Origin of the sequence: Halobacillus sp. A1 (assembly GCF_024189295.1) — a bacterium.
Classification (GTDB): Bacteria; Bacillota; Bacilli; order Bacillales; family Halobacillaceae; genus Halobacillus_A.
Genome location: NZ_JAIZEN010000009.1, coordinates 57672 through 113242, shown reverse-complemented (window position 1 = coordinate 113242; position 55571 = coordinate 57672). Strand labels below are relative to the sequence as shown.

Here is a 55571-nt window from a genome sequence, read left to right as displayed (position 1 = left end):
ACCTTGTGAATCACTGCGATATCTGGCATAACCAAGAAGTTCTTCACCATCAAGTTCATGTGTTCCTTGTTGAAGATCAATGTTTGTATCCCCGGATTTATACTGCATATTTTTTTCAATATCTACTTCCACTCCACTAGGAGCCAATGTGTCTACAATTTGAGTGAATCCATTAAAATCTACTATAGAGTAATATTCCACATCTACACCGAAATTTTCTTTGATGGTCTGCCTCATCAACTCAGGACCCCCTAAAGCAAAGGCTGCATTGATCTTGTTATAATCATGTCCGGGGATTCTCACAAACGTGTCTCGCATAATGGAAGCTACTTTAGCTACATTGCCTTCTTCATCGTATTGAGCGACCATAATGGTGTCAGAACGTGGTGTCTCATCATTACGCTGATCGACTCCTAGTAACAGGACATTTGTTTTTCCATTTTGGCTTTCCACCCCGTTAAATTCATCTTTATATTTACTGGACATTTCATCAAGAGCGGTAGTTCCGTCATCACCAGATACCTTCCCTTGAGAGTCTTGTTTTCCCATCATATATTCATAGCCAGTATAGCTTGCGGCAGTAAGAAACATAAGGAATAAAACAGCTATAAAAATTCGTTTTTTGCGTTTGCGTTTTCGTCGAACACGCAAGGAACGCTTATTTGTCATAAAAAACCATTCCTTTCTAACAAAACTCCTTTATTAAATTTACCTGTTATTGATGGTTAAGTAAAGAGGAATTATGTAGGAACCTCCCGGATAATGAGAGGCATGGCTTCACACCTTCTACATAAACTAAAGTAGAGGAGGACGAGCCATGTGGCAGTGGATGCTATTACTTATAGGTTTTGGTCTATCTGTTGCGGGAGGCACTGTAACGATCACGTATCTGAACCTTGTTCCAGCAGGCTTGACTTGGGTGGAATTTCTTTTATTAGTAAAAATGAGACCTGAATGTTATTTGTTTCCCAGCGGGCTCGTCCTCAGTCTGCTCGCCCTGATATGTATGAAAGAATAATTTACTAAATGTTGGGCGATAAGAATAAAAAACCCAGCATTGGTCATAATGTAACCTAAAGAGCTTACGGTAAGAAAGAGAGGTTGCGCTATGTTATACATGCATGACTTATGGGTGAATTGGTTCGAAGGAGAAGAAAATGGATACAATGTTTGTCATTTTCATGAATGGCGTAAAGAAGATGGAATTGAACTCGTTGATCAAATACCGTTATTAGTCATTGAAGAGGAATTATTTAGATTCATCGAGAATGATCTCCAGGAGCTCCCGAAGGGTCTGTTAGATGATATTCATAAACGGACATATATGAAGAAAAATCAAGAAAGAAAAACAATCGATTACGCAGCTGTTGTTACAGATGGGAAAAGTGTATTAGTGTTCGATACATTAGGGTATTCTCTTCCAGTGAAAAAAAGCCGGCTCATTCCAAGGCAGGAACGACTAGTTTTTGATATGGTGGAAGGAAAACGCGCATCCATCTACCATTTGCAGAATCCGGCACCTAAAGAGTATCATATTCTTTCACTGTCTCCAGAAAAAATGGCTGGACTTACTCGGAGAGAGCGCCAGCTGAAACAATTATTGATGATGGCTCTTGATCACTTAAGGCACTCGGATCATCCAGAGGAAGTAGGGTATTGGCTGACAGAGTGGGATCCTTCCCAATATGGATTAATAAAAGGATTGACCGCGGAATCGGCATGGCATCGTCTGTATTACGGAGCGATTGAAGGGTGGAGCCAGCAGCATGAAGATCTTTGTGGAAAACTAATAAAGGGCCAGCCATTTTTTGAAACGATGTGGCAATCAGAAAATCAAAAAAGCACCCAGCATTTAAATAGCCAGAATTGAGGTCTAAACTCAATTCTGGCTTTATTTTTTACTTTTTCTTTTTTACGCGGCCCAATCCCATGGCTTTTTTTGCTTTAGTAAGCATTTTATCAGCCTGGAACGAAGCGTTTTCAGCACCTTGATCCAATATTTGATCCAATTCCTCTGAATTTATAAGTTCGGCGTACCGCTCCTGAATCGGTATGAGGACATTAACGACGGCCTCAGCTACTCCAGCCTTAAAGTCTCCATACCCCTTACCTCGGTATTTATCTTCGAGGCTGGCGATGGATTGACCTGAACAAACTGATTCGATCGTAAGAAGGTTCGAAACACCAGGCTTCTCGGCCTTATCGTATTTTACGATCCCTTCTGAATCGGTCACTGCACTTTTTATTTTTTTAGTGATTTTTTTCTCATCATCCAGCATTGAAATGAATGCCTTTTGATTATTATCCGACTTACTCATCTTTTTCAAAGGGTCCTGAAGAGACATGATTCTTGCGCCTTCCTTTGGAATACTTACCTCAGGTATTGTAAAAATATCATTGTACTTGTTATTAAAACGCTGAGCTAAATTACGAGTTAATTCCAAGTGTTGTTTCTGATCTTCTCCTACAGGCACCATATCCGTTTGATATAGCAATATGTCCGATGCCATAAGGGGAGGATAGGTCAGAAGTCCAGAAGAAACGGCATCTTTACCGCCGGCCGATTTATCTTTGAACTGGGTCATTCTCTCAAGTTCTCCTATATAACTGACACACTGCAGCATCCATCCTAATTGAGTATGGGCAGGTACTTCAGATTGAATGAAGAGAGTTGAACGAGTTGGATTTATACCTGATGCTAAATATAATGCTGCTAAAGATTTAATGTTATCTCTCAGTTCTAACCTGTCTTGAGGCACAGTAATCGCATGTTCATCGACAATGCAGAAATAACAGTTATACTCATCCTGCATATCAACAAAATGCTTCATAGCCCCTAAATAATTTCCAAGCGTTAATGTTCCGCTTGGCTGAATTCCAGAAAAGATTGTTTTCAATTCCATCACCTCATTAAAATTTATAAAAAAAGAACTAATCATCTCTTCCTAATGGAAGGGACGATTAGTTCGCGGTGCCACCCTAATTACTTTGTTAAAAAAAGTCTGCTCGATTCCGTTAACGCCGGAGATACGCATATACTCGAAAGCCCCAATTCATTACAATGTGCTTAGCTGTTTCCACCGCCCACAGCCTCTCTATGAAGACACCACCATAACTACTTTTGCTTCTTCATCGTATTATAATATTCTTAATCCTGTTCAAATTATAAAATATACATATAGCCAATGCAAGTTCTTGTATTAATAGTAGTAAGCAGCTAATAAAAGTAGCAGAGTAAAGAGCATGGCGCTTCCTTGAAAAAGAAAAAAATTGACGTTTTTTCTATTCAAAACTTTTGATGGGAGAGGCTTTTTTTCAAAATCGTCCATATAATCACTATTTTTAGTCGTTCGATTTGCCACCCTTCTGAAACTATATGTAATGGCGTCAAAAAAACCACCCTTTATAATCCAAAGAAGTAATCCTATGGAAAGATAGAAGAAACAAAAATAAAATAGGATATCAATTAGCTTGACTAATTCGTAAGAAGACGAAAAAAGCAAAAAAATGATGGCGATCAAACCGAAATTTAAAACAGTAAAGACCCATTTATTTTGTAACAAAATCAATATTATACACACCCTTAATGATATAAAATCCACATTTATTATACCATCGTATAACATTTTGAGTTTTAGTAAAGGTGAAATTAATAACAGAAAATTCTATATAACCAAAATATTGCATAGCATATGCAAAATAACCTGCAGAAGAAACTTACATATATGACATATTGTTATCCCTGATTATTATTTATTCTCCAAGTTGAATAAAAACAGAATAATAACCAATTAAATTGTAAAATAAACTAGGTAAATAGTCTCATTTTGTGTCATGTGAACGTAATAATATAGCGGTTTCTTTAACATTATAGAAAAAAAGGAATGCAAAATAGTTAGAAAACTTGTATAATTCGATATGTGGACAAAATGCCACATCAAAATTTGATATTTTTTAGGGGAGGTCATTTTCTACATGAAGAAGGCAAATTGGTTATTGCTAGTGCTAGTTTTAGCGCTAAGCATGTTCCTCGCAGCATGTTCAGGCGGCGATGATTCAGATACTGGATCTGACGGCGGCTCTGATGGCGGCGATGGAGAAGACACAGAGGGATCCGGGGATACAGAACAAGTACTTAATTTAATGGAAACGGCTGAAATACCAACTATGGATGTTTCTATGGCAACTGATGCTGTGGCATTCCAATGGTTAGGCTCAACTATGGACGGGCTTTACCGACTTGGTGAAGAAGCTAAGCCAGAACCAGCAATTGCAGAAGATCACGAAGTTAGTGAAGATGGGATTAATTGGACTTTTAATTTGCGTGAAGACGCAACTTGGTCTAACGGAGATCCAGTAACAGCTAACGACTTCGTATATGCCTGGCAGCGTGCTGTAGATCCAGATACTGGTTCTGAGTACGGACCATACATGCTTGGAGGAGTTATCGATAACGCAACAGAAATCGCTGATGGTGACAAACCTGTTGAAGAACTTGGTGTGGAAGCAACAGACGATTATACCTTAGAAGTTACACTTGAAAAAGCAACTCCATATTTTGAATCAATGACAGCATTCGGTACATTCCTTCCATTGAACGAGTCTTTCGTTGAAGAAGCTGGAGAAGATTATGCTCTTGAAGCTGACACACTTCTTTCAAATGGACCTTTCAAATTCACAGAGTGGAACCAAAGTGAAGGATGGACACTTGAAAAGAATGAAGATTACTGGGATGCTGACAACGTTCAGCTAGAGGAAATCAACGTAAGTGTCGTAAAAGAAACATCTACTGGTGTCAACCTATATAACAACGGAGAAGTTGACCGTGCCAGTCTAACTGCTGAGTACGTAGACGAGTATCGTTCTTCTGAAGATTACCGTGTAATCGAAGAGCCTACTTTATTTTACTTGAAGATGAATCAGGAAAACGAAATTCTTGCTAACGAAAACGCTCGTAAAGCAATCCAAATGATTATGGATCGTCAGTCCATGGTAGAGACTATTCTTAATAACGGATCTATTGCTGCCACTGGTGACATTCCTAAGAATTTCACTACACACCCTGAAACTGAAGAAGATTTCCGCGACATCAACGGTGATTTGGTAGAAACGAACAAAGAGGAAGCTCAAGAGCTTTGGTCTACTGCTAAAGAAGAACTGGGAATTGATGAAGCTGAAATCGGCTATTTAGGCGGAGATACTGAAACGTCTAAGAACATGGATGCTTACCTTAAATCACAGCTTGAAGAACTTGAAGGGCTTACTGTAAATGTACAGGCTGTTCCTTTCCAAGAACGTCTTGATCGTGACACTGCAATGGATTATGATCTTCAGAACTCTGGATGGGGTCCTGACTATATCGATCCAAACACATTCTTAAATATGTGGGTAACAGATGGTGCTAACAACAAGACTGGATATTCTAATGAAGAATATGATGCTCTTATCGAAGAAGCTGGTGACGAACTTGCTTTAGAACCGGTTGAGCGTTACGAAAACTTCTTGGAAGCAGAGAAAATCCTCATTCAAGATGACGCAGTAATTGCACCACTTTATCAAAGAGCTACAGCTTACCTTTGGAATTCTTCTGTGAAAGATGTAGGAGTTAACCCAATGGGTGCTGATTTCGACTACAAGTACGCATATAAAGAGTAATAAAACCGGCCCAGAATTGGCTAACAAATAGGGGAGAGAGTATATGTCCAAATGTTGGCGTATACTCTCTTTTTCCCTGTTGTAAGAATATTCGGATAATAGAAAATTCTCAATCAATTGCCCGTAATATCGACTTCAGAGATACAATTAGGAGGTGCTTCAATGGCACGTTATATAACCCAGCGTTTAGTGTACATGGTCATAACAATGTTTTTAATTGCGACCTTTACGTTCTTCTTAATGAAGTTTCTTCCGGGAACTCCTTTGAGTGCAGCGGATAGGTTATCGGAAGAGCAGCAAGCTGTTGTTTTAGCAAAATACGGATTGGATGATCCCGTACCCGTTCAATACTTTAATTATATGGTCAATCTCGTACAAGGGGATTTAGGGATTTCTTTCCAATTTGACAACCGTGAAGTAACTACGATTATCTTGGATAGGATTGGACCATCATTACAAATCGGCCTGCAGGCAATGATTATAGGTACGCTGCTAGGTATGCTGTTAGGCTTAGTATCAGCAATATACCATAATGGCTTTTTGGATTACGGTTCAACATTTACTGCTGTTATAGGACAATCTGTACCTTCTTTTGTTTTTGCAGGAATCTTTCAGTATTTTGTTGGCGTAAAGCTAGGATGGTTTCCGGTGGCTCTATGGGGAACATGGGAACATACGGTGATGCCTACACTTTCACTTGCCATATTCCCTCTCGCAATTGCAGCCCGCTTTATGCGAACAGAGATGCTTGAAGTAATGGGGTCAGATTATATCACAACAGCTCGTGCCAAAGGAGTAAATAAGTTTGGGGTTGTATTTAAACATGGAGTACGTAATGCGTTAATTCCTTTAATAACAGTATTAGGACCTCTTGCTGTAGGGTTGATGACTGGTACACTTGTAATTGAAAGCATATTTGCTGTCCCGGGAATTGGTGACCAATTTGTTAAATCGATCAATACCAATGATTTTCCTATTATTATGGGCACAACATTATTTTTTGCGTTCTTTTTCATCATCATTGTACTAGTTATTGACTTGCTTTATGGGATCATAGACCCTAGAATTCGACTGGCAGAAGGAGAGTAGATCCTATATGGATAATCACAAACCAAATAAAGACTTATTCGTCCCTGTAGATACTCGCGAGGACGATAGTGAAAAGATCAGTCGGCCAAGTTTATCATTCTGGCAGGACTCATTTATTCGTTTGCGTAAAAACGTTGGAGCTATGATCGGATTAGTCGTTCTTATTTTATTAATTGTAATGGCGGCGATTGGCCCTTCGCTGAACGAATACGACCAATTCGAACAAGACTTGTCCCGGGCTAAAATGCCTCCTAAAATTGAAGGAATGGGATGGCTTGGTATGGATGGTACCCTTAGTACGGTACAAACAAATGATTCACTGGACCAGGCAGAAACAAACGCATTGATGCGGTTTAATAACGATGAAGATTACATTGAAACTACAGTACTTAATGACGGCAGTAACGGTGAGCCGGCTGAAGTAGAAGCAGTTTATGATGTGTATGCTGCAAAAGACATGGAAGAGCAGAATTTTTGGTTCGGAACAGATGGCCTCGGTCGTGATTTATTCACACGAGCCTGGGAAGGGACAAGGATCTCTTTATATATTGCCTTTTTAGCTGCAGCGATTGACATGGTCATCGGGGTTGCTTATGGTGGAATTTCTGCTTATTATGGCGGCAGAGTAGATAATTATATGCAGCGGATTATTGAGGTTCTGATTGGAGTCCCGAACTTAGTCATTGTAATACTGATGATACTGATTCTCGAACCGGGGATATTATCCATTACGATAGCCCTGACGATCACAGGTTGGATATCGATGGCAAGGATAGTCAGGGGGCAGATTCTTAAGCTGAAAAACCAGGAGTTTGTCCTGGCTTCGAGAACTTTAGGGGCACCCGATGGACGTATTCTAAGAAAACATCTTATACCTAACGTATTAAGCCTGATTATTATTAACACAATGTTCACTATTCCATCAGCAATATTCTTTGAAGCATTCCTAAGCTTTATCGGCCTTGGACTTCCAACTCCATTGGCATCATTAGGTACGCTGGTTGAAGATGGATTCCAGTCGTTGCAAATTTACCCACACATATTATTTTTCCCTGCGCTTATTATTTCATTGATTATGATTGCGTTTAATATGTTGGCTGACGGTCTTCGAGATGCATTTGATCCGAAGATGCGCGAATAGGAGGTAAGTGTAAAAAATGGACAATTTATTAGAAGTGAAAAATATGCACGTATCCTTTGACACTTATGGTGGAGAAGTACAAGCTGTGCGCGGAGTCAACTTCAGTGTTAAAAAAGGTGAAACTCTCGCAATTGTAGGGGAGTCGGGGTCAGGCAAATCGGTAACAACTAAAGCTCTTATGAAGCTGATTCCAATGCCTCCTGGAAGAATCAAAGAAGGTGAAATTCTTTTTGAAGGACGCGACCTAGCTAAATTAAGTGAAAAAGAAATGCAAAAAATACGCGGGAAAGATATTTCGATGATCTTTCAAGACCCTATGACTTCCTTGAACCCTACTATGAAAGTCGGAAATCAGATCATGGAAGGTCTGATTAAGCACCAAAAAATGAGTAAAGCTCAAGCAAAGAAGCGTGTAATGGAATTGTTGGAATTAGTGGGTATCCCAGATGCTGAAAGCCGAATTAAACAGTATCCTCACCAGTTTTCTGGTGGGATGCGTCAGAGAGTAGTTGTAGCAATCGCTCTGGCCTGTAATCCTAAACTGTTGATAGCTGATGAACCGACAACCGCTTTAGATGTTACCATTCAAGCCCAAATCATTGAATTAATGAAAGATATACAGAAAAAAACAGACTCAGCTACTATTTTCATAACTCATGATTTAGGAGTTGTAGCTAACGTAGCTGACCGAGTTGCCGTAATGTATGCTGGAAAAATTGTAGAAATTGGAACTGTAGATGATGTTTTCTATAATCCAAAACATCCATATACGTGGGGATTGCTTGGATCAATGCCTTCTTTAGAATCAGAGGTTGCTGAATTATATGCAATTCCCGGTTCACCTCCTGATTTATTGAATCCTCCAAAAGGAGACGCTTTTGCTTCTCGTAATGAATTTGCCATGCAAATTGATAAAGAGCAGGAGCCGCCATTATTTAAAGTGTCAGACACACATTATGCGGCAACCTGGCTGCTGCATGAGCATGCACCAGACATTGATCCACCGGAAGCAATCAAAAAACGAGTAGCTGCTATGGCCACAAATAGTGGGAAAGGTGATCGTTCATGACTCAAGAAAAATTAGTAGAAATAAAAAATTTAAAACAGCATTTTAAAACCGGCCGTAACAGTGTTGTAAAGGCAGTGGATGGTTTGAATTTCAGCATATATAAAGGGGAAACCTTTGGGCTTGTAGGGGAGTCAGGCTGTGGAAAGTCTACGACCGGCCGCAGCATCATCCGCTTATACAATGCTACTGATGGCGAAGTTCTATTTAATGGTGAAAATGTACATGGCAAAAAGAATCGTGAGCAGTTAAAGAAATTCAATCGTGAAATGCAAATGATTTTCCAGGATCCATACGCATCACTTAATCCTCGCATGAAAGTTGTAGATATCATTGCAGAAGGAATGGATATCCATGGCTTAAAAGGTGATGTTAAAGCACGTAGAGCCAAAGTGGAAGAACTTTTGGAAACGGTAGGATTGAATAAGGAGCATGCCAACCGATATCCTCACGAGTTCAGTGGAGGCCAGCGTCAACGTATTGGTATTGCAAGAGCTCTAGCAGTGGATCCATCATTTGTTATTGCTGATGAGCCGATTTCCGCGCTGGATGTTTCCATTCAGGCACAGGTAGTTAACCTGCTGAAAAAGCTTCAAGAGGAGAAGGGCTTAACTTACCTGTTTATAGCACACGATTTATCAATGGTTAAATATATCAGTGATCGTATCGGTGTAATGTATTTCGGTAAAATGGTAGAGCTTGCCGATGCGGATGAATTGTATAGAAATCCGATTCATCCATATACTCAGTCGCTATTGTCAGCAATACCTCTTCCAGACCCTATTTATGAGCGTTCCCGTGAGAGGTTCACTTACAATCCAAACGATCATGATACTAGTGAAGAGCCTGAATTCAGAGAAGTTCGTCCGGACCATTGGGTATTATGCACAACAAAAGAATTTGAGAACTATCAAAAAGAATACAGTACAGTGACCGAGTGACATGATAATTAAATGAAAAGAGCCTTACGCTTATGGAGTAAGGCTCTTTTTTTTGAGTGGTTACTATTGGAAAAAATAGAAAAAAACGCAAAAAATACAATGCAAGACTATTCATTACATACTATTCTCTTATATAATAGAATTAGAAAATTACAGATTGGAAGAAGGGGTTAGATGGGGAAATGTTATTTTAACAAAATTATTTTTACATGCCTTTTATTTTTTGTTTCTTTACTGTTATTTACTGTATCAGATGCCGAGGCTCAAATGGAGGCGAAGGACCATTATGGAAAAGACTTAAATTTGCAAACCTTGGATATACCAGATAGGATTGCCCGCTTTGTATTTGATGCTGGTTTGGATTTTGAATATCCTGATGCTGTTAGAGGGATATATGTCACCGGTCCTTCGGCTGGCGGTGCAAAAATGGAAGGGCTGACCGAACTTGTCGAAAGCACGGATTTAAATGCAATGGTAATCGATGTCAAAGAAGATCATGGGAACATTTCATTTGAACCGCCAGAAGATTCACCATATGCAGATATTGCAGAGCCATACATAAATGATCCTAGAAAAATGCTAGAAGAGTTACAAGAAAAAAATATATATCCAATTGCTCGTGTGGTTGTGTTCAAAGATAATTTATTAGCTGAAGAACGACCGGACCTCTCCTTTCAAAAAAATGGTGAGGTTTGGAGAAACAGTCGAAATGAAGCTTTTGTAAATCCTTTTAAGAAAGAAGTATGGGAATATAATTTAGAGATTGCAAAAATGGCTGCAGAGTTGGGATTCCAAGAAATTCAATTTGATTACGTCCGGTTCCCAGAGGGATTTGAAAACCGTGATGAAGAGCTGCAATATGATGAAGGAGAATATGCGGATTCTGAAGAATCTAATATTAAAAAACGTGTGAGCGCTGTAACTGATTTTGTGGAATACGCCCGCCAGGATTTAAGTGATTATGATGTTGACGTTTCAGTAGATATATTCGGTTATGCTGCAACAATTGAGGAATCACCGGGCATTGGACAGAATTTTTCACAAATCTCTAGTAATGTAGATGTTATTTCCTCAATGATTTATCCGAGTCATTGGGGACCTTATTTCGGTATTGATAAACCTGACACAGAGCCGTATAATATCATCGATGAATATTCAAAGGTAGAAAACAAAATACTTGGTGCATTAGAAGAACCTCCCGTTTCCCGGCCATGGCTTCAGGATTTTGAGGCACCTTGGCTTTATTCCGGATCGACATTCCAATATGGTAAAGCCGAAGTGGAAGACCAGATTCGAGCATTATATGACAACGGAATTGAAGAGTATTTATTGTGGAATGCCACGAACAATTATACAAAAGGTGTAGATTATACTCCTTAAGAGTGGGCGGCCTTCAAGTTTACCTGCCAGGGTTTAATATTACAAACATAATGGAGATTTTCTCGCATCGATCATCGATTGGTGCGAGATTTTTAAATATTTTTAAGTGAAATCACAATGGATATTACCCCCATTTTATGCAAACAATAGATTTTGTAACCGGTATCAATTTAACAATGAATCAAGAATCAGTTATAATGTAATTATCAATTGATAAGGGAGTAGATCAATGAGTTGGTATAAAAAGCTTAAACAATACTTTCCTGTAGAGGAAATGAAATCTGAAGAACATATGGAAACTCTTTTAAAAGAAAAAAGCGATGTATATTATAAAGATGAAGGCGAGCATCACGTCTTAATGTATGCTGAGTTCAATTCTTTCATTTTCATTGATTACGTCTACGTATCGTCTGATGCAAGAGGTCAAGGCTTAGGCCACCAACTAATCGAAAAAATGAAAGCGAAGGGTAAACCGATCATCCTGGAAGTAGAACCTGTCGATTATGAAGAAACTGATACAGCGAAACGTCTTCACTTTTATCAAAGAGAAGGCTTTAAGCACGCTCAATCTATTGGTTATACCCGACGTTCGCTTGCCACGAATGAACCCAATCCAATGGAAATCCTCTACTGGTCTCCTGAAGATGCATCTGAAGAAGAAATTTATGAACAGATGAAAAGAATGTATGAAGAAATTCACACTTACAAAGATAGTGAGTTTTACGGAAAATCATATCAGCCTGTCGATGAAGTATTGACGATCGATGAAAAACGTGAAGCAGACGATATTTTAAAAGACTTGAAGAAATTATAATTCAGTAATCCCTGCCAATACTAAAGGCGGGGATTTTCAATAACTTGGCATAGTTGAAAATGAAATTCTTCACAAAATTCTTCAGGTTTTAGGTTTGAACACCTCGAAATTGTGGTAAATTACTGTATAACACTTTAATTTTATAGTTTAATCAATAATGTAAATCTTTTAACACATTGCAATATAGATTTTAGTTGACAAATGTGTTATAGTAAATACATAAGATTAGATTATACTAATTTTAAATTAGGATTTTTAAATAATGCAATACAATAAATCTCGAGGAGTGAAGTATCTGTATGGTAACACTTTATACCTCACCAAGTTGTACATCTTGCCGGAAAGCAAAAGCGTGGCTTGAGGAACATAATATTCCTTATACTGAAAGGAATATTTTCTCCGAACCTTTAACTATTGATGAAATTAAAGAAATTCTGAGAATGACTGAAGACGGTACAGAAGAAATCATTTCTACTCGTTCTAAAGTATTCCAAAAGTTGAAAGTTGATTTTGACCAATTACCTATGCAAGATCTTTTCGATCTTATTCAAGAAAATCCCGGGTTGTTGCGACGCCCAATCATCATTGATGACAAGCGCCTTCAAGTCGGATACAACGAAGACGAGATTCGCCGCTTTCTGCCCAGAAGCGTCCGCACGTTCCAGCTTAAGGAAGCCCAGCGTCTTGTCAATTAACATTAAAAAACTGTCCCGACCAAAAATCGGAACAGTTTTTTTATTTTTCAATAGCTTGTCTGTTATAAAAATAACCGATAGATATTGTTACAAGGACCATCATCAATGGAAATAAAGTAAGCATTGGATTCACATGATAAAATAATTCTGATACGTGCGGGTCCTCCAGTATCATTTCTCCAGCTGTAAATGCTAATATCCCTGCTCCGATGTAAACTAAAATAGAGAATCTTTCCATTAGCTTTAAAATGATGCGACTTCCCCATATGATTATGGGCACAGATATGAGTAAGCCGAAAATCACTAAAGTGATATTTCCGTGTGAGGCTCCTGCAATGGCCAGCACATTATCGAAGCCCATGACAATATCTGCAAAAACAATGGTTTTTATGGCACTGAATAAGCTGTCACCGCTTTTAATCGAAGCGGTGTCTTCATTATCAATCAACAGCTTAATGGCGATGTAAATAAGAAGTACTCCGCCAATTAATCGCAGATAAGGAATGTGTAGAAGGTATAAAGCGACCATCGTGAGCAGCACTCTTGATACGATTGCTAGTCCGGTACCCATTAAAACAGCCTTATTCCGCTGCTTAGGGGGAAGGTTTCTACTTGCAAGTGCTATAACGACAGCATTATCTCCACCTAAAATAATATCGATGCCTATAATGATCAGTATAGGCTCAAGCATGTCCCAATTCATAAAAAAACAACCCCTCCAAGTAGTGACAAATTTCAAAAAATAAGCTAGAATGGAAAGCCAACCTTAAATAAATAAGATGATCTATGGCTTGTTTTCTGGTTATCCGCTGATTCGAAGCAATTTGTTTTCCATTTTCGTATTACTGTCATACAATAGAAGTACATCAATCCTTACGCTATTGCATCACGAGGGTTAAAGCTTTAACCTGAAGGGTAAGTTATTTATAAGCGATTTAGGGTTTACGATCCCTTCCGCCTACAAATCGATAGAAGGGAGAGAGAGAAATGGAAATCGAACGCATTAATGAGAACACTGTTAAATTTTATGTTTCCTATCACGACGTAGAACAGCTAGGCTTTGACCGCGAAGAGATATGGTATAACCGCGAACGCAGCGAACAGCTTTTTTGGGAAATGATGGATGAAGTTAATGACCAAGAGAACTTTCAAGCTGACGGTCCGCTTTGGATTCAAGTTCAAGCAATGGACAAAGGGCTAGAAGTGATCGTTACTAAAGCGCAGGTTTCCCAAGATGGTCAAAAGCTCGAACTCCCTAGTGATGAGGGTAAATCAATTGATGTACCTGTAGACGAAAACCTTGATAATCTACTTGACGATAAATATAATTCAGATGCAGAAGAATCCACAAACGATCAAGAAGAATCCGATGAGGATGATTTAGCTCCGCTTAATTTCACTTTACGCTTTACTGACTTTGAAGATGTCATTCAATTAAGTCACTATATGGATAATAAAGCGAATCTAATTGATGATGCATTGTATCATTTTGAAAGTGCTTATTATTTATATATTCAGTTCAACGATGAAAATATGAGTGATAATGAACAAGAAAATATTCTTAGTCAGTTAATGGAATTTGGACATGAATCTTCTGTAACGATTTATCGTCTTCAGGAGTATGGAAAATCAATATTTGCTGAGCAGGCACTTCAGCAAGTGAAAGAACATTTCCCTGCTGATAAGTAAGCGCGCACTTTATGTAGTGCGCTTTTTTTTGTTTATTAAAGGGTTTTACGTAGTTATGTCGAATTTACGAATACAGGAGGTGACTTATGTTCTATGCATTTAATGAGAATGGAAAGCTCTCTTCTTTATTTCAGGAGCCTGCTTCTGTTCTCCAACAATTAAAAAAAGAATCTTCATTTTACTGCCCCACCTGTAAGGAACTCCTCATCGTAAAATCTGGAAGCAGCACGACCCCTCACTTTGCGCATTTTCCGTCCAGCACTTGTGAAACCAAAAATCGTGGTGAAAGTGAATATCATGAATCAGGTAAATGGCTGCTTTATAAATGGCTGTCTTCCCAGGGATTTAATGTAGAAGTCGAAAAATTTTTACCTGGGATTCAACAGAGACCTGATTTGTTGTTCGAAGTCAATAGCAAAAAGGTCGCCGTAGAATTGCAATGTGCAACTATTCCAGTATCTGTTATACAGAAAAGAACAGAAGGTTTCAGAAAGGAGGGGATTTTCCCTTTGTGGATTCTTGGGAAAAACCAGTTGAAACGAAAAGGTGAATTCAACCTTATTTTGGATGGCCTTCATAAATCTCTAGTGTATAAAATTCACGGTCAGTATCGGATGTATTTTTTGGATGTAAATGCAAAAGCTATAATTGAAACACACACATTAGGAAGTTATTCCTCTTCTAAACACTTCGCTGCATTTAAAAATTACCGCCTTCATTCATCTTCATTCCCTCAATTATTTACTCCCTCTGTTTCTTCTGCTGAACCTCTATACCCTTTGTGGGAACAAGTGCTGTACCGCTACCGTACAATTTATCGTAAACACGCGAGCAGCCGGGAAAAGCAATGGCGACAATCTTTGTATTTGAAGAGTTTACACTATTCTCTGATCCCTAGCTTGTGTTATCTTCCTGTACAAGGACAGGTTCTCGCAAAAGTTGAGCCATATATTTGGCAGACACGCTTCATTACGGATTCATTCTGGCATACGAAAATCGGAGAGGTGATTACATTTACCGAAATAGAAACCATAAGTACCGTAAATGAAGAATCGCCGAATGTACTACAGGAATATATGGATGTCCTCGAGAAGTTTGATATTGTAACTAGGATGAGTGATAAAGGGTGGATAAAGTTAAAAGAAGTTTCATTTCACAACAACGTACATGAGGCAATTTCAGAAGACAGATGGGTTGTAAGCAAATTAAAGCAATTCAACATTTTATAGGAAAAGGCAGGATTTCTACTTTTCATCTAGAATAATTTAGTGTGACGAAATACTTTCGAGGAGGACTTTATACATGGCATCGACAAAGCAATTACCTAAAAGAGATGAAATACCAAGAGAGCGAACGTGGGATTTAGAATCCATATTTGAAACTGATGAACAATGGTATAAACAATTTGAGGATGTAAAGAATTTAGTGCCTGAGGTTGAAAAGTTCAAAGGTACTCTTGGTGAGTCTGCTGCTCAATTATATAATCTATTAAAGCTGCAGGATAAAATATCAAACCAAATTGGTCTTTTGTTTACTTATGCCCACATGAGGAATGACCAGGATACCACAAACTCTTATTATCAGGAAATGAACGCAAAAGCAGAGAGTTTATATACTAAAGTTGCTTCATCCATGAGTTTTATCACTCCAGAAATCTTAGCGCTCCCTGAGGGAACGATCGATCAGTTTTTAAGCGAGAATCCTGATTTGAAATTGTATGAACATGCGTTAAAAGAAGTAACCCGACGTCGTGAGCATGTACTTAGTGAACAAGAAGAACGATTGCTTGCCGGGTTCTCTGAAGTGGCATCGAATCCTTCACAAACGTTTGGTGCGTTAAACAATGCAGATTTGACGTTTCCTTCTATTACAAATGAAGAAGGGGAAGAGGTTGATCTTACTCATGGAAGATACGTAGGATTCTTGAAGTCAGAAAACCGTCAAGTCAGGAAAGCAGCTTTTAAAGCTATGTACGATACATTCGGCCAATTCAAAAATACATTTGCTTCTACATTGAGTGGTAATGTGAAAAAGAATAACTACTTCGCTTCTGCAAAGAAATATGAACGAGCAAGAGAAGCTGCTCTTGACAGAAATAATATTCCGGAAGCAGTTTACGACAATTTGATTGACGCTGTAAATGAGCGATTACCTTTATTGCATCGTTATGTGGAATTGCGTAAGAAGGTGTTAGAGCTTGATGAATTGCATATGTATGATATGTACACCCCCTTGATACAAGACGCTGAGCTTGAAGTGTCCTATGAAGAAGCTCAAGAGCTCGTTGTCAATGGTCTTGCCCCGCTTGGACAAGACTATGTGGACGTAGTTAAAGAAGGCTTTGCCAACCGCTGGATCGATGTAGAAGAAAATAAAGGGAAACGAAGTGGAGCTTATTCTTCTGGGCATTACGGGACAAACCCTTTCATTCTTATGAATTGGCAGGATGATGTGAACAATTTGTTCACCCTAGCTCATGAACTCGGTCATTCATTACACAGTTACTATACACACAAAAATCAGCCTTATCGGTATGGAAACTACTCGATTTTTGTTGCTGAAGTAGCATCGACTTGTAATGAGGCGTTGTTGAACGATTATATGCTGAAGAAGACAAACGATAAAAAAGAAAAGCTGTACTTGCTGAACAATTTTTTAGAAGGCTTCAGAGGCACTGTGTTCCGTCAAACGATGTTTGCTGAATTTGAGCATGAGATTTACATGCATGCACAAAATGGTGAAGCGCTGACAGCTGATAAATTAACAGAAATTTATTATGATCTCAATAAGAAATATTTTGGAGAAGAACTCGTCATAGATGAAGAAATAGGTCTTGAATGGGCACGTATTCCTCACTTTTATATGGGTTACTATGTCTATCAATATTCCACAGGTTATGCAGCTGCCACAACTTTAGCTGAGCAAATTTTATCTGAGGGCAAACCAGCCGTCGATCGTTATATGAGCTTTCTGGAAGCTGGAAGCAGTGACTACCCAATCGAAGTTTTAAAACAAGCAGGTGTAGATATGACTTCGAAGGACCCTGTTTACGAAGCACTGGACGTCTTTGAACAAAAATTAAATGAAATGGAAGAACTATTGAAATAGTGTGGAGAATTATCCAACAATGTGAAAGGTTTTAGGAAGACATGATTCCGAGGTGAAGGTTTCGTTACCGTATGAAATGAAGGGGTGGTTGGGTAAATCTTGCCTAGCTCTTTCTCCCGCGGGAGTCAAAGTGTTTTACTCCTATTGCGCGATCTAGGATATTATTCGGCAAGCATCATAAGAGAAATCTTCAAAACGGAAGCGTCTTTAATCACACGAGTTCCAAGCCAGACGAAATTTTGGTTAGGGAGTAAAAAAGAAGGTTGGACTCAGGTTAAACCTGAGGAGGACTTGAAAAGTTGTGGGTTCGTGTCTTCCTGATAAAGGAGATTCTGTAATTTTATCAACAAGTCTTTAACCGAACCATTAAAATTCCGGGGACTCAAGAGAATCCCCGGAATTTTTTTTGATGAAAAAGAAGTGTGAAGAAGAAATAAATCGATAGAACTAACAGAGGCGTCGTAATATAAAGTGGGTATAGGCGCATGAGCGCAAAAAGATGGAAGATGCCAATGGTTATAAATGCGACAATATATAAGATGATGAACCATACTTTCATAATCCTGGGCTCCCTTTTTCATATAGTCATATCGTAGATATTTTATTCAAAAAGGACGAGATTATGAGCGCACCAAATGGATAAATTTTCTCATCGGAAAACATTAAAAAACCCGTCACGGAAAGCCGATACATAGCAGCTTTCCGTGGCGGATTTTCAAATATCGGTATACTCCCAGAATGCCCCGTGCTTCACGGGAACTTCTCTGGCTTTTTGTTTAAGAACGAGCTTCTTCATTTCTTTTTTCGTTTGCTGTTCCGTCCAGTCATATACGACTGATATTTCTTTGTTGGCAACGAATCGATAGTGGCTTAAGAAGTCTTCAAGACTCGGTTTCGTTGAAGGTTTTGGATCTTTCTGGAGCATTTCCTTCAACACTTTCACGTAAACTTCATAAGAATAAATGCCTGTAATTTTCAGTCCGGCTTCTTCTTCCGATTCATTAAAGACGACGATGGAGGGAGCTGAGTCCACTTCCATTTCGCGAGTTAATTTTATATCGCATTGAAGGGCTTTCCTGGCTGATTCCGAGTGCAGGTCTTTTTCAAACTCTTTAACGTCCAGACGACTTTTTTCAGCACATTCGATCAGCACCTTCTCATCGGATATATCTTTTTTTTCAAGAAAAACATATTCCTGGACTTTGCGTAGAAAGCGCATACCCGCTTTCTTTCCTTGAAGCTCCGCTGCCTTGACGGCTACAGCTGTGGCTAAGGGTGATGAAATTGGATTCTCCAGCCAAACATCACCATCACAGCACATACCAGTCCGGGAACCAGTATTATCCCATACTTTCTTCAGCTTTTCAGAATTTGAGGAATTACTTTGCTGAAGTGATGCCAAATTGCCACTGACAATAGGGCGAATGGTAAAGAATCGACCATATTCGATGGTAAGCTTTTTTAATATGGGTTCAAGTGACCAACATTCCGGGCAAAGTGGGTCGATGAACACATACATCTCGATAGGTCTTTTGAGTAGATCAAAAAAACCTGTCGACGTACCCTGTTGCTCATTTGAGCTTTCTAAGCTTTTCCAACTCACATCGATTCTCCTTTCTCATCCTCTGGTGTATTCATCATATGGTTGGCAGTCATCGTTAATCTGTCCAACATGGCTGTTCTATAAGGTTCTTCTATTGCAGCATCTGTAAGAGCACGGTCCATACAAAAGAGCCAAGCATCTCTGCGTGACGGAGTAATAGTAAAAGGAAGATGTCGTGCTCGCAGCATCGGATGTCCATGCTCTTGAATGTATAAGGGGGGCCCCCCGAAAAATTGAGTGAGAAATTGTTTCTGTTTACGTCTCGTCTCTGTCAAATCATCTGGGAAAATTGGTATAAGATCCGGATGCTCACTTACATATTTATAAAAATGGTCGACGAGTTCATTTAATTTTTCTTCTCCAATTGCTTCATAAATAGTGCCTGGTGTAGGTTGCATAAAATCCCTTCCTGTCTGTTTATTCATTTTAGCAACGGTCAACTCTCTCGGCAACTAATCTGATTGAGGCTTAGCATTGAAAAACCGTTTAATCTTATTATCTGTTTTTCGCTTAGGAATATGTTGTTCAGCTAATAGTTCTTCAAATACTTTTTTTCCTGATTCGTACTCAGCTGCTTCAAGTTCAAGTTCATAATCATTTTGTTCAAAATAAAAGCTTTGATCCAAAACTACAGTTGTTCCTTTGTATTCTTTTTCCTTGCGTCTTGTCATAAGAGAACCCATATACTGTAGTTCAGCTATGTCAATACCTGCCTCTTGTAGTTGGTTTTGCACATAAGTAGTGGATCTCGGACGGTTGAGCATCCATTGGTTTACCTCATCTTCTGTAAGGTTATCGTGTGTTTCAAGTAAACCTTCCTCATGGGGCTGTTTCAATGTCAGAGTCCATTGATCTTTTTTTCTCCTAATACGTAAAGCGGACCCTAGTTGTCTTAATTTGAAGTCTTCAGTTTCAAAGTAATAGTTGGTCTGTTCAATAAGTTCCTCAGAATCGAAAGATAAATGCTCATACAACTTAACAAACTCTTCTTCAGTCAATATGTTTTTAAATTCGATTTCAATTTCTTGGGTCATTTGTCCTTCACCTCTATTATCAATTATGATTTATTTAGGTCTTAAATTGCAAAGATTAACCATTAAAGAGAGTTATTTTCTATTGGGAACTGGGAAATATGATACAATGATTATAAAAGTTGAGTTCTAAAAAGCTATGGAAAAGGTTACATAAAGGTGGTGCTCAAAAGCATGGATTGGGATATATTTATGGCACCCTACGCTCAAGTGGTGGATGAATTAAAGGTAAAATTAAAAGGCATGAGACAGCAGTTCGAATATGAGCGTGATCAATCGCCTATTGAATTTGTGACAGGACGCGTTAAACCGAAATCGAGTATAATTGAGAAAGCTATGCGAAAAGGGGTTAATTTACAAGAAATCGAAAGAGAACTCCAGGATATAGCAGGTATTCGTGTAGTCTGTCAATTTGTTGACGATATTTATGAAGTCGTAGACATGCTCAAGAATCGCCATGATTTTGATATTGTTGAGCAGAAGGATTATATTACTGAAAAGAAAGACAGCGGTTACCGCTCTTTCCATGTGATTATAAGTTATCCTGTGGAAACAATCCACGGAGAGAAATTAGTCCAGGCTGAGATTCAGATTCGCACACTAGCGATGAATTTTTGGGCGACGAACGAACATTCTTTAAATTATAAATATGCCGGACAAATGCCTGCTGAAGTTCGATCAAGATTAAAAAGAGCGGCAGAGGCTGCCTTTCAGCTGGATGAAGAGATGTCGAAGATTAAAAATGAAATTCAGGAAGCGCAAAAAGTCTTCAATCGTAAAGAAGAACAAGATAAGAAGACCAACAAATGAGAAAGGAGATGAAGTTGAGATGAAGTTCTCGATCCTCTCTAAAGGCGATAAAAAATCAAACGAAATCCGCTCCAAGATTAAAAACTACTTGACCGAATTCAAACTAGAGTATAACGAAGAAGAGCCTGACTTAGCTATTTCTGTAGGCGGAGATGGCACACTTCTCGAAGCTTTTCATACGTATGTCCACCGTCTTGACAAGACAGCTTTTATTGGTGTACATACAGGGCATTTAGGGTTCTATGCAGACTGGACGCCTGATGAATTAGAAAAGCTGATCATAGAAATTGCTCGAACCCCTTATCAAGTTGTAGAATATCCTCTACTAGAGGTGACGATCCGTCCTAAAGATGGAGGTGGAGAAGATAGATACTTAGCGCTGAATGAATGCGCAATAAAAACATCAGAGGGTTCGGTGGTTCTTGACATAGAAATTAAAGGCGATCATTTTGAGACGTTCAGAGGAGACGGCCTTTGTGTATCTACTCCATCAGGAAGCACAGCTTACAATAAAGCGTTAGGAGGAGCTATTTTACACCCTTCTCTCGAAGCTATTCAAATCGCAGAAATGGCTTCAATCAATAACCGGGTCTTTCGTACAATAGGTTCTCCGCTCATTTTGCCTGGTCACCATACGTGCCTGTTGAAACCTTTGAACGATAAGAGTTTTTTATTCACAATTGATCATATCACTCGAACTTATAAAGATGTAAAGTCGATTCAGTGCCGCGTTGCTAAAGAACGGGTAAGGTTTGCGCGTTTCCGTCCTTTCCCATTTTGGAAACGAGTCCATGATTCCTTTGTATCCGATGAGTACTCTAACTAAGGTTTTCCGGGTCCATAAAGAAGGTGTCTTACGAGAATTTATGCGTTCCGATTTGAAATTCTCCAGACAGTTATTAAAAAAAGTCAAAACGGCCGGAAAATTATTTGTAAATGGTGGAGAAGCTCACTTGAACTATCCGATCAACCAGGGAGATCTTCTCACAGTCGTTTTTCCGGAGGAGGAGAGGGGCCTTCATATGACTGGTGAGCCGGTCCCTCTATCTATCATATATGAAGATGAGGACATTCTCATTTTGAACAAACCACCTGGGATTGCGGTGTCCCCGGGAAGGGATCATACCTCGGGCACACTAGCCCAAGGTATACTCTACTACTACGATGAGCATGATATACCTTTCACTGTCCACATTGTTACCAGGTTGGACCGGGACACTTCAGGGTTGGTTCTTGTGGCTAAGCATTCGTATAGCCATTCAGTGTTGACAGCTGAAGGATTTAGGGTGGACAGGAAATATACAGCTTTAGTAGAGGGTAGGAACCTCGAAGATCAAGGTACGATCGATAAACCGATCAGGCGGAATCCCTCATCAATTATCCAACGTGAAGTTCATGAGGAAGGGAAAAAAGCTATAACAGAATTCCGAGTGCTTGAGAAGACCTCTTCGTGCAGTAAAATTAAATGTAAACTTCTTACAGGTCGAACCCATCAAATACGGGTACATATGGCGTCTCTAAATTCTCCGATACTTGGTGACTCTCTGTATGGAAGTGAGTTTAAAGGATTGAAAGGGCAAGCCTTGCATTGCCATGAGCTTGCTGTAATGCACCCATGGACGGGTAAATGTATGAAATTTACGTGCAGTCATCCAAAAGAGTGGGATTATATTTTAAAAGCAGACTCCCGGTCATAAAGGAGTCTGTTTTTCCATTTATTCCTATAGGAACCGTAATTGATTGGGAAAATAACATAAACATCTAGTGTGATGCTTTATATAAAGAACAATAGCTTTCGATTGAGAACCGGTTCAGGAATTTTGTATGCTGGGCTGGCGGCTTTAGGCTGTTATTAAGGATGCTCTTATTCAATCGATTTTGAAAAGCCCATCTAATGTGTAGGGCAGAGAGTTTATTATAAAAGCTCAACTACGATGTTTAACATATCATTTTAATTAAGAGTAGTAGTTGAACTTTTCTTCTACTAAAGGCATAGAAGATGGGACGCTCACCGTTTTTTCTTCGGGCAGGCGGAAGGCGGTCAGCTTATTTCCGAATACACAGCCGGTGTCTATATTGACTGTTTTATTTACGTATCTCGGCTCATAGACAGGGGTGTGACCGTAAACAACCCAGCAGCTGCCATTATAGCTTTTAGCCCAGTCTCTTCTTTCCGGACGCCCATCCGGCAGCTTGTCCCCAGTTATATCACCGTAGAGAACAAATGTCTTCACTTGTTTATTGTCACGTCCAATGTCCTCTTCCCGGATACCTGCATGAGCTATGACAGCATTGGCACCAGGTACTTCCAAATAAAGCGGAGAGGTCTCAACGAGCTCGAGAAATTTTGATTTGATGTCATTTTGCTCGTCTTTAGGCAAAGCATAATACTCCGCTGATGTGGTTTCCAGACCGTGTTTTTCCTGGACGGGGTTTCCTTTGAAAAAACGATATAGCTTGTCACAGTGGTTGCCAGGAATATATTTAGCCAATTTTTCTTTTACGACAAGCTGATAAACTAGTCGGATCGTATCAATTGAGGATGGGCCTCTATCGGTGATATCCCCTAAAAATATAGGGATCCTTCCTTCAGGGTGAATAGGAAGACCATTTTCCCATTCGTAACCGAGCTTCGAAAAGAGTAACTGAAGTTCCTTAAGACATCCATGTACATCGCCGATTACATCAATCTTCATTAATGAATAACCTCCTATTTCCCCCATTAAAAGAGGCAGAGAAACTTCTGTAAGCTTCCCCGCCATTGCTTCAATTTATTCAAACATGTACGTTTGTGTCCTGGATTTCACATTCAAAACTATTCCGATGGCAAGCAAATAAGCTAGTGTAGAACTCCCTCCATAACTCAAGAAGGGCAGTGGAATACCGGTGATGGGAAGAAGTTGAACAGACATCCCGATATTCTGAAATACCTGGAACGTAATCATTCCAATAATCCCTACAATCAGATAACTTCCAAATGAATCATTACTCTCGAGAGCGATTTGAATCATACGATAAATCAATAGGAAAAAGAGTGAAACAATAATGCTCGATCCAATAAAACCGAACTGCTCTGATACAGCTGTAAAGATCATATCCGTGTGACGCTCCTGAACGTAGATTTCAAAGTTTCCTAACCCTTTTCCATAGAGTTGTCCAGAACCTATGGCTGTAATAGCTTTAATCAGTTGTAAGCCAGCATCCAGCTCATATTTTTCGGGCTGCAGCCAGCCATAAAAGCGAGAGTCCACGTGGGCAAATACGGATTCTTCCAGAAAAGTAGTGACCGACGTGAGGTTAATCACAAACATCATGACGATGCTGGCAATTACTAAGAGAAATCCTCCAAGCAAAGATATAAGAATTTTCCACTTTATTCCCGATATTAATATCATAAATGCCGTGATGGCCACCAAAACCAAAAAGGAGCCAAGGTCTGGTTGTATGGCTATGAAAAGCATTGGTGGAAGCGCTAAACCTAATTGCTTCCCTAATAAAAGCAGGTCGGATTTAGTAGTTTTTAAGCGATGATTTTCTTGATGTTTTACTATGACATGCGCAAGGGCAATGACTAGAAATACTTTTATAAATTCGGCGGGCTGTAGTGTTACATTTCCTGGAAGACGAAACCAGCTAGTTGCACCTCCGGATGTATGTACAAGTTGTGGAGGAAAGTTGAAAAATAACATTAATAACATGATGATTCCTAAACCGTAAAGGAACCAAACGACCTGGTGAAGCCTATCATAGTCAATGAGCAGTGCAGATGCCGCTCCGATAAATCCGACAGAATACCAAAAAATTTGTTTGAAGTATGATCCCTGGTCTCCTGCACCAAGGACGGGATTTAATGTGTATAATGTGAAACAGCTGATAATACCAAAAGATAAGATAATAAGAATGATTGTATAGTCTATCGGTGAGGAGTTCGAATTTTCGTTCATGTAAGGTCCCTTTCTATTTGAGCAAACTTAAAAATTACCTTAGTATTGTAAGTGTACAACATTCGGGTTTATTTTTTAAGTATGATCCAAATTTTTCCGAAATACCACTACATTAAATAAAATACAGGATTGGAGGGATAAGTATGGACCATCTAGAGTATGAGGAACGTATGAATCAATGGGCAATGATAAAGGATGCTTTATTCAATGAACAGATTGATCAGTTTAGAGCAGAGTTTCTTGATATGCACCCCTACGATCAAGCGAAGATTTTTGAAGCGGTAGAAGATGAGGTCCGGCTGCAAATCTATACTTATTTGTCTCCTGAAGAAGTAGCTGATGTCATGGAGCACATCGACTACGATGAGATTGAACCCTTCTTTACAGAAATGGATCCTCGTTTCGCCGCCCAGGTTTTCGCTGAAATGTCTACTGATGACGCGGTTGATATTCTTAATGAACTCGACAAAAACAAAGTAGCCAGTTTCCTTACTATTATGGATGATAATGCTGCAGATGAAATAAAAGATCTTCTGCACTATGAAGAGAAAACAGCCGGTTCGATCATGACGACAGAATTTGTAGTAGTAAAGGCAAGTATGACAATTAAAGAAGCGATGGGTCATTTGAGGAAAGAAGCGCCAGATGCAGAAACGATTTATTATACCTATGTTATTGATGAAGAAAAACAGCTGGTCGGTGTAATCTCTCTGCGTGATCTTATTATTTCCGAAGAAGACTGGATGATATCGGATGTCATGAGCGAGCGTGTCGTATCCGTATCTGTCGGTGAAGACCAGGAAGAGATTGCCCGGATGATGCGAGACTATGATTTCCTGGCTTTGCCGGTCGTTGACTTCCAGCAGCACCTTTTAGGGATTATTACCGTGGATGATATTATGGATGTCATGGAAGAAGAAGCAAGCGATGACTATTCGAAATTAGCTGCGATATCAGATGTGGATAGTCCTGACGATCATGCTTTTACCTCAGCTAAAAAAAGGCTGCCGTGGTTAATTATTCTTCTATTCCTTGGGAGCTTCACAGCGAGCCTGATCGGCAGATTTGAAGCAACGCTTGACCAAGTAGCTGTTTTAGCGATATTTATCCCGCTAATTGCCGGCATGGCCGGGAATACTGGGACACAGGCACTAGCAGTTGCTGTGCGTGGAATTGCTACTGGGGAAATTTATAAACAAGGTAAGATGAAAATGGTGTTCCGAGAAGCAGGTACAGGTTTGATTACAGGAGTAAGCTGTGGTGCCCTTATAACACTTATCGTTTACTTTTGGCAAGGAAATATTTACTTAGGATTATTGGTTGGATTATCAATCATGGCTGCTTTAGTTGTGGCCACGTTAGCCGGTTCTCTTGTTCCATTAGTGATGCATCGTTTCAACATAGATCCGGCAGTTGCCTCTGGTCCTTTTATTACAACGATTAATGATATTATTTCTATTCTGATTTATTTTGGTATGGCTACCGCGTTTATGGGGCTTCTTATATAAGAATTGTAATTTGACTACGGATATAATAAGATAAGAGCAGGTACTAATAACAAATCATAATACTTATGAAATTACCTCGAGGAGGATTATTTATGAATTTTTCACTAGAAGGTCGCACGTATGTCGTTATGGGTGTGGCTAACAAACGGAGTATCGCCTGGGGTATAGCCCAATCTCTTAACAAAGCAGGAGCTCGCCTCATTTTCACTTATGCTTCCGAACGTTTTGAAAAATCAGTCCGTGATCTAGCCGACACGCTAGAAGGGCCAGAATCATTGTTTTACGAATGTGACGTGACGAATGATGAAGCAATCATTCAAACATTCGACCACATTCAAAAAGATGTGGGTGTAATTCACGGCCTTGCTCACTGTATCGCCTTCGCCAACCGTGATGAACTTAAAGGTGAATACTTGAATACAAGCCGTGACGGGTTCTTGACCGCCCACAACATTAGTTCATATTCTCTGACAGCTGTCGCACGTGCGGCTCAACCGATCATGTCTGAAGGTGGCGGTATCGTCACTCTTACTTACTTGGGCGGTGAAAAAGTAGTGGAGAATTACAATGTGATGGGTGTAGCGAAAGCAAGCCTTGATGCAAGCGTACGCTACTTGGCCAACGACCTTGGTAAACACGCGATACGAGTGAACGCAATCTCTGCGGGTCCACTTCGTACCCTGTCTGCAAAAGGAGTCGGTGACTTCAACAAAATCCATCAAGTGATCGAAGAGAAAGCACCGCTGCGTCGTCCGATCACTCAAGACGAGGTAGGAGATACAGCTTACTTCTTGATGAGCGACCTTTCCCGCGGAGTAACCGGAGAAATCATTCATGTGGATGCCGGATTCAGCACAGTAGCCTACTAATTTTAAAAATAAGAAGACGCTCTGATTCCTATCAGGGCGTTTTTTTTTGTGGGGAAATACTCCAATTTTAATTGAGTTCAGTTATGGCAAACAGCATCGGTAATTTCCAGTGAAGAAATTGAAAAATGGGCACATGAAAAAAATCACCTGCATATACATAAGATGATGATATTAAAAAGGAGAGATGAACGTGGCGAATAAAAAACAAACCGCAAAACCACCGCTACTTTATATTACACAGCCCAATCTGCCTCCTGCTGAGGTCTCAATGCAAACAAGCTTCCGGGCAAATACAACAGCTGCACCTAAAACCAACACCTCTCAAGTGGAAAAAGAACTGAGACTTCGTAATCAACAGAAAATGAAAGAGCATGAACCAAAATCTGAAGAGAGGGAAGAAGTACCTGATGAAAATTATGTAGAAGAGGAAACAGAATCAGCGCGGCTCTCAAGACGGGATCGTAGACAGCGTTTCCGAGATATGAGCCTTGAAGAAAAGGTGAACTATTTTGTCCACCTGCCCAGTCAACTTCCAAAGATGAAATGCGAAGTGACAACGACAGACCATGCTTTTAAGGGATACATTCAAAAATTCGAAGAAAATATAGTTCTTATGAAAACATTTCAGAAGCCCTATGAAGAGAAGATACCTTTCGAAGATATTCAATCGATACGATTACTTGGTTTTTAAACATTGAAAAACCGCGCCAACTTCAGCGCGGTTTTTTGAACACTTAAGAAAGTGCAGTGATTGCAGGTAAACAAGTTACATGGCAGAAGCAGTCAAGGTCTACTGAGATACAGATGCCAGTAGCTTTAAGGTTCTTAGTAAATTGTTTAACCGGAGAATCTGGATCCGCATCGTTGTCATGAGGATCGCGAAGCAGTTCAATTGTTGCACAGCAATCTTTGTCTACGTCTTTGACACGGAAGTAGTAACTTCCTTTGATATCTTCAATAGAATCACGACGCGCTCCAAAGCCTTTAAATGGTTTGCAGTTGCCTTTGCAATAAAGCAATACAGGCACCGTGTCACGTCCTGAGCCTCCAGTGTCTCCAAGTAAATCTCCGATTGATTGTTCACAGCTCGTGTTGCAATCAGAAAGTACATCATTCTGCGCAGCAACAATTTCTTTTAAAATATCACAAACACAATTTCCAGAATCATGATGTTTGCCACAGCTCATTTTTCGTTTGCCCCTCTCAATACGTATTGACGTAATGTCTTTAATAGAATATGTATTCGCAGTCTTGGGGTGTGGGCATTTGTCTCGTTTTATTAAATTCACACGGATTAACGAATGGCTGGGCGTATGACTACACCGAATAGACGAAAAACCCATAAAGTAACAATGACTTATTAATAAGGAGATGAATGGAATGTCCGAGAAGAAAAAAGAGAAAAATGTAATCTATGTTAAAGACCTTATCATAAAGGCGGATAATGTCTTCATCGATTCTGATGATAAAGATCGTAAACATCATCATAGGGACGACAAAGACGACCATCGTAAAGGGCACGATCGATTCGATCCGTTTTTTGGACACAGATCTAATGATGATGAATCCAGCAATTCTCGCCATAAAAAAGATAAACATGACGATGAATCGAGCAGCTCTCGAGGTGGATTTTCCTGGATTTAATAATTAGGTCACTACAAAGTAGTGGCCTTTTTTATCGAAGAAAAAAGAGGGTGAACTTCAATGATAAGCTGGATGGAATTGTTATTGATGGCATTTGCTTGTTTCAGGCTTACTCGTCTCATAGTACAGGACGTCATATTCGAACCTTTTCGAGTGAGATTCTTTCAAGTAGTGAGTAAAGAGGGTGAGGAATGGCTTGAACCTAAAGGGGTTTTCGGAGAACTGTTGAGCTGCCAATGGTGTGTAGGAATGTGGATGAGTTTATTTATCGTCTTCCTTCATATTTATGTACCTTATAGTGGTTTTTTTATACTTGTGATGGCTTTAGCAGGTATTCAGTCACTAATATATACCTGGGCTGATCGCTTATATGGGAATAATTAATTGAGAAAGAGGGTATGCAATAACAAAAAGGAGGAGGTAGAAGATGGGCTATATTCTTCCAGTGAACCACTACCAGTACCAAGACTATCAACAGCGAGTAGTTCCTGATCCACGAAATCCTTTTGCTTTGGATCGAGTTTTTAAGGTTACCCTGGATCATAAATTGAAAGATTTTTATAAACCGAGGGAACAGGATCGACGTGATTCTCAATATCTTCGCGGCAAATTGCATGCTCCACAAACGATTCATTATAATAAAAATGAAAAAACAACGGAAATGCATCAACAAGTGTATTCAGAAGTGACTGGAAAAGGCCGCCGTTTCAGTGAAACGATTTAGAATATAATTTTAGGAGTAGTGTTTATGTCACTTATACAGATCAACTCACATTGCTATTATTATAATAGTACGGTCAACATAGGGTATGTAACGGATGGTACTACAGGTTTACTTATCGATACAGGAATAGACACTTCTTCCGTGAAAAAGGTGGAGAGGGAGCTGCATAGACAGCAGCTTCCTCTAACCCATCTTTTTATTACTCATGCACATGCAGATCATTATGGAGGGGCCGCCTATCTCCAAAAGAATTACAACATCCATACGTTTGCGCCCGAATTTGAAGCTGCCATTCTGCAGAATCCAAAACTTGAACCTCTTTATTTATTTGCGGGGAATGACCCTCTTCCAGAATTACAAAATAAATTTTTACAGGGGCCTGCCATGCAAGTAGACACTGAAGTACAACAGGGAGAATTGAAAGCAGGTACGTTACGACTCAGAGCGATTGCTGTTCCGGGCCACAGCTACCATCAGCTCTGTATACTTGCTTATAATATTTTATTCGCAGCGGATGCTTATTTCAGCTCAGAGCAACTGAACAAACATAAGATTCCATACATAACAGATGCCGAGGCTGCAATCCAAAGCCTCAAAGTGGTACAAGATATATATTGCAAAGGAGCTCTTCCTGGTCATGGAGTATACGAGGAAGATTTTCAGGCAACTGTCCAGGATAATATAGATTACCATGAAAAATTATTGGTTTGGCTGGACCGTTATATTGATCAACCGGTCACGCATGAAAATATTGTAGCTTCTATGTGTGAAGCCTATAAAGTCAATGCTCCCCATCTTTCTCAGTGGTTGTTATACCGAACGGCTGTTTCTGCTTATCTGGTCGGACTAATTAAACGTAAAAAAATCACCCATCAAGTGAGTGATTTCAAGTGGACCTTCTATCCAGCCGGCTCATAACCCATGACGAAGAGCTGCTCTCCGGGTGTATATTCTGCAATGAGAACATCCTGAACTCTTTGGTAATTTTGCGTATGAAGCTCGGCTTCAAGCCACCTTTTATCATATCCAAGCTCCTTAAGGTTGTCCCACAACACCTCTCCGTCACTTACGAGCATTCGTGGGAGGGATGCCCTTTGAGGAGGAAGGTTCATGTCTTCCCGTGTCACAGTTTCTGCTTGAGATCTTTTCATGACAGAAATAGTGCCATCCGTTTCCAGCACAGCAAACTGAACATCCTGTATAGAGAAAACATCTTTTGAACGGAGCAGGTGCTGTAGCTGATTAATGTCTAATTTGTTGTTTTTTAATTCTTCTCGCTGGATTCGTCCCTGGTCGATAATAATTGCAGGCTTACCTTCTAAGAACTTGCGGGTTCCTTTAAGCTTTTCTGTAACGATTTCCGTTATATAGATAAGAATGCCCCAGAGAAATACGGCAAAAGCAATCTGAGGGATGCCGACTTCTTTGTCATACAAAGCATTACCGACCAATTCCCCTAATACGAGCGCCGCAATAAAATCAAAGGCAGTAATTTGTGTAATCTGAGTTTTTCCTAAAACCTTTGTCAGAATGAATAAGGCCCCGAATCCGAAAAGCGACTCCACTGCAATCCGTAAGTATTCCATAAAATCCCCTTCCCCAAAAAACCATCGTCTCTCAGCATTGTAGACTTGAAAGGAGAAATTTATACAAAAAACACCTGCTTAGCCATAAGCAGGTGTTCGTAATTATAATGGTTTAATCATAGTTACATGGGGGATGCCGGCATCCATGAATTCAGAAGAGACAACTTCGTAACCTAAACTTTGATAAAAACCCACAGCATGGGTCTGCGCATTCAGTTTAGCTTTTGGAAAGCCTGCCTCTTTTGTCACTTGTTCCATATGCTGGATGATTTGTTTACCCAAAGACAGTCCTCGGTGAGATTTTGCTACGCAAATTCTCTCAAACTTACCGTAATCTTCTACAAAGCGAAGTCTTGCTGCTAACAATGGCTCATTCTCCACATAGCCAATGATGTGAGTGGCAGTCTCATCATGTTCATCGTGTTCATCTTCTATAGATACTTGCTGTTCATCAACAAAAACGATTTCCCGAACAGTAAATGCATCCTTCTTCTCTAAATCATTAGCTGCGATCCGAATATCAACATGCATTTCAGTTATTCTCCAAGCCGGAACGTCTCATACACGCTCCATGCTCCGTTTTCCAGTTGGTAAAGAAGCTGAAAGCGATCAACTTTATCTTCTAGATCGAACTTCAGCATACTGAGTGTACCGTACACATCTGAGTACTCTTCATCCGAAAGCTTCTGGGCAATCGTAATGTGCGGAACAAAAGAGTATTCCTTGTTATCAGGCAATATCCCTTCGTGCAGTTTTTCATTTAAAGTAAATATTTCTTCTGTGCGTTCAACCTTCAAGTAAATCGTATTCGTTACAGGAGTGAAAGAACTGACCTTGTGAATATTAATTTTAAATGGTGTCGTTCCACTGGAGATTTTTTTAAGCTCAGGGATGATTTCTTTCTCAATCTGATTTTCCTCAGCTTCAAACGGTTCCTTCAGAGTGATATGCGGTGGAATCAAAGCGTAATGCGGATCATAACGTTTCCGATAAGAGTTAGCCTCATCTTGTACTTTTTTTGATGGGAATACTGCAATTCCGTATCTCATTTTTCCATGACCTCCTTAATCTTCTTTACCAAATATAGTTAGCAGTGCACGTTTGAAATCCTTTTGCCAGGATCCCCACGTGTGATCGCCCTCCAGCTCATAAAAAACATAGGACAGCGACTGTTTTTCTAAGTAATCATGTAATTCCAAGTTCGGGGTCAAAAAGTCTTTACGATCCCCATCAGTAGTCTTAACATCTGTTTCTTCATTTCCTATTGTATGATAAACAGTCAGAGATGAGAAATCTTTGATCGACTGGATGTATTCCATGACGTGCGCATCCACATAAGGGCTCTGCATGATCACATTCCCAAAGATGTTCGGGAATCTTGCAGCGGTCATCAAGGCTAATGTTCCGGCAAGAGAATCACCAGCCAGCGTCCGTCCTCTTCCCATACTGAATCCCGGTAATTCTTCATCTAAGAAAGGGACCACTTCTCGAATAAGAAAATTAATGTAATCACCCTGCTTTTTACCATCCGGGTGATATTTATCCTGACGATCATACCGGTCATTATAATGAATGCCGATGAATATCGTATTTTCTATGTCGTGATCAGAGTGGAGTTGATCACTCAAAGTCGCAGCTCGCCCCATTTGATAATAATCGTTCCCATCCTGCATAATGCAAAAATGGTATTTATAAAGGGGGGAGAAATTTTCTGGTGTGTACACCTTCAACTGCATATCTTCGTCTAAGTATTTACTTGAAATAGTATAGTCTTTCATTTGACCTTTTCTACCCATCAGGCCGCCTCCTAACAACAAAACCATGCTCCTAAAATTCCCGTATGACAGGGGCTGTAAACGTGCTACCTTTATTTTATCACATAATGTTTAGAAAAGTAGAATGGAAGGTTCAATTATACTTTTTCCTTCTTTTATCGTATAGCCTTTAAGATTTAAAAAAATTCGTTGACATTATTCTCGTCACGTTGTATATTAATATTTGTTCGAAACAATTTTACGAAACTTTTACATACGTGATTCCGTAGCTCAGCTGGGAGAGCGCCACCTTGACAGGGTGGAGGTCGTTGGTTCGAGCCCAATCGGAATCATCCAAAGTCATAAAGTCGTTAGCCTTTGTATACCAAGGGTTGGCGGCTTTTTCTATTGTACTAGTACATGAGGTTTAATAATAGTGGTACAGGGTGAATGGGGACAAACTGGGGACAAATTTTAAAATACACATATAAAAGTGTAAGTTTACCTAAGCTCTTAAAATTGTGTTGGTACCATTTCGATAGAGAAGTTACCGCAAATATCGAAATATCGAAATACCGTTAAGAATCCTATTAAATTAAGCCTTAAGTCATTTCGATAAGAAATACAATCGAAATCAAGTCGAAATTAGCGAAATAAAAAAGATCCGCAATTTGATGCGAACCTTAGTTTGATTTATTTACTTGTGGCTGGAAAAGAGTGTTTAGCTTGTCAGCCGCTTCTTCATCCGCTTGTCTTACATATTGACCGTATATATTCATTGTAGTTTTAATATCAGCGTGGCCTAATCGTTCAGAGATAACTTTAGCGTGTACGCCTTGATTAATTAAAATTGTAGCGGCTGTATGTCTTAGGTCGTGGAAACGGATAAACTTAAAGCCTGTACGCTTGATAAACCTTCTCCACCATGTCCCTGGTACTGTAGGGTACAAAGGTTTCCCAAATTCGGACGAGAATACATAATCATATTGACCGCCTTCCCATAATTCAGCAGCTCTTAATTTATCCTTCTTCTTCTGATGCTTATATTTTTTTAATTCTTCAATAATAAATGTAGGCACTACCACAGATCGAATAGAGGACTTTGTTTTAGTTGTCTTAAGGTTAAAGCCTTCACCATTCAAGTATTGAAGCGAGTGCTTCACTTCTATAGTACGTGTATCTAAATCAATGTCCTCCCATTGAAGGCCAAGCAATTCTCCACGTCTTAACCCTGTAGTAATGGCAAGTTTAATAATTAACCTTTGGTGTATTGGTTGATCCTGGAGCAGATGAAATAATTCCTGCACTTCCTCTTGTGTATAAACTTCTGTCTTTTCCTTCGATACTTTAGGCCGCTTCACATTCTCCACAGGGTTATTTTTTATGATGCCCCACTCTTTAGCCCTGCTAAACACATTCCTCAATACTCTATAGTGGTACAAGATACTTGAATCAGATAGACCGCCTTCTTTATCATCCATTCTCATACCATCATTCTCTAAGCTATTCAGATAATTAATAATATGGATCGTTTTTATTTCGTCTAGTCGCATGTGGCCGAATTGTGGAATTAAGTAATTCTTAATAGGGTACATGTGGTTTTCTAATGTCTTAGGAGCAAGATGCTTCTTTGCGTACTTATCACACCATTCAGATACAAAGGCTTCAAACTTCATTTTAGATGGATCGATATAAGCGCCTGCTTCAATTTCTGTTACAAATTCAGCTAACCGTTTGCGAGCTTCTGTAATGTTCTTTGCCTTAATGGTTTTCCGCTTCCGAATATACTTATTATCCTTGTCTTTTCCTAAACGAACCGTCAACCTCCAGGAGCCATTTCCTCTATTCTCCACGCTTCCAGACATTTGTTTGCCTCCTTTAATTAAGAATAAAATCCTCAATAAACTTGAATATCTTTTCTTTGTCCTTTTCCGAGAGCTCTTTGGACATGAAATACAATGGTTCTCCATCTCTTAATGTTCTTGATAAATGCCTACCTTTAGGAATAAATTCAGGTTCCCAATTTTTAAATGCTTCGTTAAGTTTTAATATGTTTTCAACGTCTACTTTCTTTTTCTTATAACCTGCTAATTGAAAAATAACAGTTGAACTGACCTCTAAGCCTCTCGCTAATTTTAGGATAGTTTCTTTGTTAGGTGTTTTTCTTTTATTATTTTCCAGCCTTGATAAATAGCTTTTAGATAACTCGCTTTTTTCAGCTAACTTATCGAGTGTCAAGTTTTTCTCTTTCCTCAATCTTTTAATTTCTTCTCCGAAATTCATGTTTTCACCGCCTATTAATTGTTGATGATGTTTTTATTATATACTTTAATGTTGCCATTGTAAACATGATGTTAAACCTTTATTGGCAATGTTTTTTTGTTATTGTTTCATTTAAGTTGACAGTGGCAACAACATCATATATACTTTCTATAGATACTAAAAAGGGAGGGTGTATTAGTGAAGAACAGGGAAATTCGTGAAGCGATTAAAGATGCAGAATTGAAACAATGGCAAGTAGCAGAAGCTTATGGATTGCATGAGGGAAACTTTAGTCGGTTGTTGAGAAATGAGCTTCCCAAAGATAAGAAGGAAGAAGTATTGCAGGCAATTCGAGAAGCTAAAGAATCTAATGAAAAAGTTAGTTAAATAACTAAATATAATCGAGAGAGGGCGTTTTAAGTGGAAGATACAATAAAAGAATTGGAAGCACGTAAGGAACTATTCATTAAAGAGAATGAGCAAGAATGGAAGGAGAAAGGCTTTTTGTTCAAACATAGCAGGGAGACTTTTGGTTATACGAAGGCTTATGTATCGAATCAAATAGGCATATCTCCTGGAAGGCTTACAAAGTTTGAAAATGGTTCACCTGTCAGCGATAGCAAATTAATCGAAAGGTGTTACTTCTTCTTTTTAAAGCAACAAGGGATGCAGGACTCAATGCAAAATGTACTAAAAACCTATAAACAGTATGAGCTTTATAAATAGGAGGGGATTAAGTGGAGAGGACAACCTTAACCGTGAAGGAATTAGCTAGCTATTTAGGGTTATCAGTTGATCTTGTATATAGATTAGTCAGAGAAAATGAGATCAGTTATGTAAGAATTGGGCGAAGAATCCTTTTTAAGAAGGATAGCGTGGAAAAATGGTTGAATGCACAAGAAATGAACAAAGAAAAAATGCACTCCGGGCAAGAGTGCATCTGAAAGGGCGCTTGTATAAATGTCTAACTACAGTATAACACAGACCAAATCGACAAACACAATATTTTATAAAAGTGCTGTAGCCTATGCGGAAAAATTAGAGTGGCCTGTATTCCCATTAAAGCCAAAGGATAAAAAGCCTATTTATAAAGGTGGTTTCCATAAGGCCACAAGGGACATAAACCAAATTAAGAAATGGTGGTCAGATCATCCAGAGGCGAATATTGGTATTCCAACAGCAGTAAGCGACTTTATAGCCTTAGATATTGACATTAGGCATGGTGGGGATGAATCACTACAAGAATTAAAAAATCATTATGGAGAGCTTCCAGAAACAGTAGAATCCATTACTGGAAGTGGTGGAAGTCATTTACTCTTTAAAGATCCTGGTGGAATAAGTAACAGGGCGAATATTAGACCAGGGATAGACGTTAGGGGCGAAGGTGGTTATATCGTAGTAGCTCCTAGCCTTCATCCAAGCGGTGGGGCTTATGAGTGGGAGTTATCGAGCAGGCCATTAGAAATAGAGATAGCAGAAGCTCCTAAGTGGCTCTTACATCTTATTAAAGAAGAAAGACAGCCAGAAGGGAAACCTTCTACTCATTGGACAAGCCTTTTACAAGGGATCAAAGAAGGGTCGAGGAACGAAGCAGCCGCTTCATTAACAGGGATGCTATTAAGAAAAAATATCCATCCTGCTATAGCTTATGAGCTTGTAAGGTGTTGGAATGAGCGGAATGATCCATCTTTACCTGTAGAGGAATTAGATAAAACTTATAATTCGATTTTAAATAAAGAGATACGAAGATTGAAGCAAAGGGGGCGCTAAAGTCTATGGGGTATGACGAAAGTAAAGCAAACGAATTACAACAGCTTAAGGATGATGATGAAAGTAAGAAAACACAAAGTCAAATCCTTGTAGAAATGGCTTCTGATATAGAATTATTCCACACTCCAGATGAAACCGCCTATGCTGTCTTAACAATAAATGAGCATGAGGAAGTAATGCCACTCCGTAAGAAGAAGTTTAAACGGTGGTTACGGATGCAGTATTACGACACCTTTGGAAAGGTTGCAGGAAGTCAGGCTGTAGAAGATGCACTATCTACTTTAGAAGGTGGGGCATTGTTTAAAGGGGAAATGCACCAGGTTCATACACGAATTGCCGAGTACAAAGGACGCTTCTATATTGATCTTGCTAATGAACGTTATGAAGCTATTGAAGTATCAGAGCAAGGTTGGAAAGTAGTTAGTCAAACGCCTGTATATTTCAAGCGTACAAACTCATTAGGAGAGTTACCTGCTCCAGAGCCTGGAGGGAGCATAGAACAGCTAAAGCCATTCTTGAATTGTAGGAATGAGGATGATTTTAAAATGGCTGTAGCCTGGTTACTTGCAACCATGCGCCCAGGTTCTCCTTATCCTGTTCTGTTGGTACAAGGGGAGCAGGGAAGCTCTAAGAGTACGACTACTAAAGTTTTAAGAAGTCTGATTGATCCATCTGAAACACTTCCTTTAAGGAATTTACCTAAGAGTGAGGAAGAATTGGCTATTGCTGCAAGTAAAGCACATATAGGGGCTTATGATAACATTTCATCATTATCAAATGCGCTATCAGATACCTTTTGTAAGATTGCCTTAGGGGGATCAGTCGCAAAACGTGAGCTATATAGTGATGATGAAGAAGCGGTTATTACTTTAATGAAGCCAAGTATATTAAATGGTATTTCAGACGTAGGGAAGCGCCCGGACTTATTAGACCGCTCCATTATGCTAAACCTTCCATCTATTCCAAAGGACAAAAGAACAGATGAAGGCACGTTCTGGAGAGAGTTTGAAGCTGTCAGGCCTAAGATTATAGGAGCTTTTCTTGACGTAGTGAGCGCAGCTATTAAGGAATTGCCCTATACAATAGTAACGAATAAACCACGAATGGCAGACTTTGCCCTTTGGATAACAGCAGCAGAGAAAGCTCTAAACTGGAAACCAGGCGAGTTTATAGAACTTTATTCACGTAACCAACAAGAGGGAATCAATCAGTCATTAGAAACAGATCCGCTTGCTGTAGCTGTAATAGATTTTATGAAGAATCGTAAGCAGTACAAAGGCACTCCTACAGAAGCCCATGAGCTTATAACCGAGTATGTGAGGGATCAGCGTACTATATATTCCAAAGCATGGCCTACACCACGCAGTATAAAAGGTAGATTAACCAGGATTGCTCCAGGTTTAAGATCAGAGGGGATATATTTTACCGACTTAGGACAAACGAGCGAGGGGCGCTTAATTAAGTTGGAACGTATGGAGGAAGAAGCTCCTATATCCGAGGATGGGGAGGACATAACTATATGACTGTATCTGAAATTATCCAAACGGTAGAAAGCTCAGGCTGTATGCTCCAGGTGTCTAATGGACGTTTAAACATTAAGCAGGGAAAGCGGTTAGAACCTTCCCTTGTACAATGGTTCAAAGATAACAAAACGACTGTATTAGAAGTCTTAGAGCGTGATAAGAGCATGAAGGAAATAGGATTCATGGTAGGAGTAGCTGGAGAGATTTACATGCAGTCAATGAGCCATAGATCCATAATTTATGTGGAGTGTAGGCAGGGTAAATGGGTGTTGTGGCGTGAGAATTACGAGCAGGGGCGCACAGTGGCCAAAAGGCACAAGATATTAGCGCAGGGATCTTTTTATGAAGTACAAGCCCGGGCGAGTAGTTATTTCAACTACTTAAAGGGGGTGAGTGCATGACTATTTATACAAGTGAACTTCCTAAAGATTTAGTGATTAAGGTGGGAGATACCTACTATATAGGGCAGTAAGAATAGACGATTTGAAAGGATGTGAAATTATGAATACAGAACAACTTGAACAGCTCATTCAGTTAGCAAACGTAATGGGGAATAGTGGTCATCACGATGTAGATCAAGTAGTGGAGGACATTGTGAATGGAAAATTTAATAGAGGTTAAGCTGCCAGGGCATACGGTGTTCTTGACTCAAGATGAAATGAAATTGCTTCTTAGGTCAAACCCGGATGTATGGCAAGAATCCATCAAGCGAGGGAAATATATTTTACGCAGTCGGAAGCAGAAAGAACGAGAAAAAACCAAATTTAAAGGGGACAGATAACATGGATCTAAATCAAATGAGAAGCCAAGTAGCTAAAGCAGAAAAGGAATTAATGCCGGAAGCCCGGTTGAAACAGTTTCAACGAATGCAGGGAGAGGTAAAACAGGCTTTTCAATCCATTGAGGACGAGAAGCAAGCAAAGGTTAAAGAATTAGATAGCAAAGCCGAATTTTTCAAGCCGGATAATAAAATGACTATCACAGAGAAAGAAAAAGAATTGTCTCCAGAAATGGTATTAGTGAATCAACGCAAGTTTGATAGTAAGAATGTGGCTGTCATGGACTATCTAACTAAGACGGTACTGTCACGCTTAGCGAGTGAAGTTGAGACAGCTGAGGACTTCTTAGGAATTGTGAGTGAATTAGCCAACCATGAAAACGAGAATATGAGATATGTACTGATTGACAGTTTCCACGAGATTACCAAAGTAGGGCAAGATTTAGATAGGTATAACGTGATTAAAAGTGAAGTGAAGGAAGCCTTGAAGCAAGCGAAACAGAATGTTAAGACAAAAGAGCAAAAAAGATACGAGCAGGCATTAGACGAAGCGGAACAAGAAAAAAGCAGATTGTCTATGAAATACCTGCCCATCGAGAAGAATATCCAAGAATTTTCAAACGTGTTAAATAGTAAGGCTTTGTGGTTACAGAATGAAATACAAGGAGATCAAAAACAGACCATCTAAAGAACATAGAGCCCTTGCTTCTTTCCAATGGGGGCAGGGGCTCATATTTATAGGAGGCGATAAGGTGAGAAAGTATGATCGAAATAAAACCCGGGATAAAGTGACGGAAAAAGCTCATTACTCTCAATCGAAGAAGTTGAAACGGTTAGCTAAAGAAATGAAAGTACCCTTTAAAATCACAGGATAAGGAAAGGAATGGTATAGCATGGGTCAATGTGGCGAGAAATTAAACAAGAAACAAGAGCTTGCAGTTATGGCCATTATTACGGAATCCACCATGCAAAAGGCAGCAGACAAGGCAGGCATAACCACTAGTACCCTGTATAGATGGCAGCAGTTAGACAGCTTCCAGGAGCGGCTGCACCGAATGAAACAGGAAACCGTATCACAGGCTACCGCACGATTAAGGCAGGGGATGACCATAGCTGTAGATACTTTAATGGAAATGGCACAGAATCCTAAGACTCCTGCTGTGGCCAGAGCCAGCGCATGTAGGTCATTATTAGAGTTTGGATTTAAAGCACATGAAATGGAACACTTACAGGATCGTATTGAACGCCTGGAGGAATCACTGGAGAGTGAGAGCGCATGAACTTAGAAAAGCGGTTGATGAAGCTGGAAAAGCAATTGGAAGAAGCAAACAAGGAAACACAAGAGCAAATGGTATGCGCTTATCTAAAGTCTTTATCCGCTCCAGATGCTTCAATGAAGGACAGGGAGCAGATATATCAGAAGGTTAAGGAATACGTGCCACACGTTCACCATGTAGCCGTATAAGGGGGAATGAGAGGGTGAATATGATTAACAGAGTCAAACGTATAGAGAAGCGAGTAACAACCTTTAACGCTTTGCCTGTACTCCTGGTTGATAGCGAGAAAGACATAGAGAAGTACCGCAGCCAAATTAATGATAAAACAGTGATTATTATTGATGACATTAGGGAGTGTGAAGGGTGAAGAATTTAACTACCAGAGTGAAAAGTTTAGAAACAAGATCAAAGCAAAGTGAAAACCTTCTTATCTTGATTACTGTACCAGGCAGGGAAAAGCCCCGGGAGCAGATGGAAAGCGAACCAGACAGCGCATATAAGAGATATTTAGATGATGCAGGGTTTAGGTATATATACGTGAACATTTAGGGAGTGACAAAAGTCATTCTCTTTTTTTGTTTTATCTAAATATATACCAAATAAAGGATTTTATGTAGATCTTATAGAATAATTATTTTAAAGGAGTAAGGGTGTGGGCGTTTTGTTTAAAAAATGGAGGGAGTGGTGACATGGGGAAGTTGAAAGAACTAGAAAAGAAGCTGGAAGAAAGATCAAGGCGCAATCAAGAAAGCATTGAGAAGTCGAAAGCGGAAATCAAGGAAGGCAAGCAAGGATTAAAGAATGAGTGGCGCAACCGGGAGAAACCCACAGACCAGGAGAAGTTCTACAAGAATGCTAACACTACGTTGAAGATGGGTGTCCTCTTATGGGCGCTGCCTGGGTTGTTTGTCATATGCACCATACTACTATTCGTAGGCTTCGGCATATGGGAATGGTTATTCTAAATTCAAAATGAGGAGCTAGATGCTTAGGGCAGATCTTGAGCAGGGGCTTCTTTTTTTTGTGTTTACGAGGGCTTGTATATTGAAGTGAAATTATAGCAAGTGGGTAGTTGTCCGTTTCGATGCAACTGTGTGGCTTTGTACAAGTTGATCCGCTTCAAATAATCGGCTAAATACATTTATCACTATTTACGCTCTTTTAACGTACTGGAAATATTGGCGTAGTGTCCAAGCTTAAAACCTTGCTATGTCTGAAATGGAATATACTCAAGAACGTTCTTTGACTGAATAGGCAAGGGTACATTCTGTAGAACAGCCACAAGACAGACCACCAGACCATAGAAGCGTAAATATGAAGTGCTATGCTGAATACCATGCACCCACTACAGCACACTGCATAGATATTTCGCTATTCTATAACGATATATATTTATCGAAATGCTTTGAACGTTGATATGACAGGCTTTATTTCGATATTTCGCTATTTCGATAATTCTACTCCTTTAGTCTAAAAAGCTAAAGAGTAAGGATAAGAGGGCATTGTTATAATGTAGTGGCTCTATAACCTGGTGGGGACAAAGTGGGGACAAACTTTAACATCCTGTCCCCAAATCCAACGAGTGGAACATAAAAGAACATACTCAATGTACCGATATAACAGCAGTCAGCATATTCAAACTGTACCATACTTTCTAAATATACCACTTTGACAGGGTGGAGGTCGTTGGTTCGAGCCCAATCGGAATCATCCACACAAAGTGCCGAAATGGCGCGGTTTTCCATCCATGGGGAGGCCGCGTCATTTCTTTTATTTTTGACACATGTTGCTGAAGTTTTTATCGGCTTTTTTTGTTCTATAAAATATTGAATGGATTATACCTGAGGTTCTAGTACATGATCTAATTGCATGGTGTGGATGGGTTAGAGCCTCACACCGGAAACTTCATCTATTCGAGATATAACTTCCATTTAAAGTATTACGAAATGAATAATAAATAAAGGTGAAATATAAAGAAGCAGGTATTCAATTAGAATACCTGCTTCTTTATATTTCAATTGTCATTATCAAACCCATTCCTCATGTAAATGAATCGACTCATATTTGAGGGCAGATAGTTTGTTATGAAGTAGATTAAGTCCGGGGGATGCATTCTTCTTGGGGGCCAGTCTCTCAGAAATCAAACGTAGAATTCTTTGCATTCTCGTTTTTCTCGTAACTTGTATAACCCTGAAATCATACAATACTATAATCTTTGCGTCATAAAGACTTTGGTGGGGCGAGTCCTGCTTTTCTTATATTACTGGAGTAGGCTCGTCAAGCGGAGAACTGGTGTATTTTTTCTTGGAAAGGAGCAAGGGAAGTTGTGAATCCAGATTTATGTGAATTATTAGCGAATGCTGGGTTTGTACGTTGTTATTTAACCAATGCAGCAGGCAGCCCTGTTGACGAGATTACCTGTGAAGAGCAAGGGAATCGAGAAGATGTTTCCCTTCAATTGCCTGATGGGGAACCAGTAACTCTTCAAAAGATAACGATTGGTAAGCAAGGGTATGTTGTAGTCGAAGTGGGGGATGAAGATACCTTATGTGTGTCTGATCCAATTCCCTTTTGCTTTAATGAACATGTGATTTTGTGCGCACCTGCAGGTACAGACGTGGTCTGCAGTGTGACGGATTTTGATTGTCAAGCCAGTGTGAATTGTCTGGACGAAACTTTTGAATCTTTGGATATTCATTTCACCGTTTGCCAAAGCATTCAAACAGTCGCGGAGGCAGTGATTGAACAGGAGGTTGCTTTTTGTGTGGAAAGGGACGTCATCATTCCTGATCGTTGTTCTTTTACTATGCCAGCCCAGTGTCCAGTTATTTTCCCCAGCGAAATGACAGACTTAGAGGTTACATCTAAAAGGACGTCGGAAAAGGAATATGTCACATCACCAACTTCAACGCAGCTTCAAGAGGTGGCTTGTCTATCGGTTACGAGAGTATATGACTGGATCGTCCAGCAAAGTGATTTTCAAAGGACCATCCCTGCTGGGAACGTAGAATTTTCCTGTTCTCCGTGTGACATCCATGTGTTTGTTCCGGCCGTCATTATTTGTGATCGGTTCCTTTCAGGTAAAGTGATTTGTGGCGATATCGATCCTATTGAAGGCGCAGAGGTAACTTTCCGTGCCGAACCGGCGATTGTAGATTTCACGCCGGATTCTGTTATCACAGATGAGTTCGGCAATTTTGAAGTGGAAACTAGTCTCCCTGCCGTCACAGAGCCTACAGATGTGGTGATTACAGCTGAAACTACGGTGAATGGGCAAGAAGTTTCCACCTCTCTGCCGACGATCATCCAATGCCTGGCTGATCCATGTATCATCGAGCTGTTCGCGGAAGAAGAAATTGTTTGTGATGGTTTCGTGGACGGAAGGGTGCGCTGTGATGGAAGAGTTATTGAAGGAGCTGTAGTGACATTAGAAAGCGATGACCCTGCGGTCACCTTTAATCCGAATCCTGTTATAACCGGGAGTCATGGCAACTATTTCTCGGGTGTAACTGTGGCTGATGGAACACCTTCTAGTACTGTAATTATTACAGCCTCTACTACAGTAGAAGGTCAAATGATTTCGGATTCAGTAGAAGTCCAAGTGGAGTGTGATAGCCCATGTCCTTAATTATTAACGTACCTCAACTGATCACTTGTAACGCAATCATTACCGGAAATCTAACTTGTGGGGGAAACCCTGTAGTGGGAGCGGAAATCTTCTTTAGTGACTTCCCCGAGGAAGTCGTGTCTTATGATCCTAATCCAGCAACAACAGACGTGAACGGAGATTTTTCCACCACTGTTACAGTTCTTCCCGGAACTCCACTTGTATCTATTGATGTAAGTGCTACCGCAGAGGTAGGAGGGGATATTCTTGTAACTAACGTAGGTACACAAGCGGAGTGCCCAACTGTTGAATGTCCTTGTAAATTCAGGATCGGGGTTCAAGGTAACCGAGCATCGGCTACAGTTGATATTATTAATCAAGGAGTGGCATCGACCTTGAGCGGTACGATTAATGTGACGGCTGTTCAATGCTTCACTGCCAGTCCTAACTGTAATCCCGCTGTTGATAACTTTAATGTGACGTTTGGATCCGGAGGAACGACCATTAATTTTATTCAAGGGAGAAGAATTGAAATTGACTGTATTGGCGATACTTTTGCCAGAGTACGAGGAACGGCTTTAGGAAGAGGTAATGTATTCACAGGTTTGTTTGAAGTTTTGATTGAGGTGTCCATTGGCCCAGGTAATATAGGAACGTGGACGGTCTTGGCAAATGACAACATGGGTCACACGTTCTCTACAACATTCACCGCTCGGATGAGTCCGATTACTTCTATTGGAGAATGCGGCGTCCAGTTTTAAAAATTGAAATTTGTTTTCTCAATGAACACGGATATACCGTCACTTTTACTGCATACCAGAGGTTAAAGTAGTTAAAAAATTTAATGAAATACCATTTAAAACAGGAAGAGCAAAGCTTCAATGTATAACATCGAAGCTTTGTTTTTTTAGATAATTATTTCTGGTTAGGATTCATTAAAAAAAGCGAGCATAATTCCTCTGGCGGAAGAGGAAAATATGACACGCCTTTCAACTTCTGACTATTTCTTGAAACGTGGTCAGTGAAATTATACAGGTGGTGGAAGTTTGTGCTTAGAACCAGCTATCCCAGCTATGACCTTTACGACGTCTACGTCGTCGGTTATCGTCCTCAGCTCCAGCTACTAAATCATCAAGCAGACAGCGGTTAACGGCACGGCAAAAGTCATCACTATCAATAAAAGATTTGACTGGTACTCGGAAGTTGTCATCACTAATACCTGCTACGTTATTTCTTTTTCTTCGACGGTTGGAAGCACCTGCAACATTGTTATCTCCGCAGCATCCCATATGAAACACCTCCTTACCTTATAGATTACTTTATAATATGAAAGTTCTAGTAAAATGCTTGGGACAATCTACTATTAATAGATAAAAACATATAATAATAGAATATATAAGGAGGAAGATTGCTCATTAATTTATCTTTTTCAAAGGAAAAGAGAAGCTGCCTTGAAGACAGCTTCTCTTTTATCCATTGATAATAATCCCCCCGTTTACATGAACCATCTGACCTGTCACATAGCTTGAATCCTCACTCGCTAAGTAAACATAGGCTGGAGCAATCTCTCGCGGATGAGCGGGGCGGCCCATAGGGTTGTCTGAACCGAATTCTGCTACTTTTTGTTCGTCAAAGCTTGATACGATAAGAGGCGTCCAAACAGGACCCGGAGCTACGCCATTCACTCGTATTCCTTTTCCGACTAGAGATTTTGATAAGGCTCGGGTAAATGAAGTAATGGCCCCTTTTGTCGCTGTATAGTCAATCAGCTGCTCATTTCCTGCATAAGCTGTAATGGATGATGTATTAATGATGCAGCTGCCTCTTTTTAAGTAAGGAACCACAGCTTTACTCATATAGAAGTAAGAAAAAAAGTTGACTCGGAAAGTTTGTTCCATTTGTTCATTTGTAATACTCATAAAGTCACTCTGAGGAAACTGGACGGCTGCATTATTAATTAATACATCAATTTTTCCGAATTGATTAATTGTTTCTTTTACTGCATCTTCACAAAAGCCTGCATTCCCCACATTCCCACTAATTAACTTGCAAATGCGTCCTTGTTGCTCCACCAATCGTTTAGTAAAAGCAGCATCTTCAAGTTCATCCAGATATAAGATAACAATGTCAGCACCTTCTTTTGCAAAGTATAAACTGACCGATCTTCCGATTCCGCTATCTCCTCCAGTGATTATGACTGTTTTTCCTTTTAGCTTTCCACTGCTTTGATAGTTGGGATCATTGTATTCTGGGAGAGGATTCATCGCATGCTCGTTACCAGGTTGTTTTCTTTGGTGCTGTTTCGGGTTTATTTCTTTCTTATTATTGGACATGTCATCCTCCTTATCATTCAAGTTAATAAAAAGGATGCCCTTACTGGAAAAATTCAGTCATAAAAAAACCAATCATGACAATATTGTCATGATTGGCTTCATTTTCTAAGAATCGAACAATGGGCTGACTGACTCTTCGTCATGTACACGTTTAATCGCTTCGCTTACTAATGGTGCAATAGAAAGCTGAGTTAATTTCTCCATTCGCTTCTCAGGAGGTACAGGAATACTGTTCGTTACAATCAATTCCTTAACAGGGGAAGCTTCAATCTTCTCGATAGCAGGTCCTGATAGAACAGGGTGGGTGCTGCAAGCGTAAACTTCTTTTGCTCCATTTTCAATTAAAGCCTTTGTTCCGCTTTCAATTCTTATACCAGTATCGACGATGTCATCCATTAATATACAAGTTTTGCCGGCTATATCTCCGACAATGTTTATTTCGCCGGCGAAGTTTCCTCTAGGGGCACGCTTATCTATGATGGCGATTCCTGTTTTCAAACGGTCAGCCATTTGACGGGCCCTTTTAACACTGCCGTGATCAGGTGATACGACGACCACATCTTCCAGCTCTTTCTCTAAGAAATGCTTAGATAGAATCGGCATGGCAAGCAGCAAATCTACAGGGATATCAAAAAAGCCTTGTACCTGCGGGGCATGAATATCAATCGAAATAAGTCTAGTTGCTCCAGCACGTTCAATTAAGTCAGCAACCAGTTTTGCAGTAATGGGTTCTCTGGAACGGGCTTTACGATCCTGACGCGCGTAGCCATAATAAGGCATAACCACATTAATTGACTCCGCTGAAGCCCGTCTTAAAGCATCAATCATAATAAGCAGCTCCATAATGTGCTGATTGACGGGTTCGCTTGTGGATTGAATGATGTACACGTCGCAACCTCTGACACTTTCCTCTATATTAATTTGTAATTCTCCATCACTAAATTCTGTTACTGAGCACTTACCTAATTCAATTCCGAGATTGTCGACGATTTCTTCGGCTAGATCTGTGTTGGAATTCAAAGAAAAGATCTTTAATTTAGGGTCAGGACTTACAGTGGACATGTATGGTTCCTCCTTATGTAGGGCGGGTAGATTATTTTATATACCATTATCACAAATTTTCGCTGGATACACAAGAAACCAATGGTTGATAGCTGATCTCTACATGTCTGAATTCAGGGGCTGTAATTTATTTCAATTTAGATTGGAAGAGCTGTCCAAATTTAAAATCGACTAGGGAAAATGGATGATTTACCATACTAATATAATAAATTTCTTGAAAAAGTGTTAGGAAACGCTGGAGAACGGGAAGGCATTAGTTCAGTACAACGAAGACTATGCTGGAGGAATTATATGTTTACGTTAAGTGATATCCCGATGTTTTTTGTGAATTTTTTCTTTATCCTTCCTATGGTGACATTAGTCCATGAAGCGGGTCATGTACTTGTTGCCCGATTGTTCGGAGGAAAGATAAAGTTTTGTATAGGAACAGGCAATACACTTTTTCATTTAGGACCTTTGGAAGTGAAGAAGATGTATTTCATGGAGGGGTGGTGCCAGTATGAAAAGCTTTCGTACAATAAAACCTGGGCTCACGTGGCGATTTATTTAGCTGGAAGTATATTTAACTTGATCGTCATTCTCGCTATGAATTATATGATCTATGCCGATATTATTCCAGCTGATTTATTCTTTTACCAATATGCTTATTTCTCAGTATATTTCATATTCTTTTCACTTTTTCCTTTTAGAAACGAAGAAGGAAAGCCTAGTGATGGGATGGCAATCTATGATGTCATAAGGTATGGAAAAGCGAACGACCCTATAGATTAATTGAAAAAAGCCAGGGCAGCTGCCCTGGCTTTTTCATGCTTATTTACAGAGAGCAGCACCTACAATAATCAAAAGGATGAACAAAACAACGATCAAAGCGAAGTTGTTTCCACCTCTTCTGCAGCCATATCCACCATATCCGCCGTACGGACTGTTGTTACCGCCTAAACCACAACCATATCCCATAAACTCACCACCTTTATCTCATTACGATAACTTATGGAAATTCGGCTGAAGTGGAAAGGCGAATGACTATTTTAAAGAAATTTGCTGGTTATATGCACAGATAAAATCAGCATATATTTTATTTTGCTGATTATATTTAATTTCAATAATTACATTAGCTTACATGAGGAGGGAGACATTGAAACAAGATACGCTCACTAATGGATTTTGTGAAGGCTTCTGGAACTGTATATCCCCTGCTGACTGGTTAAGCAACCTTTTGACATTTTTAGCTATAGCGATCCCTGTATTCGTCACATTAGTGTTTGAAAAGAATAAAGCTAAAAAAGAAACCATTAGAAGGATTGCTGAGGAAAGAAAGCCTCTGAAAAGAGAATTAGTCATAAACAAACAAATGATTGAACAGCTGCTAATGAACTTCAGCAAAGCAGTGAATGAAAGTGTAAATGGCGAGAAGCTAGCTGAAATCATAAAAGAAAATACAGAATACCTTGAAAATATTAGAAGTGTTTTGCTTGCGCATTCCATTATAAGAGTAGATGAGATTGATAGAATGAGAATGTTTTTTGGTGCGCTCGAAACTTTGAACAATAAGTTCAAGTTCAAACACATTCCAGAAACGAACATCCCGCTTAGTCGTATTTATCAAGAAAGGGAAATGGAAGAATTTTTACAAGATTGTTATAAGGCATGGTATAATATAAAAAGAGATTACGGAATTAAACGATAGCTTAAGTTTAGAATGATTGTCTGCAATAAATGAATACTATTGAAATGCTTTTAAGACATTATTCTGCATAAGAACCGGACCTCATGAAAGTGAGGCTTTTTTATAATAAAAATACCAAAGAGGTGTTGGATTTGACATCTGCAGAGCAACTGTTGAATGGCCGATCTTTTTCACATCATTTTCAACCGATTTATAACTTGGCTACTTGGAGAAAAATAGGTTATGAAGTATTGCTGAGACCGGCATGTTCACTTTCACCTGAGGAAGCGTTCCAATTAGCTGAAGCTGAGGAAAAGCTTTACGAATTAGATACTTTATCTATTCAAAAAGCTGTGGAGTATTATAATAAGGAAGGATATACAAGTAGAAATGGAATGTTATTTATAAATGTTTTTCCTTCAACGATTTCAAATCCACTGTTCTTTTCTTTTATAGAGAAGCTAACTATACAATTCCAACAATCTCAAAACTTGGTTTTAGAATTAAATGAATCAGAAAGAATTGAAGATTACAGTGTCTTAAGCAGGGCATTGCAAAATATCAGGGGACTGGGCATTAAGGTGGCTATTGATGATTTTGGGAAACGATATTCCGATATTGCATCACTTGTTGAGTTGAAACCTGAATATGTAAAACTCGATCGTTATCTCATAAGTAATTTGGAGCAATCTAAAGAAAAGCAATTCATTGTTAATAGCATAAAGAAATATTGTGCGGAATTTCATACAAAACTGATCATCGAAGGAATAGAGCGTCCCAATGAGCTGGCACTGGCAAAATATCTGGGGATTCCTTTAGCTCAAGGGAACGTCCTCTCACCGCCTGAAGATCTTAATCAATATTGAATTTAAAAAAAGTCAGGACGAATGACGTCCTGACTAAGATTGGTGAGAATTTATAGGATTGAAGAAAGGAATGGATCTTTCATTCACTATTAATGTTTATAATAGGCTGTACCAACAATAACTAACAAGATGAACAAAACAACGATCAACGCAAAGCCGCCGCCTTTGTAACCGCCGTAGTTGTTTCCGCAGAAACCACCGAATCCGCCATAATAGCTCATAATTTCACCACCTTTTGTTCGATACTATACTATATGGCTTATATAGCTGAGATGGAAAGGCTATCGACTAACCAGGTTCTTATTAAGGCATGTTGGAATCTTTTCATTCCCAAAACACACCTTCTATACATATGATGAAGTAGACGTTTGTTATGGGAGGAGATTCAGTTAATGTATTATGCGTATCATCCTCAATTGTATTATTGTCCAGCGTGCGGATCTCGTCGGGCTTATGAAGAAATTGACTCTAATCTTTTTCAACATTCCGCAAATGAAATGAAAAAACTGTTGATTGATGTTGAAAAGGTGATTGAAAAGCTGGCTTCATCTCAAAATTTGTCGGAAAAAATTATGAATGCAGCTCAACACTCTGATATGGGAGAAGTGGAGCGATTAATCTATTCTATCGGAATTACTTCTAAATTATCCATAAGCTACAATCCTGAAAGTTTACATTTAGAATTTAACTCACCACACAACTCCGATAATTCGGAGGAGTGCTGTAAATTGATTTTGGCGTTTCGCTGGAGGTAGCTGTTGTAATGTCCTGCTTCACTTTATGTGAGGCAGGATATTTTTGTTCGATAAGTATATCAATTAAGGGATTTGATCGTAAAATGTGCATAAAAATTCCATAGAGAAAGACTGCATTGAGACTGAGCCTTAAAATAAAGACCAGATCTTCTCTATACGAAGGCTTCAACTATTCTGCCACAGCGTTGATTAGCTTTTCGTGAAGTATCACCAATGAAGTTTAACCTAACAAAAATAAAAAACGCACTCAATAAGATGAGTGCGTTAATTAAAGAACTATTCATAGAACCAAAGAGGATCTTCATTGTCCACGAAGCCATTATAATTGATAAGGACCTCTTCTCCAGCTTTAATATCCCGATAGGCATAAAAATCGAAAGTGTCGTTCTCAAAATTTATTTTATAATTGGCATTAGGCTCGTATGAATGGTTAAACATCATGCCATAACCTAATACAAAAGCCGAATGGTTCTCACCATATTCGAAAGCATAGTCGGCTAAACGAGTTTTCTCTATGAAGTCATGCTCTTCATTAGGATAAGGAATGACCGGAGCCTGGTGTATTAGTTCGCTTTTAGCTATATCTCTTGTAGCAAACACACCACGATTCAACTCTTCATCAGGTAGAGTAGACGTTTTTATTTCAATCATTTTTATCACCTGCTCTTTCTATGTTAAGTCTGACAGGAGAGCAAGCGAAACGCAACTTTTTTACTATTCTGTTAAATAAGAGATTTTCACTCCAAAGCAGTCTTAAGGATGGATGAACACAGGAGTTCCAACAGGTATTGTTCTAGCTAACTCTTCTACATCATTATTGTACATGCGTATGCAACCTTTCGATACAGCTTTACCTATAGAACTGGGATCATTAGTTCCGTGAATACCATAATATTGTTTTGAGAGGCTCATCCACATTGTTCCATATGGACCTCCAGGGTTTGGAGCTTTATTAATGATAATGAATTCTCCGGTCGGTGTGTTATTTAAAATACTGCCTACTGCAATTGGGTACTGTTTCTGTAATACGCCGTCCTTAAGAAGGTTAAGGTGTCTTCCGCTTAAAGATACCCCGATTTGGTAAGGGATTGAACTAGCAGGTGGAATCCCAGGAATCTCGATGGACTGCCCAGGATAGATAAGGTTAGGGTTGATTCCTGGGTTGGCAGCTAAAATAGTGGATAAGGGTGTGCGGTAATCACGAGAAATTTGTGAAAGTGTTTCGCCAGGTTTTACTATATGAAACAGTTAAAGCACCTCCATAATGTTTTTATACATTGTATGTAGGCTTTTAAGGGTTTTTCATCAAATTGCAGGAAACTGAACTGACTCCTGCAAATGAATGGGGTGGAAAAATTTCCTACTGTAATTAAATGTAATAAAATTCCTAAGGGAGAATCATGGTAAAGCTAAGGGAGAAAAGCAAGCTTATCGCTGGGTCGCCTATTTAAGGGAGTAAAGGGGGAAGGTTTAAATTTGAAGGGGTGAATAGACAAACAAATTGTTGAAAAATTAATTTGCTTGTCTATTCAAGAGATCATCAAGCTGCTGACTGCAGCGCACCGTTCTTACATCTGTCAGCCCGTACCTTGTACCTAATTCGATCATTTCCCTCTTCTTAATCAATATAGCCTTAGACAACTTATATTTTGGTGGTTCGATCACTTTATTCACAAATTTTCCTCCTCGGTTATTAAAAAGAATGTTAACAAACAACGAAATTAATTATGCCTATTATTCAAAATGAATTCAATAGCTTCGTCAAAACTTTTCATAAAAAGACACAGATAATTAATAATCTTTATCGTTCCTATTGTTAGTCGACAACCTCGCTGTTTAAAGGACTTCAATTGTATAAAAAGCTAATACGTAAAGTTCCTTATTGGAGATCTGATTGCTTCTTTAAAGTATTTAAGAAAATTTGATTTATGAAGTGCTAAGTCTTTAAAAATTTAAAGGTTGCGAGTACAATGAATACTAATATCTGAGACTCTATTCTACATACTTTTTCACAGAATAGGAATTTATAATCCAGGAGAAGGAGACTTAAACATGGCAAAGCAAAGACTTGAAATTGTAAAAAATAATCAGCAGAAACCTAAGCCTGAATCGGACCAAATTCCTTTTGGAAGTGTATTCACCGATCATATGTTTGTAATGGACTATGATTCAGAAAAAGGCTGGTACGACCCTAGAATCGTTCCTTACGAACCATTAACCTTGGACCCGGCTGCTATGATCTTTCATTATGGTCAAACAGTATTCGAAGGTTTAAAAGCATACCGAGGAGAAGGAGATCGTATTCTTCTGTTCAGACCTGAACAGAACTTCGCTCGGTTGAATCGTTCAAGTGAGCGCCTTAGTATTCCGCCTATCAACGAAGAAGAACTGATGGACCACTTAAGAGAGTTGATCAGTCTGGAAAAAGACTGGGTACCGGAAACGAAGGGCACTTCCCTTTATATCCGCCCGTTCATCATTGCCACAGAACCAAACTTGGCCGTAGCTCCTTCAAAAACTTATAAATTGATGATCATCCTTTCTCCGGTAGGTTCCTATTTCACAGGGGGACTGCGTCCCGTTACAATTAATGTCGAGGATCAATTCACTCGTGCAGTAAAAGGTGGAACGGGAATGGCCAAAACGGCCGGCAACTATTCAGCAGCTTATCAAGCACAAGCTAAGGCTTCTCAAGAGGGAGGGGCTGAAGTTCTGTGGCTGGATGGCGTTGAAAAACGGTTTATCGAAGAAGTCGGCAGTATGAACATATTCTTCAAAATCAATGGAGAAGTCATTACCCCTGAACTGAGCGGCAGTATTTTAAAAGGGATTACCCGGATGTCGATCATTGAACTGTTAAATGATTGGGGTTTCCATGTTACCGAAAGAAAAATTTCGATAGATGAGCTGTATCAAGCATACGAAGAAGGGACAGTTGAAGAAGTTTTCGGAACGGGGACGGCAGCAGTGATTTCTCCAGTTGGAGAGTTCAACTGGCTAGGGAAAAAGATGGTGATCAACGATCATCAAATTGGTGATTTATCTCAAAAGCTTTATGATACGATTACAGGTATTCAAAGAGGAGAAGTAACAGATTCCTATGAATGGACTGTAGAAGTCATTTAAATTTATAAAACGGAAGAAGTTAAAAGCACATCTATTATAAAAGGATGTGCTTTTTTATTGAAATGAGTAGGTAAAAAGTTGTAATAACACTTATAAACTATATGTTAAATAGTAACCCAATTATGTAAAAAGATATTAAATATAGTACATTATGGTGAAAAAATAATCCGCACGGGTTATAGGAAAATTATACTATTATATTGTATTGTATATCTAAGGAGTAAATAGAAGCATAAAGGGGAAAGAAATGAAGCTTATCCAATCCATAAAATTAAGTGAAGAAGAAATTCAAGACTTGATGATTGCAATTAATCATACAATTGATACCTCTTCCACCATTCATCCAGAGCGTTTGACTCGTATAAAAAAAATCAAAGAGTTCTTCCGTTCAATTTCCTCGGAAAAGGAATTACCTGAAGAGCAACTAATTAAAAAAAAACACTTACGCCAAGGGAATTACAGATTTTCTATTTGCTCATTAAAGGTATGTCTTATACTAAGATAGCAAAAAACTTACATATATCAGAGCATACTGTTAAAGTGCACATAAGGAATATATATAGTAAATTGAAAGTGAAAAGCAAAGTGGAACTAATTCTTAAATACAGTGAAAATTAACTGAATATTCAATTTCCGATAATGGCAAACCTGTTGAAAAACAGGGACGCAAAACCACGGGTCTAAGGTATGGATATATATACTATGACAGCCGGCTTTCGAAGGAGTGAGAATTAAATAACCTCATTTTCTTGAGGTTATTTTTTTATAAAAATATGGTTTTCAGAGATATGTGGGGAGTAGAACCATGATAAAATCCCTAATATCTTGAAATCGAGCCATATGCTCTACTATCAAAGAGGCAATATATGAAAGAAAACTACAAGGCTGAGGCAGGAACAAATAGGCATAACATTACCATTTTTAAATTCGAAACTCCTCATCCCCTGACAGTCGTACAGCGGGGGTATCTAGACCTAGTCACTTTTATACGTTCCACAGGAAGCTTTACCAGCGGTTTTAAATAAATTTTAAGTAAAAGAGGTGGTTCGAATTCTTGATACGACCCTTGTTAAAAGTAAGATTTTTCATCATTTTCAACCTATATATGATATAACGAGCTGGAAGAGAATCGGATTTGAAGTTTTGCTTAGATCAAAGGAAATTAAGAGCCCAGAGGAAACGTTTGAAACTGCTAGAAAAGAAAAAAAACTATACGATTTAGACACGTTGTCCATCTATGAAGCTTTATCATCTTACACAGCAAATGGATTTGCAGGAAAAGGCATGTTGTTTCTTAATGTGTTTCCGTCCACCATCGTTCATAAAAATTTCATGGATTTTATTCAAAAAATAGCACTCTCCTACCCAGAACCACATAATTTGATACTTGAAGTCAGTGAAGCAGAAAGTATCAGCAATATCAAAGTGCTTGCTGAAGTCGTTCGTCAAATTAAACAAACAGGAATTAAAGTAGCTTTTGATGATATCGGTAAAG

General features: G+C 39.3%; 71 protein-coding genes, 1 tRNA gene, 1 pseudogene, 1 riboswitch and 1 other annotated feature (2 of these 75 cut by a window edge). Of the genes and pseudogenes, 49 read left to right on the top strand and 24 right to left on the bottom strand.

Features of this window, described 5'->3' with window-relative positions; all coding sequences use genetic code 11:
- A protein-coding gene (locus LF817_RS11580; protein WP_253935976.1) for an LCP family protein crosses the window boundary here: on the bottom strand, positions 1-669 show its 5' portion. Its footprint begins 312 nt before the window's first position; only the first 669 of its 981 coding nucleotides appear in the window; it begins with the start codon at positions 667-669; its stop codon lies beyond the left edge, outside the window.
- 148 nt (positions 670-817) lie between these two features.
- Here LF817_RS11580 and LF817_RS11575 point away from each other — a divergent pair, with 148 nt between their 5' ends.
- Together LF817_RS11575 and LF817_RS11570 are read left to right on the top strand one after the other, a co-directional pair.
- On the top strand, positions 818-1018 hold the full coding sequence (locus tag LF817_RS11575) for a YuzI family membrane protein (protein WP_253935975.1): 201 nt from the start codon (positions 818-820) through the stop codon (positions 1016-1018).
- Between the two features lie 90 nt (positions 1019-1108).
- Positions 1109-1870 (top strand): YjbA family protein, encoded by a 762-nt coding sequence (locus tag LF817_RS11570; RefSeq protein WP_253935974.1) that lies wholly within the window; start codon positions 1109-1111, stop codon positions 1868-1870.
- A gap of 28 nt (positions 1871-1898) precedes the next feature.
- On the opposite strand, the gene trpS is transcribed toward LF817_RS11570, so the two are convergent.
- Positions 1899-2897: a tryptophan--tRNA ligase gene (gene trpS / locus LF817_RS11565; RefSeq protein ID WP_253935973.1), complete on the bottom strand. Its 999-nt coding sequence runs from the start codon at positions 2895-2897 to the stop codon at positions 1899-1901.
- Positions 2898-2950: 53 nt separating this feature from the next.
- Positions 2951-3142, bottom strand: a binding site (T-box leader).
- 58 nt (positions 3143-3200) lie between these two features.
- Complete coding sequence (locus LF817_RS11560) at positions 3201-3569, bottom strand: DUF3899 domain-containing protein (RefSeq protein ID WP_253935972.1); 369 nt, start codon at positions 3567-3569, stop codon at positions 3201-3203.
- Positions 3570-3975: 406 nt separating this feature from the next.
- On the opposite strand from LF817_RS11560, the gene LF817_RS11555 reads away from it, so the two are divergent.
- From LF817_RS11555 to spxA, 8 genes are all read left to right on the top strand, one after another.
- On the top strand, positions 3976-5655 hold the full coding sequence (locus tag LF817_RS11555) for a peptide ABC transporter substrate-binding protein (RefSeq protein ID WP_253935971.1): 1680 nt from the start codon (positions 3976-3978) through the stop codon (positions 5653-5655).
- Between the two features lie 162 nt (positions 5656-5817).
- Complete coding sequence (gene opp3b, locus LF817_RS11550) at positions 5818-6744, top strand: oligopeptide ABC transporter permease (RefSeq protein ID WP_253935970.1); 927 nt, start codon at positions 5818-5820, stop codon at positions 6742-6744.
- A gap of 7 nt (positions 6745-6751) precedes the next feature.
- Positions 6752-7885, top strand: a complete 1134-nt coding sequence (gene opp3C / locus LF817_RS11545; RefSeq protein WP_253935969.1) for an oligopeptide ABC transporter permease — start codon at positions 6752-6754, stop codon at positions 7883-7885.
- Between the two features lie 16 nt (positions 7886-7901).
- Positions 7902-8954, top strand: coding sequence for an ABC transporter ATP-binding protein (locus tag LF817_RS11540; protein WP_253935968.1), 1053 nt, complete (start codon positions 7902-7904; stop codon positions 8952-8954).
- Positions 8951-9892: an ABC transporter ATP-binding protein gene (locus LF817_RS11535; protein WP_253935967.1), complete on the top strand. Its 942-nt coding sequence runs from the start codon at positions 8951-8953 to the stop codon at positions 9890-9892. Before LF817_RS11540 ends, LF817_RS11535 begins: the two co-directional genes overlap by 4 nt.
- Positions 9893-10066: 174 nt before the next feature.
- On the top strand, positions 10067-11272 hold the full coding sequence (locus LF817_RS11530; RefSeq protein WP_253935966.1) for a putative glycoside hydrolase: 1206 nt from the start codon (positions 10067-10069) through the stop codon (positions 11270-11272).
- Between the two features lie 229 nt (positions 11273-11501).
- Positions 11502-12086, top strand: coding sequence for a GNAT family N-acetyltransferase (locus tag LF817_RS11525; protein WP_253935965.1), 585 nt, complete (start codon positions 11502-11504; stop codon positions 12084-12086).
- Positions 12087-12385: 299 nt separating this feature from the next.
- The gene (gene spxA / locus LF817_RS11520; protein WP_253935964.1) at positions 12386-12781 is read left to right on the top strand and encodes a transcriptional regulator SpxA; all 396 of its coding nucleotides are present in this window, start codon (positions 12386-12388) and stop codon (positions 12779-12781) included.
- 40 nt (positions 12782-12821) lie between these two features.
- Here the strand turns inward: spxA and LF817_RS11515 are convergent, their stop codons facing one another.
- The gene (locus tag LF817_RS11515) at positions 12822-13484 is read right to left on the bottom strand and encodes a TerC family protein (RefSeq protein WP_253935963.1); all 663 of its coding nucleotides are present in this window, start codon (positions 13482-13484) and stop codon (positions 12822-12824) included.
- A gap of 284 nt (positions 13485-13768) precedes the next feature.
- On the opposite strand from LF817_RS11515, the gene mecA reads away from it, so the two are divergent.
- The 4 genes and pseudogenes from mecA to LF817_RS11495 all read left to right on the top strand — a co-directional run.
- Complete coding sequence (gene mecA / locus LF817_RS11510) at positions 13769-14470, top strand: adaptor protein MecA (protein WP_253935962.1); 702 nt, start codon at positions 13769-13771, stop codon at positions 14468-14470.
- An 86-nt stretch (positions 14471-14556) separates the two neighbouring features.
- Positions 14557-15699, top strand: a complete 1143-nt coding sequence (locus LF817_RS11505) for a competence protein CoiA (RefSeq protein ID WP_253935961.1) — start codon at positions 14557-14559, stop codon at positions 15697-15699.
- Positions 15700-15772: 73 nt separating this feature from the next.
- Positions 15773-17578, top strand: a complete 1806-nt coding sequence (gene pepF / locus LF817_RS11500) for an oligoendopeptidase F (protein WP_253935960.1) — start codon at positions 15773-15775, stop codon at positions 17576-17578.
- A 138-nt stretch (positions 17579-17716) separates the two neighbouring features.
- Positions 17717-17875, top strand: a pseudogene (locus tag LF817_RS11495) (IS4-like element ISHaha1 family transposase); the annotation flags it as partial.
- Positions 17876-18293: 418 nt separating this feature from the next.
- On the opposite strand, the gene LF817_RS11490 reads toward LF817_RS11495, so the two are convergent.
- The 3 genes from LF817_RS11490 to LF817_RS11480 are packed head-to-tail and all read right to left on the bottom strand — an operon-like array spanning position 18294 to position 20215.
- Entirely contained in the window at positions 18294-19181 is an 888-nt protein-coding gene (locus LF817_RS11490; RefSeq protein ID WP_289216343.1) for a ClpXP adapter SpxH family protein, read from the bottom strand.
- The gene (locus LF817_RS11485) at positions 19178-19579 is read right to left on the bottom strand and encodes a globin domain-containing protein (RefSeq protein WP_253935959.1); all 402 of its coding nucleotides are present in this window, start codon (positions 19577-19579) and stop codon (positions 19178-19180) included. Before LF817_RS11485 ends, LF817_RS11490 begins: the two co-directional genes overlap by 4 nt.
- A 54-nt stretch (positions 19580-19633) precedes the next feature.
- Positions 19634-20215 carry a CYTH domain-containing protein gene (locus LF817_RS11480; RefSeq protein WP_253935958.1) on the bottom strand — a complete coding sequence of 194 codons (582 nt, stop codon included), beginning with the start codon at positions 20213-20215 and terminating at the stop codon, positions 19634-19636.
- A 171-nt stretch (positions 20216-20386) separates the two neighbouring features.
- Here LF817_RS11480 and yjbM point away from each other — a divergent pair, with 171 nt between their 5' ends.
- From yjbM to LF817_RS11465, 3 genes are read left to right on the top strand one after another with little or no spacing between them, the layout of a single operon-like run.
- Positions 20387-21022, top strand: coding sequence for a GTP diphosphokinase (gene yjbM / locus LF817_RS11475; protein ID WP_253935957.1), 636 nt, complete (start codon positions 20387-20389; stop codon positions 21020-21022).
- Positions 21023-21041: 19 nt separating this feature from the next.
- Positions 21042-21848, top strand: a complete 807-nt coding sequence (locus LF817_RS11470) for an NAD kinase (RefSeq protein WP_253935956.1) — start codon at positions 21042-21044, stop codon at positions 21846-21848.
- Positions 21814-22719 carry an RluA family pseudouridine synthase gene (locus LF817_RS11465; protein ID WP_253935955.1) on the top strand — a complete coding sequence of 302 codons (906 nt, stop codon included), beginning with the start codon at positions 21814-21816 and terminating at the stop codon, positions 22717-22719. The genes LF817_RS11470 and LF817_RS11465 overlap by 35 nt, the downstream gene beginning before the upstream one ends.
- 258 nt (positions 22720-22977) lie before the next feature.
- On the opposite strand, the gene prpE is transcribed toward LF817_RS11465, so the two are convergent.
- Both prpE and LF817_RS11455 read right to left on the bottom strand, forming a co-directional pair.
- Positions 22978-23718: a bis(5'-nucleosyl)-tetraphosphatase PrpE gene (prpE, locus tag LF817_RS11460; RefSeq protein ID WP_253935954.1), complete on the bottom strand. Its 741-nt coding sequence runs from the start codon at positions 23716-23718 to the stop codon at positions 22978-22980.
- A 75-nt stretch (positions 23719-23793) separates the two neighbouring features.
- Entirely contained in the window at positions 23794-24966 is a 1173-nt protein-coding gene (locus LF817_RS11455) for an FtsW/RodA/SpoVE family cell cycle protein (RefSeq protein WP_253935953.1), read from the bottom strand.
- A 143-nt stretch (positions 24967-25109) separates the two neighbouring features.
- Here LF817_RS11455 and mgtE point away from each other — a divergent pair, with 143 nt between their 5' ends.
- The 3 genes from mgtE (at position 25110) to LF817_RS11440 (ending at position 28034) form a co-directional block, all read left to right on the top strand.
- On the top strand, positions 25110-26474 hold the full coding sequence (gene mgtE, locus LF817_RS11450; protein WP_253935952.1) for a magnesium transporter: 1365 nt from the start codon (positions 25110-25112) through the stop codon (positions 26472-26474).
- Positions 26475-26566: 92 nt separating this feature from the next.
- Positions 26567-27343, top strand: a complete 777-nt coding sequence (gene fabI / locus LF817_RS11445) for an enoyl-ACP reductase FabI (RefSeq protein WP_253935951.1) — start codon at positions 26567-26569, stop codon at positions 27341-27343.
- 184 nt (positions 27344-27527) lie between these two features.
- Complete coding sequence (locus tag LF817_RS11440; RefSeq protein ID WP_256558286.1) at positions 27528-28034, top strand: CotO family spore coat protein; 507 nt, start codon at positions 27528-27530, stop codon at positions 28032-28034.
- A gap of 43 nt (positions 28035-28077) precedes the next feature.
- Here LF817_RS11440 and LF817_RS11435 read toward each other — a convergent pair whose 3' ends face one another.
- Complete coding sequence (locus LF817_RS11435) at positions 28078-28530, bottom strand: CotY/CotZ family spore coat protein (protein ID WP_253935949.1); 453 nt, start codon at positions 28528-28530, stop codon at positions 28078-28080.
- A 193-nt stretch (positions 28531-28723) separates the two neighbouring features.
- Here LF817_RS11435 and LF817_RS11430 point away from each other — a divergent pair, with 193 nt between their 5' ends.
- The 4 genes from LF817_RS11430 to LF817_RS11415 are packed head-to-tail and all read left to right on the top strand — an operon-like array spanning position 28724 to position 30629.
- Positions 28724-28987 (top strand): hypothetical protein, encoded by a 264-nt coding sequence (locus LF817_RS11430; protein ID WP_253935948.1) that lies wholly within the window; start codon positions 28724-28726, stop codon positions 28985-28987.
- A 60-nt stretch (positions 28988-29047) separates the two neighbouring features.
- Positions 29048-29371, top strand: a complete 324-nt coding sequence (locus LF817_RS11425) for a DUF1360 domain-containing protein (RefSeq protein WP_253935947.1) — start codon at positions 29048-29050, stop codon at positions 29369-29371.
- Between the two features lie 43 nt (positions 29372-29414).
- Positions 29415-29711: a hypothetical protein gene (locus tag LF817_RS11420; protein ID WP_253935946.1), complete on the top strand. Its 297-nt coding sequence runs from the start codon at positions 29415-29417 to the stop codon at positions 29709-29711.
- 24 nt (positions 29712-29735) lie between these two features.
- The gene (locus tag LF817_RS11415) at positions 29736-30629 is read left to right on the top strand and encodes an MBL fold metallo-hydrolase (protein ID WP_253935945.1); all 894 of its coding nucleotides are present in this window, start codon (positions 29736-29738) and stop codon (positions 30627-30629) included.
- On the opposite strand, the gene LF817_RS11410 is transcribed toward LF817_RS11415, so the two are convergent.
- The 4 genes from LF817_RS11410 to LF817_RS11395 all read right to left on the bottom strand — a co-directional run bounded on the left by LF817_RS11410 (position 30611) and on the right by LF817_RS11395 (position 33093).
- On the bottom strand, positions 30611-31297 hold the full coding sequence (locus LF817_RS11410; protein ID WP_253935944.1) for a YetF domain-containing protein: 687 nt from the start codon (positions 31295-31297) through the stop codon (positions 30611-30613). The genes LF817_RS11415 and LF817_RS11410 overlap by 19 nt on opposite strands.
- Before the next feature lie 102 nt (positions 31298-31399).
- Positions 31400-31828 carry a GNAT family N-acetyltransferase gene (locus tag LF817_RS11405; RefSeq protein WP_253935943.1) on the bottom strand — a complete coding sequence of 143 codons (429 nt, stop codon included), beginning with the start codon at positions 31826-31828 and terminating at the stop codon, positions 31400-31402.
- Between the two features lie 5 nt (positions 31829-31833).
- Positions 31834-32346 (bottom strand): YjcG family protein, encoded by a 513-nt coding sequence (locus LF817_RS11400; protein WP_253935942.1) that lies wholly within the window; start codon positions 32344-32346, stop codon positions 31834-31836.
- Positions 32347-32361: 15 nt separating this feature from the next.
- The gene (locus LF817_RS11395) at positions 32362-33093 is read right to left on the bottom strand and encodes an alpha/beta hydrolase (protein WP_253935941.1); all 732 of its coding nucleotides are present in this window, start codon (positions 33091-33093) and stop codon (positions 32362-32364) included.
- Positions 33094-33331: 238 nt separating this feature from the next.
- Here LF817_RS11395 and LF817_RS11390 point away from each other — a divergent pair.
- Positions 33332-33404 (top strand) — tRNA-Val (locus LF817_RS11390).
- A 330-nt stretch (positions 33405-33734) separates the two neighbouring features.
- Here the strand turns inward: LF817_RS11390 and LF817_RS11385 are convergent.
- Positions 33735-34916, bottom strand: a complete 1182-nt coding sequence (locus LF817_RS11385; protein ID WP_253935940.1) for a tyrosine-type recombinase/integrase — start codon at positions 34914-34916, stop codon at positions 33735-33737.
- Between the two features lie 13 nt (positions 34917-34929).
- Positions 34930-35334 carry a helix-turn-helix domain-containing protein gene (locus LF817_RS11380; protein ID WP_253935939.1) on the bottom strand — a complete coding sequence of 135 codons (405 nt, stop codon included), beginning with the start codon at positions 35332-35334 and terminating at the stop codon, positions 34930-34932.
- A 177-nt stretch (positions 35335-35511) separates the two neighbouring features.
- Here LF817_RS11380 and LF817_RS11375 point away from each other — a divergent pair, with 177 nt between their 5' ends.
- The 16 genes from LF817_RS11375 (at position 35512) to LF817_RS11305 (ending at position 45029) form a co-directional block, all read left to right on the top strand.
- On the top strand, positions 35512-35700 hold the full coding sequence (locus LF817_RS11375; protein WP_253935938.1) for a hypothetical protein: 189 nt from the start codon (positions 35512-35514) through the stop codon (positions 35698-35700).
- A gap of 33 nt (positions 35701-35733) precedes the next feature.
- Positions 35734-36039 (top strand): hypothetical protein, encoded by a 306-nt coding sequence (locus tag LF817_RS11370; RefSeq protein WP_253935937.1) that lies wholly within the window; start codon positions 35734-35736, stop codon positions 36037-36039.
- A gap of 11 nt (positions 36040-36050) precedes the next feature.
- Entirely contained in the window at positions 36051-36257 is a 207-nt protein-coding gene (locus LF817_RS11365) for a helix-turn-helix domain-containing protein (RefSeq protein ID WP_253935936.1), read from the top strand.
- Between the two features lie 16 nt (positions 36258-36273).
- Positions 36274-37083, top strand: coding sequence for a bifunctional DNA primase/polymerase (locus LF817_RS11360; RefSeq protein WP_253935935.1), 810 nt, complete (start codon positions 36274-36276; stop codon positions 37081-37083).
- Positions 37084-37088: 5 nt separating this feature from the next.
- Positions 37089-38606, top strand: coding sequence for a hypothetical protein (locus tag LF817_RS11355; RefSeq protein WP_253935934.1), 1518 nt, complete (start codon positions 37089-37091; stop codon positions 38604-38606).
- Positions 38603-39007, top strand: coding sequence for a hypothetical protein (locus LF817_RS11350; protein ID WP_253935933.1), 405 nt, complete (start codon positions 38603-38605; stop codon positions 39005-39007). Before LF817_RS11355 ends, LF817_RS11350 begins: the two co-directional genes overlap by 4 nt.
- A gap of 197 nt (positions 39008-39204) precedes the next feature.
- On the top strand, positions 39205-39387 hold the full coding sequence (locus LF817_RS11345; protein WP_253935932.1) for a hypothetical protein: 183 nt from the start codon (positions 39205-39207) through the stop codon (positions 39385-39387).
- A 1-nt stretch (position 39388) separates the two neighbouring features.
- A complete protein-coding gene (locus tag LF817_RS11340; protein ID WP_253935931.1) occupies positions 39389-40072 on the top strand; it encodes a hypothetical protein in 684 nt (227 codons plus the stop codon).
- 64 nt (positions 40073-40136) lie between these two features.
- Complete coding sequence (locus tag LF817_RS20250) at positions 40137-40259, top strand: hypothetical protein (RefSeq protein ID WP_256558285.1); 123 nt, start codon at positions 40137-40139, stop codon at positions 40257-40259.
- 18 nt (positions 40260-40277) lie between these two features.
- Positions 40278-40664, top strand: a complete 387-nt coding sequence (locus tag LF817_RS11335; protein ID WP_253935930.1) for a hypothetical protein — start codon at positions 40278-40280, stop codon at positions 40662-40664.
- Positions 40661-40849 carry a hypothetical protein gene (locus LF817_RS11330; protein WP_253935929.1) on the top strand — a complete coding sequence of 63 codons (189 nt, stop codon included), beginning with the start codon at positions 40661-40663 and terminating at the stop codon, positions 40847-40849. The genes LF817_RS11335 and LF817_RS11330 overlap by 4 nt, the downstream gene beginning before the upstream one ends.
- Before the next feature lie 20 nt (positions 40850-40869).
- The gene (locus tag LF817_RS11325; protein ID WP_253935928.1) at positions 40870-41028 is read left to right on the top strand and encodes a hypothetical protein; all 159 of its coding nucleotides are present in this window, start codon (positions 40870-40872) and stop codon (positions 41026-41028) included.
- Entirely contained in the window at positions 41025-41210 is a 186-nt protein-coding gene (locus LF817_RS11320) for a hypothetical protein (protein WP_253935927.1), read from the top strand. Before LF817_RS11325 ends, LF817_RS11320 begins: the two co-directional genes overlap by 4 nt.
- A gap of 140 nt (positions 41211-41350) precedes the next feature.
- Positions 41351-41626 (top strand): hypothetical protein, encoded by a 276-nt coding sequence (locus tag LF817_RS11315; RefSeq protein WP_253935926.1) that lies wholly within the window; start codon positions 41351-41353, stop codon positions 41624-41626.
- A gap of 1361 nt (positions 41627-42987) precedes the next feature.
- Entirely contained in the window at positions 42988-44289 is a 1302-nt protein-coding gene (locus tag LF817_RS11310) for a BMQ_0737 family morphogenetic spore coat protein (RefSeq protein ID WP_253935925.1), read from the top strand.
- Positions 44280-45029: a hypothetical protein gene (locus LF817_RS11305; protein ID WP_253935924.1), complete on the top strand. Its 750-nt coding sequence runs from the start codon at positions 44280-44282 to the stop codon at positions 45027-45029. Before LF817_RS11310 ends, LF817_RS11305 begins: the two co-directional genes overlap by 10 nt.
- Positions 45030-45320: 291 nt before the next feature.
- Here the strand turns inward: LF817_RS11305 and LF817_RS11300 are convergent, their stop codons facing one another.
- From LF817_RS11300 to LF817_RS11290, 3 genes are all read right to left on the bottom strand, one after another.
- Positions 45321-45557 carry a hypothetical protein gene (locus LF817_RS11300; RefSeq protein WP_253935923.1) on the bottom strand — a complete coding sequence of 79 codons (237 nt, stop codon included), beginning with the start codon at positions 45555-45557 and terminating at the stop codon, positions 45321-45323.
- 180 nt (positions 45558-45737) lie between these two features.
- Positions 45738-46601 carry an SDR family oxidoreductase gene (locus LF817_RS11295; protein WP_253935922.1) on the bottom strand — a complete coding sequence of 288 codons (864 nt, stop codon included), beginning with the start codon at positions 46599-46601 and terminating at the stop codon, positions 45738-45740.
- A 105-nt stretch (positions 46602-46706) separates the two neighbouring features.
- Positions 46707-47663 (bottom strand): ribose-phosphate diphosphokinase, encoded by a 957-nt coding sequence (locus LF817_RS11290; RefSeq protein WP_253935921.1) that lies wholly within the window; start codon positions 47661-47663, stop codon positions 46707-46709.
- A 291-nt stretch (positions 47664-47954) separates the two neighbouring features.
- Here LF817_RS11290 and LF817_RS11285 point away from each other — a divergent pair, with 291 nt between their 5' ends.
- Positions 47955-48434, top strand: a complete 480-nt coding sequence (locus tag LF817_RS11285; RefSeq protein ID WP_253935920.1) for a site-2 protease family protein — start codon at positions 47955-47957, stop codon at positions 48432-48434.
- Positions 48435-48473: 39 nt separating this feature from the next.
- Here LF817_RS11285 and LF817_RS11280 read toward each other — a convergent pair whose 3' ends face one another.
- Complete coding sequence (locus LF817_RS11280) at positions 48474-48620, bottom strand: YjcZ family sporulation protein (RefSeq protein ID WP_253935919.1); 147 nt, start codon at positions 48618-48620, stop codon at positions 48474-48476.
- Positions 48621-48798: 178 nt separating this feature from the next.
- Here LF817_RS11280 and LF817_RS11275 point away from each other — a divergent pair, with 178 nt between their 5' ends.
- Together LF817_RS11275 and LF817_RS11270 are read left to right on the top strand one after the other, a co-directional pair.
- The gene (locus tag LF817_RS11275; RefSeq protein WP_253935918.1) at positions 48799-49350 is read left to right on the top strand and encodes a hypothetical protein; all 552 of its coding nucleotides are present in this window, start codon (positions 48799-48801) and stop codon (positions 49348-49350) included.
- Positions 49351-49481: 131 nt separating this feature from the next.
- On the top strand, positions 49482-50195 hold the full coding sequence (locus LF817_RS11270; RefSeq protein ID WP_253935917.1) for an EAL domain-containing protein: 714 nt from the start codon (positions 49482-49484) through the stop codon (positions 50193-50195).
- Positions 50196-50284: 89 nt separating this feature from the next.
- Here the strand turns inward: LF817_RS11270 and LF817_RS11265 are convergent, their stop codons facing one another.
- Positions 50285-50416 (bottom strand): YjcZ family sporulation protein, encoded by a 132-nt coding sequence (locus LF817_RS11265; RefSeq protein WP_253935916.1) that lies wholly within the window; start codon positions 50414-50416, stop codon positions 50285-50287.
- Between the two features lie 171 nt (positions 50417-50587).
- Here LF817_RS11265 and LF817_RS11260 point away from each other — a divergent pair, with 171 nt between their 5' ends.
- A complete protein-coding gene (locus LF817_RS11260) occupies positions 50588-50950 on the top strand; it encodes a YuzC family spore coat inner layer protein (protein WP_253935915.1) in 363 nt (120 codons plus the stop codon).
- Between the two features lie 276 nt (positions 50951-51226).
- On the opposite strand, the gene LF817_RS11255 is transcribed toward LF817_RS11260, so the two are convergent.
- The 3 genes from LF817_RS11255 to LF817_RS11245 form a co-directional block, all read right to left on the bottom strand.
- Positions 51227-51601 carry an SET domain-containing protein gene (locus LF817_RS11255; protein ID WP_253935914.1) on the bottom strand — a complete coding sequence of 125 codons (375 nt, stop codon included), beginning with the start codon at positions 51599-51601 and terminating at the stop codon, positions 51227-51229.
- Positions 51602-51703: 102 nt separating this feature from the next.
- Positions 51704-52198 (bottom strand): L,D-transpeptidase family protein, encoded by a 495-nt coding sequence (locus LF817_RS11250; RefSeq protein ID WP_253936014.1) that lies wholly within the window; start codon positions 52196-52198, stop codon positions 51704-51706.
- Positions 52199-52462: 264 nt separating this feature from the next.
- Positions 52463-52624, bottom strand: coding sequence for an aspartyl-phosphate phosphatase Spo0E family protein (locus LF817_RS11245; RefSeq protein WP_253935913.1), 162 nt, complete (start codon positions 52622-52624; stop codon positions 52463-52465).
- A gap of 378 nt (positions 52625-53002) precedes the next feature.
- Between LF817_RS11245 and LF817_RS11240 the strand changes: the two genes are divergently transcribed.
- The 4 genes from LF817_RS11240 to LF817_RS11230 form a co-directional block, all read left to right on the top strand.
- Entirely contained in the window at positions 53003-54076 is a 1074-nt protein-coding gene (locus LF817_RS11240) for a branched-chain amino acid aminotransferase (protein WP_253935912.1), read from the top strand.
- A 247-nt stretch (positions 54077-54323) separates the two neighbouring features.
- Positions 54324-54581, top strand: a complete 258-nt coding sequence (locus LF817_RS11235) for a hypothetical protein (RefSeq protein ID WP_253935911.1) — start codon at positions 54324-54326, stop codon at positions 54579-54581.
- Positions 54563-54694 carry a response regulator transcription factor gene (locus LF817_RS20410; RefSeq protein WP_371925043.1) on the top strand — a complete coding sequence of 44 codons (132 nt, stop codon included), beginning with the start codon at positions 54563-54565 and terminating at the stop codon, positions 54692-54694. The genes LF817_RS11235 and LF817_RS20410 overlap by 19 nt, the downstream gene beginning before the upstream one ends.
- Positions 54695-54707: 13 nt before the next feature.
- A riboswitch (cyclic di-GMP riboswitch) is annotated at positions 54708-54797 on the top strand.
- Positions 54798-55117: 320 nt separating this feature from the next.
- Positions 55118-55571, top strand: the 5' portion of a protein-coding gene (locus LF817_RS11230) for an EAL domain-containing protein (RefSeq protein ID WP_253935910.1). It continues 263 nt past the right edge of the window; 454 of the gene's 717 nt are visible here — the first part of the coding sequence; it begins with the start codon at positions 55118-55120; its stop codon lies off the right edge, out of view.

Coding starts and splice junctions, on each gene's coding strand:
- LF817_RS11575 (WP_253935975.1), top strand. CDS start 818: ATGTGGCAGTGGATGCTATTACTTATAGGTTTTGGTCTATCTGTTGCG.
- LF817_RS11570 (WP_253935974.1), top strand. CDS start 1,109: ATGTTATACATGCATGACTTATGGGTGAATTGGTTCGAAGGAGAAGAA.
- LF817_RS11555 (WP_253935971.1), top strand. CDS start 3,976: ATGAAGAAGGCAAATTGGTTATTGCTAGTGCTAGTTTTAGCGCTAAGC.
- opp3b (WP_253935970.1), top strand. CDS start 5,818: ATGGCACGTTATATAACCCAGCGTTTAGTGTACATGGTCATAACAATG.
- opp3C (WP_253935969.1), top strand. CDS start 6,752: ATGGATAATCACAAACCAAATAAAGACTTATTCGTCCCTGTAGATACT.
- LF817_RS11540 (WP_253935968.1), top strand. CDS start 7,902: ATGGACAATTTATTAGAAGTGAAAAATATGCACGTATCCTTTGACACT.
- LF817_RS11535 (WP_253935967.1), top strand. CDS start 8,951: ATGACTCAAGAAAAATTAGTAGAAATAAAAAATTTAAAACAGCATTTT.
- LF817_RS11530 (WP_253935966.1), top strand. CDS start 10,067: ATGGGGAAATGTTATTTTAACAAAATTATTTTTACATGCCTTTTATTT.
- LF817_RS11525 (WP_253935965.1), top strand. CDS start 11,502: ATGAGTTGGTATAAAAAGCTTAAACAATACTTTCCTGTAGAGGAAATG.
- spxA (WP_253935964.1), top strand. CDS start 12,386: ATGGTAACACTTTATACCTCACCAAGTTGTACATCTTGCCGGAAAGCA.
- LF817_RS11515 (WP_253935963.1), bottom strand. CDS start 13,484: ATGAATTGGGACATGCTTGAGCCTATACTGATCATTATAGGCATCGAT.
- mecA (WP_253935962.1), top strand. CDS start 13,769: ATGGAAATCGAACGCATTAATGAGAACACTGTTAAATTTTATGTTTCC.
- LF817_RS11505 (WP_253935961.1), top strand. CDS start 14,557: ATGTTCTATGCATTTAATGAGAATGGAAAGCTCTCTTCTTTATTTCAG.
- pepF (WP_253935960.1), top strand. CDS start 15,773: ATGGCATCGACAAAGCAATTACCTAAAAGAGATGAAATACCAAGAGAG.
- LF817_RS11485 (WP_253935959.1), bottom strand. CDS start 19,579: ATGCAACCTACACCAGGCACTATTTATGAAGCAATTGGAGAAGAAAAA.
- LF817_RS11480 (WP_253935958.1), bottom strand. CDS start 20,215: ATGACCCAAGAAATTGAAATCGAATTTAAAAACATATTGACTGAAGAA.
- yjbM (WP_253935957.1), top strand. CDS start 20,387: ATGGATTGGGATATATTTATGGCACCCTACGCTCAAGTGGTGGATGAA.
- LF817_RS11470 (WP_253935956.1), top strand. CDS start 21,042: ATGAAGTTCTCGATCCTCTCTAAAGGCGATAAAAAATCAAACGAAATC.
- LF817_RS11465 (WP_253935955.1), top strand. CDS start 21,814: ATGATTCCTTTGTATCCGATGAGTACTCTAACTAAGGTTTTCCGGGTC.
- prpE (WP_253935954.1), bottom strand. CDS start 23,718: ATGAAGATTGATGTAATCGGCGATGTACATGGATGTCTTAAGGAACTT.
- LF817_RS11455 (WP_253935953.1), bottom strand. CDS start 24,966: ATGAACGAAAATTCGAACTCCTCACCGATAGACTATACAATCATTCTT.
- mgtE (WP_253935952.1), top strand. CDS start 25,110: ATGGACCATCTAGAGTATGAGGAACGTATGAATCAATGGGCAATGATA.
- fabI (WP_253935951.1), top strand. CDS start 26,567: ATGAATTTTTCACTAGAAGGTCGCACGTATGTCGTTATGGGTGTGGCT.
- LF817_RS11440 (WP_256558286.1), top strand. CDS start 27,528: ATGAACGTGGCGAATAAAAAACAAACCGCAAAACCACCGCTACTTTAT.
- LF817_RS11435 (WP_253935949.1), bottom strand. CDS start 28,530: ATGAGCTGTGGCAAACATCATGATTCTGGAAATTGTGTTTGTGATATT.
- LF817_RS11430 (WP_253935948.1), top strand. CDS start 28,724: ATGTCCGAGAAGAAAAAAGAGAAAAATGTAATCTATGTTAAAGACCTT.
- LF817_RS11425 (WP_253935947.1), top strand. CDS start 29,048: ATGATAAGCTGGATGGAATTGTTATTGATGGCATTTGCTTGTTTCAGG.
- LF817_RS11420 (WP_253935946.1), top strand. CDS start 29,415: ATGGGCTATATTCTTCCAGTGAACCACTACCAGTACCAAGACTATCAA.
- LF817_RS11415 (WP_253935945.1), top strand. CDS start 29,736: ATGTCACTTATACAGATCAACTCACATTGCTATTATTATAATAGTACG.
- LF817_RS11410 (WP_253935944.1), bottom strand. CDS start 31,297: ATGGAATACTTACGGATTGCAGTGGAGTCGCTTTTCGGATTCGGGGCC.
- LF817_RS11405 (WP_253935943.1), bottom strand. CDS start 31,828: ATGCATGTTGATATTCGGATCGCAGCTAATGATTTAGAGAAGAAGGAT.
- LF817_RS11400 (WP_253935942.1), bottom strand. CDS start 32,346: ATGAGATACGGAATTGCAGTATTCCCATCAAAAAAAGTACAAGATGAG.
- LF817_RS11395 (WP_253935941.1), bottom strand. CDS start 33,093: ATGGGTAGAAAAGGTCAAATGAAAGACTATACTATTTCAAGTAAATAC.
- LF817_RS11385 (WP_253935940.1), bottom strand. CDS start 34,916: ATGTCTGGAAGCGTGGAGAATAGAGGAAATGGCTCCTGGAGGTTGACG.
- LF817_RS11380 (WP_253935939.1), bottom strand. CDS start 35,334: ATGAATTTCGGAGAAGAAATTAAAAGATTGAGGAAAGAGAAAAACTTG.
- LF817_RS11360 (WP_253935935.1), top strand. CDS start 36,274: ATGTCTAACTACAGTATAACACAGACCAAATCGACAAACACAATATTT.
- LF817_RS11355 (WP_253935934.1), top strand. CDS start 37,089: ATGGGGTATGACGAAAGTAAAGCAAACGAATTACAACAGCTTAAGGAT.
- LF817_RS11350 (WP_253935933.1), top strand. CDS start 38,603: ATGACTGTATCTGAAATTATCCAAACGGTAGAAAGCTCAGGCTGTATG.
- LF817_RS11345 (WP_253935932.1), top strand. CDS start 39,205: ATGGAAAATTTAATAGAGGTTAAGCTGCCAGGGCATACGGTGTTCTTG.
- LF817_RS11340 (WP_253935931.1), top strand. CDS start 39,389: ATGGATCTAAATCAAATGAGAAGCCAAGTAGCTAAAGCAGAAAAGGAA.
- LF817_RS11335 (WP_253935930.1), top strand. CDS start 40,278: ATGGGTCAATGTGGCGAGAAATTAAACAAGAAACAAGAGCTTGCAGTT.
- LF817_RS11330 (WP_253935929.1), top strand. CDS start 40,661: ATGAACTTAGAAAAGCGGTTGATGAAGCTGGAAAAGCAATTGGAAGAA.
- LF817_RS11325 (WP_253935928.1), top strand. CDS start 40,870: ATGATTAACAGAGTCAAACGTATAGAGAAGCGAGTAACAACCTTTAAC.
- LF817_RS11315 (WP_253935926.1), top strand. CDS start 41,351: ATGGGGAAGTTGAAAGAACTAGAAAAGAAGCTGGAAGAAAGATCAAGG.
- LF817_RS11305 (WP_253935924.1), top strand. CDS start 44,280: ATGTCCTTAATTATTAACGTACCTCAACTGATCACTTGTAACGCAATC.
- LF817_RS11300 (WP_253935923.1), bottom strand. CDS start 45,557: ATGGGATGCTGCGGAGATAACAATGTTGCAGGTGCTTCCAACCGTCGA.
- LF817_RS11295 (WP_253935922.1), bottom strand. CDS start 46,601: ATGTCCAATAATAAGAAAGAAATAAACCCGAAACAGCACCAAAGAAAA.
- LF817_RS11290 (WP_253935921.1), bottom strand. CDS start 47,663: ATGTCCACTGTAAGTCCTGACCCTAAATTAAAGATCTTTTCTTTGAAT.
- LF817_RS11285 (WP_253935920.1), top strand. CDS start 47,955: ATGTTTACGTTAAGTGATATCCCGATGTTTTTTGTGAATTTTTTCTTT.
- LF817_RS11280 (WP_253935919.1), bottom strand. CDS start 48,620: ATGGGATATGGTTGTGGTTTAGGCGGTAACAACAGTCCGTACGGCGGA.
- LF817_RS11265 (WP_253935916.1), bottom strand. CDS start 50,416: ATGAGCTATTATGGCGGATTCGGTGGTTTCTGCGGAAACAACTACGGC.
- LF817_RS11260 (WP_253935915.1), top strand. CDS start 50,588: ATGTATTATGCGTATCATCCTCAATTGTATTATTGTCCAGCGTGCGGA.
- LF817_RS11255 (WP_253935914.1), bottom strand. CDS start 51,601: ATGATTGAAATAAAAACGTCTACTCTACCTGATGAAGAGTTGAATCGT.
- LF817_RS11240 (WP_253935912.1), top strand. CDS start 53,003: ATGGCAAAGCAAAGACTTGAAATTGTAAAAAATAATCAGCAGAAACCT.
- LF817_RS11235 (WP_253935911.1), top strand. CDS start 54,324: ATGAAGCTTATCCAATCCATAAAATTAAGTGAAGAAGAAATTCAAGAC.
- LF817_RS20410 (WP_371925043.1), top strand. CDS start 54,563: ATGTCTTATACTAAGATAGCAAAAAACTTACATATATCAGAGCATACT.